At 66.1% G+C, this 44,573-nt stretch carries 36 protein-coding genes and 1 pseudogene; 16 read left to right on the top strand and 21 right to left on the bottom strand.

Going from position 1 to position 44,573, the window contains the following annotated elements; all coding sequences use genetic code 11:
- Positions 1-427: 427 nt before the first annotated feature.
- From ACIP21_RS24225 to ACIP21_RS24195, 7 genes are all read left to right on the top strand, one after another.
- Complete coding sequence (locus ACIP21_RS24225) at positions 428-1,591, top strand: efflux RND transporter periplasmic adaptor subunit (RefSeq protein WP_400693079.1); 1,164 nt, start codon at positions 428-430, stop codon at positions 1,589-1,591.
- Complete coding sequence (locus ACIP21_RS24220; RefSeq protein ID WP_400693078.1) at positions 1,588-4,680, top strand: multidrug efflux RND transporter permease subunit; 3,093 nt, start codon at positions 1,588-1,590, stop codon at positions 4,678-4,680. Before ACIP21_RS24225 ends, ACIP21_RS24220 begins: the two co-directional genes overlap by 4 nt.
- 9 nt (positions 4,681-4,689) lie before the next feature.
- A complete protein-coding gene (locus ACIP21_RS24215) occupies positions 4,690-5,364 on the top strand; it encodes a heavy metal response regulator transcription factor (RefSeq protein ID WP_400693075.1) in 675 nt (224 codons plus the stop codon).
- Positions 5,339-6,721, top strand: a complete 1,383-nt coding sequence (locus tag ACIP21_RS24210; protein WP_400693073.1) for a heavy metal sensor histidine kinase — start codon at positions 5,339-5,341, stop codon at positions 6,719-6,721. Before ACIP21_RS24215 ends, ACIP21_RS24210 begins: the two co-directional genes overlap by 26 nt.
- Positions 6,722-7,024: 303 nt before the next feature.
- Positions 7,025-7,246: a hypothetical protein gene (locus tag ACIP21_RS24205; RefSeq protein ID WP_400693070.1), complete on the top strand. Its 222-nt coding sequence runs from the start codon at positions 7,025-7,027 to the stop codon at positions 7,244-7,246.
- A gap of 204 nt (positions 7,247-7,450) precedes the next feature.
- On the top strand, positions 7,451-8,785 hold the full coding sequence (locus ACIP21_RS24200; protein WP_400693067.1) for an OprD family porin: 1,335 nt from the start codon (positions 7,451-7,453) through the stop codon (positions 8,783-8,785).
- A 236-nt stretch (positions 8,786-9,021) separates the two neighbouring features.
- Complete coding sequence (locus ACIP21_RS24195; RefSeq protein ID WP_400693065.1) at positions 9,022-10,518, top strand: diguanylate cyclase domain-containing protein; 1,497 nt, start codon at positions 9,022-9,024, stop codon at positions 10,516-10,518.
- Here the strand turns inward: ACIP21_RS24195 and ACIP21_RS24190 are convergent.
- Positions 10,515-10,991: a PA2169 family four-helix-bundle protein gene (locus ACIP21_RS24190; protein ID WP_400693063.1), complete on the bottom strand. Its 477-nt coding sequence runs from the start codon at positions 10,989-10,991 to the stop codon at positions 10,515-10,517. The two genes, ACIP21_RS24195 and ACIP21_RS24190, sit on opposite strands and share 4 nt — an antisense overlap.
- A gap of 202 nt (positions 10,992-11,193) precedes the next feature.
- On the opposite strand from ACIP21_RS24190, the gene ACIP21_RS24185 reads away from it, so the two are divergent.
- Positions 11,194-11,415, top strand: coding sequence for a DUF3820 family protein (locus tag ACIP21_RS24185; protein ID WP_060512540.1), 222 nt, complete (start codon positions 11,194-11,196; stop codon positions 11,413-11,415).
- Between the two features lie 111 nt (positions 11,416-11,526).
- Here the strand turns inward: ACIP21_RS24185 and ACIP21_RS24180 are convergent, their stop codons facing one another.
- Genes ACIP21_RS24180 through ptsP form a run of 3 tightly spaced genes read right to left on the bottom strand, consistent with a single transcriptional unit; the run spans position 11,527 to position 17,054 of the window.
- Complete coding sequence (locus tag ACIP21_RS24180; RefSeq protein ID WP_400693060.1) at positions 11,527-13,257, bottom strand: PTS fructose-like transporter subunit IIB; 1,731 nt, start codon at positions 13,255-13,257, stop codon at positions 11,527-11,529.
- A complete protein-coding gene (gene pfkB / locus ACIP21_RS24175; RefSeq protein WP_400693058.1) occupies positions 13,254-14,201 on the bottom strand; it encodes a 1-phosphofructokinase in 948 nt (315 codons plus the stop codon). Before pfkB ends, ACIP21_RS24180 begins: the two co-directional genes overlap by 4 nt.
- Positions 14,202-17,054 (bottom strand): phosphoenolpyruvate--protein phosphotransferase, encoded by a 2,853-nt coding sequence (gene ptsP / locus ACIP21_RS24170; RefSeq protein ID WP_400693056.1) that lies wholly within the window; start codon positions 17,052-17,054, stop codon positions 14,202-14,204.
- A gap of 299 nt (positions 17,055-17,353) precedes the next feature.
- On the opposite strand from ptsP, the gene cra reads away from it, so the two are divergent.
- Both cra and ACIP21_RS24160 read left to right on the top strand, forming a co-directional pair.
- A complete protein-coding gene (gene cra / locus ACIP21_RS24165) occupies positions 17,354-18,349 on the top strand; it encodes a catabolite repressor/activator (protein ID WP_400693053.1) in 996 nt (331 codons plus the stop codon).
- Positions 18,350-18,351: 2 nt separating this feature from the next.
- Positions 18,352-19,128, top strand: a complete 777-nt coding sequence (locus ACIP21_RS24160) for a TatD family hydrolase (RefSeq protein WP_400693051.1) — start codon at positions 18,352-18,354, stop codon at positions 19,126-19,128.
- A gap of 191 nt (positions 19,129-19,319) precedes the next feature.
- On the opposite strand, the gene ACIP21_RS24155 is transcribed toward ACIP21_RS24160, so the two are convergent.
- From ACIP21_RS24155 to ACIP21_RS24135, 5 genes and pseudogenes are all read right to left on the bottom strand, one after another.
- Entirely contained in the window at positions 19,320-20,024 is a 705-nt protein-coding gene (locus tag ACIP21_RS24155; RefSeq protein ID WP_400693087.1) for a methyl-accepting chemotaxis protein, read from the bottom strand.
- Between the two features lie 153 nt (positions 20,025-20,177).
- Positions 20,178-20,381 (bottom strand): annotated as a pseudogene (locus ACIP21_RS24150) (HAMP domain-containing protein); the annotation flags it as partial.
- 1,191 nt (positions 20,382-21,572) lie between these two features.
- Positions 21,573-22,403, bottom strand: coding sequence for a regulatory signaling modulator protein AmpE (gene ampE, locus ACIP21_RS24145; RefSeq protein ID WP_400693049.1), 831 nt, complete (start codon positions 22,401-22,403; stop codon positions 21,573-21,575).
- Entirely contained in the window at positions 22,400-22,972 is a 573-nt protein-coding gene (gene ampD / locus ACIP21_RS24140; protein ID WP_400693047.1) for a 1,6-anhydro-N-acetylmuramyl-L-alanine amidase AmpD, read from the bottom strand. Before ampD ends, ampE begins: the two co-directional genes overlap by 4 nt.
- A gap of 85 nt (positions 22,973-23,057) precedes the next feature.
- The gene (locus ACIP21_RS24135; RefSeq protein ID WP_400693045.1) at positions 23,058-25,193 is read right to left on the bottom strand and encodes a DUF1631 domain-containing protein; all 2,136 of its coding nucleotides are present in this window, start codon (positions 25,191-25,193) and stop codon (positions 23,058-23,060) included.
- A 242-nt stretch (positions 25,194-25,435) separates the two neighbouring features.
- Between ACIP21_RS24135 and nadC the strand changes: the two genes are divergently transcribed.
- Positions 25,436-26,284 (top strand): carboxylating nicotinate-nucleotide diphosphorylase, encoded by an 849-nt coding sequence (gene nadC, locus ACIP21_RS24130; RefSeq protein ID WP_400693042.1) that lies wholly within the window; start codon positions 25,436-25,438, stop codon positions 26,282-26,284.
- A 54-nt stretch (positions 26,285-26,338) separates the two neighbouring features.
- On the opposite strand, the gene trxB is transcribed toward nadC, so the two are convergent.
- Positions 26,339-27,301 (bottom strand): thioredoxin-disulfide reductase, encoded by a 963-nt coding sequence (gene trxB, locus ACIP21_RS24125; protein ID WP_400693039.1) that lies wholly within the window; start codon positions 27,299-27,301, stop codon positions 26,339-26,341.
- Between the two features lie 327 nt (positions 27,302-27,628).
- Between trxB and cysZ the strand changes: the two genes are divergently transcribed.
- Together cysZ and ACIP21_RS24115 are read left to right on the top strand one after the other, a co-directional pair.
- Positions 27,629-28,357 (top strand): sulfate transporter CysZ, encoded by a 729-nt coding sequence (gene cysZ / locus ACIP21_RS24120; RefSeq protein ID WP_400693037.1) that lies wholly within the window; start codon positions 27,629-27,631, stop codon positions 28,355-28,357.
- A gap of 89 nt (positions 28,358-28,446) precedes the next feature.
- On the top strand, positions 28,447-28,857 hold the full coding sequence (locus ACIP21_RS24115) for a hypothetical protein (protein WP_400693035.1): 411 nt from the start codon (positions 28,447-28,449) through the stop codon (positions 28,855-28,857).
- Positions 28,858-28,922: 65 nt separating this feature from the next.
- On the opposite strand, the gene ACIP21_RS24110 is transcribed toward ACIP21_RS24115, so the two are convergent.
- Complete coding sequence (locus ACIP21_RS24110; protein ID WP_400693032.1) at positions 28,923-30,239, bottom strand: methyl-accepting chemotaxis protein; 1,317 nt, start codon at positions 30,237-30,239, stop codon at positions 28,923-28,925.
- A 176-nt stretch (positions 30,240-30,415) separates the two neighbouring features.
- Between ACIP21_RS24110 and ACIP21_RS24105 the strand changes: the two genes are divergently transcribed.
- Positions 30,416-31,615 carry a glycosyltransferase family 4 protein gene (locus ACIP21_RS24105; RefSeq protein WP_400693029.1) on the top strand — a complete coding sequence of 400 codons (1,200 nt, stop codon included), beginning with the start codon at positions 30,416-30,418 and terminating at the stop codon, positions 31,613-31,615.
- Here the strand turns inward: ACIP21_RS24105 and ACIP21_RS24100 are convergent.
- The 3 genes from ACIP21_RS24100 to ACIP21_RS24090 form a co-directional block, all read right to left on the bottom strand.
- Positions 31,584-32,687 (bottom strand): NADH:flavin oxidoreductase, encoded by a 1,104-nt coding sequence (locus tag ACIP21_RS24100; protein WP_400693026.1) that lies wholly within the window; start codon positions 32,685-32,687, stop codon positions 31,584-31,586. The two genes, ACIP21_RS24105 and ACIP21_RS24100, sit on opposite strands and share 32 nt — an antisense overlap.
- A 190-nt stretch (positions 32,688-32,877) precedes the next feature.
- Positions 32,878-33,360 carry a glutathione peroxidase gene (locus ACIP21_RS24095; RefSeq protein WP_400693023.1) on the bottom strand — a complete coding sequence of 161 codons (483 nt, stop codon included), beginning with the start codon at positions 33,358-33,360 and terminating at the stop codon, positions 32,878-32,880.
- A gap of 148 nt (positions 33,361-33,508) precedes the next feature.
- Complete coding sequence (locus tag ACIP21_RS24090; RefSeq protein ID WP_027918346.1) at positions 33,509-33,994, bottom strand: peptidylprolyl isomerase; 486 nt, start codon at positions 33,992-33,994, stop codon at positions 33,509-33,511.
- Between ACIP21_RS24090 and ACIP21_RS24085 the strand changes: the two genes are divergently transcribed.
- Together ACIP21_RS24085 and pta are read left to right on the top strand one after the other, a co-directional pair.
- Positions 33,993-34,295 (top strand): DUF3565 domain-containing protein, encoded by a 303-nt coding sequence (locus ACIP21_RS24085; protein WP_400693020.1) that lies wholly within the window; start codon positions 33,993-33,995, stop codon positions 34,293-34,295. The genes ACIP21_RS24090 and ACIP21_RS24085 overlap by 2 nt on opposite strands.
- 33 nt (positions 34,296-34,328) lie before the next feature.
- Entirely contained in the window at positions 34,329-36,416 is a 2,088-nt protein-coding gene (pta, locus tag ACIP21_RS24080; protein ID WP_400693017.1) for a phosphate acetyltransferase, read from the top strand.
- Between the two features lie 54 nt (positions 36,417-36,470).
- Here the strand turns inward: pta and ACIP21_RS24075 are convergent, their stop codons facing one another.
- From ACIP21_RS24075 to ACIP21_RS24045, 7 genes are all read right to left on the bottom strand, one after another.
- On the bottom strand, positions 36,471-37,196 hold the full coding sequence (locus tag ACIP21_RS24075; RefSeq protein ID WP_400693015.1) for an OmpA family protein: 726 nt from the start codon (positions 37,194-37,196) through the stop codon (positions 36,471-36,473).
- A 109-nt stretch (positions 37,197-37,305) separates the two neighbouring features.
- Positions 37,306-37,950, bottom strand: a complete 645-nt coding sequence (locus tag ACIP21_RS24070; RefSeq protein WP_400693013.1) for an MBL fold metallo-hydrolase — start codon at positions 37,948-37,950, stop codon at positions 37,306-37,308.
- A 251-nt stretch (positions 37,951-38,201) separates the two neighbouring features.
- The gene (locus ACIP21_RS24065; protein WP_400693011.1) at positions 38,202-38,609 is read right to left on the bottom strand and encodes an N-acetyltransferase; all 408 of its coding nucleotides are present in this window, start codon (positions 38,607-38,609) and stop codon (positions 38,202-38,204) included.
- Between the two features lie 351 nt (positions 38,610-38,960).
- Positions 38,961-39,653 carry a sensor histidine kinase gene (locus ACIP21_RS24060; protein WP_400693008.1) on the bottom strand — a complete coding sequence of 231 codons (693 nt, stop codon included), beginning with the start codon at positions 39,651-39,653 and terminating at the stop codon, positions 38,961-38,963.
- Positions 39,650-41,257, bottom strand: coding sequence for a tetratricopeptide repeat protein (locus ACIP21_RS24055; RefSeq protein ID WP_400693005.1), 1,608 nt, complete (start codon positions 41,255-41,257; stop codon positions 39,650-39,652). Before ACIP21_RS24055 ends, ACIP21_RS24060 begins: the two co-directional genes overlap by 4 nt.
- 167 nt (positions 41,258-41,424) lie before the next feature.
- Positions 41,425-44,142, bottom strand: a complete 2,718-nt coding sequence (locus ACIP21_RS24050) for a LuxR C-terminal-related transcriptional regulator (RefSeq protein ID WP_400693002.1) — start codon at positions 44,140-44,142, stop codon at positions 41,425-41,427.
- Between the two features lie 206 nt (positions 44,143-44,348).
- Positions 44,349-44,573: hypothetical protein (locus tag ACIP21_RS24045; protein WP_400692999.1), on the bottom strand; the 225-nt coding region annotated here is incomplete at its 5' end.

Genomic DNA, 44,573 nt, shown 5'->3' with positions numbered 1-44,573 from the left:
TACGGAGATCGATTCATCAGGCCAACTTGGTGAAAATTAGGGCCTGCCTGACGGCAGGCCGTTACCGGCCCGCACACAAAAAATCTGACACTCCCAAAGGTGCATGCCTTGGGTTTTGCAGGGGTGCGCACATCGAGCGCCGCGCGGGCGGCGCTCGATCTCAAATCCAACAAAAATCTCCAGGCATGCACCCCGAATCCAACAAAAATCTCCAGGCATGCACCCCGAATCCAACAAAAATCTCCAGGCATGCACCGCGAACCCAACCACAATCCCCAGCCAGGCCCACCAAACCCAACAACAACCTCCCCCCAAACACCCCAACCTGTCACCGCTGTCAGCCAGCCGTCACGCTGCCGACCCGTTCAAAGCGCTATAAGCTAGCAATACCCACCTCCGTCCCCCTTTGGCCAAGGTCCCCGCCCCCATGCGACGCCCTTCCCGCTCCCTCCTCCTCGCCGGCCTCGCCCTGCTGCTCCTGGTCGCCCTCGGCACCTGGTACGGCAAGCGCCAGGAAGCCCCCGCCAGCCGCGCGCAAACCGCCATCCCGGTACGCGTGGTCAGCGTCGCCCAGCAGGACGTGCCGCGCTTCGCCAGCGCCATCGGCTCGGTGCTGTCGCTGCACAGCGTCGAAGTGCGCCCGCAGGTCGAAGGCGTGCTGACCCAGGTGCTGGTCAAGGAAGGCCAATGGGTCAAGCAAGGCGACCTGCTCGCCACCCTCGACGACCGCGCCATCCGCGCCCAGCTCGACCAGGCGCGCGCGCAGCTCGGCCAGAGCCAGGCGCAGATCCAGGTGGCCGGGGTCGACCTCAAGCGCTACCGCCTGCTCAGCAGCGACGACGGCGTGTCCAAGCAGACCCTCGACCAGCAGCAGGCGCTGGTCAACCAGCTGCAGGCCACGGTCAAGGGCAACCAGGCCGCCATCGCCAATGCCGAGGTGCAGCTGTCGTACACGCAGATCCGCTCGCCGGTGACCGGCCGCGTCGGCATCCGCAATGTCGACCCCGGCAACCTGGTGCGCAGCAGCGACACCCAGGGCCTGTTCAGCGTCACCCAGATCGACCCGATCGCCGTCGAGTTCGCCCTGCCGCAACAGATGCTGCCAACCCTGCAGACCCTGCTCAAGGCGCAGGCCCCGGCGCTGGTGCAGGCCTACATGGACGCCGACGGCGAGCGCAACCTGCTCGGCGAAGGCCACCTGGCGCTGATCGACAACCAGATCTCGGCCAACACCGGCACGGTGCGGGTCAAGGCCGAGTTCGACAACAAGGACGGCCGCCTGTGGCCCGGCCAGCTGGTGACCATCCGCCTGCGCACCGCCATCGAGGAAAACGCCCTGGTGGTGCCGCCGCCGGTGGTGCAGCGTGGCGTCGACGGGCACTTCGTGTACCGCGTGGACGGTGACAAGGCCACCAGCGTGCCAGTCAAGGTGCTGTACCAGGACAGCGCCCTGACCATCATCGCCGGGGTCAAGCCGGGTGAGCGCCTGGTGCTCGATGGCCAGTCGCGGCTCAAGCCGGGGGCGAAGGTCGAGGTCACTGCGGACGCACCGGCGCCCGCCGAAGTGGCCGAAGGTCGGAGCCAGCCATGAATACGCGCAACGGCGTGTCCGCCTGGTGCATCGACCACCCCATCGCCACCCTGCTGCTGACCTTCGCCCTGGTGCTGCTGGGGGCCATCGCCTTCCCGCGCCTGCCGGTGGCGCCGCTGCCGGAGGCCGACTTCCCGACCATCCAGGTCACCGCCGCGCTGCCCGGCGCCAGCCCGGAAACCATGGCCTCTTCGGTGGCCACGCCCCTGGAGGTGCAGTTCAGCGCCATCCCCGGCATGACCCAGATGACCAGCAGCAGCGCCCTGGGCTCGACCACGCTGATCCTGCAGTTCACCCTCGACAAGAACATCGACACCGCCGCCCAGGAAGTCCAGGCGGCGATCAACACCGCCACCGCGCGCCTGCCCCAGGACCTGCCCAACCCGCCGACCTGGCGCAAGGTCAACCCGGCCGACAGCCCGGTGCTGATCCTCACCGTCAGCTCCGCGCAGATGCCCGGCAACGACCTCAGCGACTACGCCGAAACCCTGCTGGCGCGCCAGCTCAGCCAGATCGACGGGGTCGGCCTGATCAACATCACCGGCCAGCTGCGCCCGGCCATCCGCGTGCAGGCCCAACCGGAAAAACTCGCCGCCATCGGCCTGACCCTGGCCGACGTGCGCCAGGCCATCCAGCAGACCAGCCTGAACCTGGCCAAGGGTGCGCTGTACGGCGAGCACAGCGTGTCGACCATTGCCGCCAACGACCAGCTGTTCCACCCCGAGGACTACGCCCAGCTGATCGTCTCGTACCGCAACGGCGCGCCGGTGCACCTCAAGGACGTGGCCAAGGTCATCAACGGCGCCGAGAACGCGTACGTCAAGGCCTGGTCCGGCGACCAGCCGGGGCTCAACCTGGTGGTGTTCCGCCAGCCCGGGGCCAATATCGTCGACACCGTCGACCGGGTGATGGACGCCCTGCCGCGCCTGCAGGAAATGCTCCCGGCCTCGGTCGAGGTGTCGGTGCTGCAGGACCGCACCCAGACCATTCGCGCCTCCCTGCACGAGGTGGAACTGACCCTGATGATCGCCGTGGCCCTGGTGATCGGGGTGATGGCGCTGTTCCTGCGCCAGTGGTCGGCGACGCTGGTGGTGTCCAGCGTGCTCGGCGTGTCGCTGATCGCCAGCTGCGCGCTGATGTACGTGCTCGGCTTCAGCCTCAACAACCTGACCCTGGTGGCCATCGTCATTTCCGTGGGCTTCGTGGTCGACGACGCCATCGTCGTGGTGGAGAACATCCACCGCCACCTGGAAGCCGGCGACGACAGCCGCACGGCAGCGCTCAAGGGCGCCGGCGAGATCGGCTTCACCGTGGTGTCGATCAGCTTCTCGCTGATCGCCGCGTTCATCCCGCTGCTGTTCATGGGCGGCGTGGTCGGCCGGCTGTTCAAGGAATTCGCCCTGACCGCCACCTCGACCATCCTGATTTCGGTGGTGGTATCGCTGACCCTGGCACCGACCCTCTGCGCGCTGTTCATGCGCAGGCCGGCGGGCGAGCAGCACGGCGGCTTCGGCGAGCGCCTGGTGCGCTGGTACGAGAAGGGCCTGGACCAGGCCCTCGCCCACCAGCGCCTGACCCTCGGCGTGTTCGGCCTGACCCTGGCCCTGGCGGTGGCCGGCTACGTCGGCATCCCCAAGGGCTTCTTCCCGTTGCAGGACACCGGCTTCATCCTCGGCACCACCGAGGCGGCGGCGGATGTGTCGTACCCGACCATGGTCGAGAAGCACCTGGCCCTGGCGAAGATCATCGGCGAAGACCCGGCCGTGCGCGCCTACTCCCATTCGGTGGGCGTCACCGGCAGCAACCAGACCATCGCCAACGGCCGTTTCTGGATTTCCCTCAAGCCACCGGGAGACCGCGATGTCAGCGCCAGCGAGCTGATCGACCGGCTGCGACCGAAACTGGCCCAGGTGCCGGGCATCGTCCTGTACATGCGCGCAGGGCAAGACATCAACCTGAGCTCCGGCCCGTCGCGCACCCAGTACCAGTACGTGCTCAAGAGCAACGACGGCGTGGCGCTGAACCTGTGGACCCAACGCTTGACCGAGCGCCTGAAGGAAAACCCGGCGTTCCGCGACCTGTCCAACGACCTGCAACTGGGCGCCAGCGTCACCCGCATCGACATCGACCGCCAGGCCGCGGCGCGCTTCGGCCTGACCACTACCGACGTCGACCAGGCGCTGTACGACGCCTTCGGCCAGCGGCAGATCAGCGAATTCCAGACCGAGACCAACCAGTACAAGGTCATCCTCGAACTGGACGCCCAGCAGCGCGGCAAGGCCGAGAGCCTGAACTTCTTCTACCTGCGCTCGCCGCTGAGCAACGAGATGGTGCCGCTGTCGGCCCTGGCCCATGTCGCGCCGCCGAGCACCGGGCCGCTGTCGATCAGCCACGACGGGCTGTTCCCGGCCGCCAACCTGTCGTTCAACCTGGCCCCCGGCGTGGCCCTGGGCGATGCGGTGCAGATCCTCGAACGCACGCAGCGTGAATTGGGCATGCCAGACTCGATCAGCGGCAACTTCCAGGGCGCGGCCCAGGCCTTCCAGAGTTCGCTGTCGAGCCAGCCGTGGCTGATCCTCGCCGCGCTGGTGGCGGTGTACATCATCCTCGGCGTGCTCTACGAGAGCTTCGTGCACCCGCTGACCATCATCTCCACCCTGCCAGCGGCCGGCCTGGGCGCGCTGATTCTGCTGTGGGGCATGGGCCAGGACTTCAGCATCATGGGCCTGATCGGCGTGGTGCTGCTGATCGGCATCGTCAAGAAGAACGGCATCCTGCTCATCGACTTTGCCCTCGAGGCCCAGCGCCACCAGGGCATGACGCCGGAGCAGGCAATCCACCAGGCGTGCCTGACGCGCTTCCGGCCGATCATCATGACCACCCTCGCCGCCCTGCTCGGCGCGGTGCCGCTGATGTTCGGCTTCGGCGCCGGCGCCGAACTGCGCCAGCCGCTGGGCATCGCGGTGGTCGGCGGGCTGCTGGTGAGCCAGGCACTGACGCTGTTCACCACCCCGGTCATATACTTGGCCCTGGAGCGCCTGTTCCACCGCCGCCAGGCTGCCCGTGCGGCGGCGCCCAGTGCCAGTTAGGACAAGACCATGCGTGTGCTGATCATCGAAGACGAAGAAAAAACCGCCGACTACCTGCACCGCGGCCTGACCGAGCAGGGCTTTACCGTGGACCTGGCGCGCGACGGCATCGACGGCCTGCACCTGGCGCTGGAGGGCGACTACGCGGTGATCGTGCTCGACGTCATGCTGCCGGGCCTGGACGGCTATGGTGTGCTGCGCGCGCTGCGGGCGCGCAAGCAGACCCCGGTGATCATGCTCACCGCCCGCGAGCGCGTCGAGGACCGCATCCATGGCCTGCGCGAAGGCGCCGACGACTACCTGGGCAAGCCGTTCTCGTTCCTCGAACTGGTCGCCCGCCTGCAGGCCCTGACCCGTCGCACCAGCAACCACGAGCCGCTGCAGGTGCAGGTCGGCGACCTGTGGATCGACCTGATGGCGCGCAAGGCCAGCCGCGCCGGGCAACGCCTGGACCTGACCGCCAAGGAGTTCTCGCTGCTCAGCGTGCTGGCCCGGCGCCAAGGGGAAATCCTCTCCAAGACCGCCATCGCCGAGCTGGTCTGGGACATCAACTTCGACAGCGACGCCAATGTCGTCGAGGTGGCCATCAAGCGCCTGCGGGCCAAGCTCGACGGGCCGTTCGACAACAAGTTGCTGCACACCATCCGAGGCATGGGCTATGTCCTGGAAAACCGTGCCGGTTAATTCCATCGCCCTGCGCCTGTCGGCGCTGTTCATCCTGGTGGCGCTGGGGGTGTTCGTGCTGATCGGCTCGGCGCTGTACCGCCAGGTCGACCGCAGCCTCGACCTGCTGCCCGAAGCCGAACTGGATGCACGCTACAGCGTGCTCGAATCCACCCTCAACCGCTTCGGCACACCCGAGCACTGGGCCAAGATCGTCAACAAGCTCAACCTGCTCGGCGAGGAAGACAAGCGCATCCGCTTCTGGGTGGTGGGCAGCGACCCGGCCTACGAATACGGCCACCCCAGCGAACTGATCCGCGCCTTCGGCGAGGGTCCGCCCGGCATGCGCGACCTGCGCCTGCCCGACCGGCCCTCGCCGTACAAGGTGCTGGTCAGCGAGCTGCCGGCGCTGGGCACGCGCCCGCCGCTGCGGTTTCTGATCGGCATCGACACCGAGACCTTCTGGCAGGCCCAGCACAGCCTGTTGACGGCCATCGTCGGCCTGGCCGTGCTCGGTGTGCTGCTGGCCTCGGTGCTCGGCTACTGGGTGGCGCGCATCGGCCTGCGCCCGTTGCTGGCACTCTCCAACGAGGCCCAGGCCCTGGCGCCGCCACGCCTTGACGGGCGTTTGCAGACGCAGAACCTGGCGCCGGAACTGGCGCAGTTCGCCGGCGCCTTCAACGCCGCGCTGGACCGGGTCAGCCAAGCCTATTCACGACTGGAAGCGTTCAACGCCGACGTCGCCCATGAACTGCGCTCGCCGCTGACCAACCTGATCGGCCAGACCCAGGTCGCCCTGACCCGCGGGCGCAGCGCCGAGCACTACTTCGAGGTGCTGCAATCGAACCTGGAAGAACTGGAGCGCCTGCGCAGCATCATCAACGACATGCTGTTCCTCGCCAGCGCCGACCAGGGCAGCAAGGCCACCGCACTGACCCAGGCCTCGCTGGCCGAAGAAGTGGCCACCACCCTCGACTACCTGGACTACATCCTCGAAGACGCCCAGGTCAGCGTCAGCGTCAGCGGCGATGCCCAGGCGCCAATCGAAAAGGCCCAGCTGCGCCGGGCGCTGATCAACCTGCTGAACAACGCCGTGCAGCACACCGCGCCGAACCAGGTGATCCACGTGCAGATCGAGGCCGGGGCGGAGCAGGTCAGCATCGCCGTGAGCAACCCCGGGCCGGCCATCGAGCAGGCGCACCTGCCGTTGCTGTTCGAGCGCTTCTACCGGGTGGATGCGGCGCGCAGCAACAGCGGCGGCGGCAACCATGGGTTGGGGTTGGCGATCGTCAAGGCGATTGCGCTGATGCACGGCGGCGACGTGTTCGTGCGCAGCGACACCGGCACAAACACCTTCGGCATCCGCTTGCCCACCTGAACCCCGCTGACGCGCCCCCTGTAGGAGCGGGTTCACCCGCGAACACCGGCGAAGCCGGTGCCAGGCACCGCGTTGTATTCTTCGCGGGTAAACCCGCTCCCACAGGGGATTGCGCATTCCCGCAGAATGGGTGAAAAAGCTCTAGCATGCGGCTTTCAGGCCAAAGTCCAATTGCTATTCCCGCGATCATTACCTTTAGCGCAACAGTGCTTATCGCCAAAGAGGCTGTTTCCGCGGCACTTGAAGGACTAACTTTAGCCCCGTCCTCATTCACACTTGCCCGCGCAAGAAGGTAGTTTCAACATGTCCAACAGTATGGGTATTGCCAGCGTTTTCGTTCTGTCGTCCCTGTTGTTGTCGCCCCTGGCCATGGCCGAAGAATCCTCGGCTTTCGTTGCCCGCAACGCAGAGTTTGCCGCTGTTCATCAAGAATCCCGCGAAGCCGTTGCACATCAGGCCGACGCTGGCAAAGACGCAGAACAGACTGCTTCGAAAGTTTCCAGCGACGCCAATGCCGATAGCTGATCGCGCGCCGCTACTGCTCCGTTTTTCCCTTGGCTACGCCATGGGCACCACCGGTGCCGATATGTTAGCCTTTTAAAGCCGCTGCCGATCAGCGGCTTTTTTTATGTGCTTTCAACTTTCAGCCCCGCTGTACGTTCACTTATAAAAAGACGCACATTCAAAAATAAAAACTGCCCCACCGTCAGACCAAAGGAGCTAGTACCGGTGCCTTCCGCGTTCCGTTTCACCCCGCTGTTCATTGCGTTGACTGCAACGATCCCGTTCGCCGCCCAGGCAGATGAAGACAAGGCTGATGGCTTCATCGAAGGTTCGTCCTTCAACCTGCATTTTCGTAACGCCTACTTCAACCGCGACAACCACAACGCTGGCGTGCGCGACACCCGCGAGTGGGGCCAGGGCGCGGTCGCGCGCTTCGAGTCGGGCTACACCCCAGGCACCGTCGGCTTCGGCCTCGACGCCCACGCCATGCTGGGCCTGAAGCTCGACGGCGGTGGCGGCCATGCCGGCACCAGCATCCTGCCGGAACATATCAAGGACAACGACGAGCTGGGGGCCGCGCCGCATTCGTTCTCCACCGCGGGCGCCGCAGTGAAGCTCAAGGCGTTCGACACCGAGCTGAAGGCCGGTGACCTGTTCCTCACCAACCCGGTGATCGCCGGCGGCGAGACCCGCATGCTGCCGCAGACCTTCCGCGGCGTGAGCCTGACCAACCACAGCATCGACGGCCTGCTGCTCGAAGGTGGCCAGGTCAGCTTCACCCACCCGTACAACCAGAGCGGCCACCGCCGCATCGACACCTACTACGGCAGCCTCGACGAGCACGACAAGAGCAAGCACCTGAACTGGGCCGGCGCGTCGTGGAGCGGCACCGAGAACGTCACCGCCAACCTGTATGCGGCCGAGCTCAAGGACATCTGGAACCAGTACTACGCCGACTTCGACTACACCTACGTGGTCAACGACCTGGTCAGCCTCAACCCGGGCCTGCACTTCTACCACACCCAGGACACCGGCCAGTCGCTGCTGGGCAAGATCGACAACAACACCTACAGCCTGCACTTCACCGTCAACGCCGGCTACCACAGCGTCACCGCCGCCTACCAGCGGGTCAACGGCAACACGCCGTTCGACTACATCAACCTGGGCGACAGCATCTACCTGGACAACTCGCGGATGTATTCGGACTTCAACGCCCCGAACGAGCGTTCGTGGAAGCTGCAGTACGGCTACGACTTCGCCGGCGTCGGCATCCCGGGCCTGAGCGGCACCCTGTCGTACTCGCGCGGCGAGGCGGACCTGACCAAGGCCACCCAGGACGTCAGCCACTACAACTACTACAACGCCGACGGCAAGAACGCCATGCACTGGGAGCGCGACCTGGACGTGAAGTACGTGTTCCAGCAAGGCGACCTCAAGGACCTGTCGGTGCTGGTACGCTACGCTACCCACCGCGGCAGCCAGGGCTATGCCGAGATCGACAGCAGCAGCGACAACGATGAACTGCGGGTGATCGTCGATTACCCACTGAACATCTTCTGATCCTGCCTCGAAAACGCTAGATCCAACCCTGTGGGAGCGGGTTCACCCGCGAACACCGGCAAAGCCGGTGCCAGGCACCGCGGAGGCTTCTTCGCGGGTAAACCCGCTCCCACAGTGCCCCAGGACAGATCTGAAATCGCAGCCCAGCACAATTCCGTCGGACAAATCTTGTCCGACAATCCGCGCTTCCCTAGAATATCGCCCGCCAAAATGGCCCTGCCTCAGCAGTAGCGCGCATGCCCACTCGATTTTCGCGTTTCGCACTTCTTCGGTCACATCCCGAGCTGGCCCTCAACCTGGGCAGTTGCCTCGCCGTGCTCGCCATCGTGGCCATCGTCAGCTACCTGCTGGGCCGCGAGCGCGACAATGTCGAGCTGTCGGCGGAACGTGCCTCGCACAACATCGTGCAACTGATCGAGAGCGACATCCTGCGCAACGTCGAACTCTACGACCAGTCGCTGCGCGGGCTGATCTGGGCGGTGAAGCACCCCGAGCTGCTGCAGGTCAGGCCGCGCCTGCGCCAGCAGATCCTGTTCAACCAGACCTTCGCCGCCCCGGTGCGCGGTGACATCCTCTGGCTCGATGCCAAGGGTGACGTGGTCGGCGACTCGATCAGCGTCAAACCCCGCCAGGCCAACTTCGCCGACACTCCGGCCTTCATCGCCCACCGCAGCAATGCCCAGCTGGGCCTGTTCATCAGCCCGCCGTTCAAGGCACGGCTGGGCGACCTGGACTGGTGCATCAGTTTCAGCCGGCGCATCTCCGGCGCCGACGGCAGCTTCGCCGGGCTGGCGGCCGGCGCCTTGCGGCTGTCCTACTTCAGCGAACTGTTCCAGCGCCTGGACATCGGCGAGGAAAGCAGCATCAACCTGCTCAATACCGACGGCCAGCTCCTGGCCCGGCAACCCACCCGCAGCCAGGACCCGTTGATCGGCACCCACTTCGGCGACCGGCCCAACTTCAAGCGCATCCTCGGCGAACACAGCGGCAGCTTCACCGCGCGCTCCAGCTTCTACGGCACCCAGCGCATGTACACATTCGCCAGGGTCGCCGACCTGCCGCTGATCGTGCTGGTGGTGCACTCGGCCGACGAGGTGTTCCAGTCGTGGCGGCGCACGGCGATCCTGGTCAGCGTCGCCACCGGCGTGCTGTGCATCGGCATCCTCTGGCTGACCCTGCTGCTGGGCCGTGAGCTGCGCCGCCGCCACGACGCCGAACAAGGCCTGGCGACCCTGGCCGCCACCGACAGCCTGACGGGCCTGGCCAATCGCCGCCGGCTCGACCAGGTGCTGCGTCAGGAATGGTCACGCGCCCAGCGCAACTGCAAGCCGCTGGCCGTGCTGATGGTGGATGTGGATCACTTCAAGGCGTTCAACCAGCGCCACGGGCATGCCGGTGGCGATCACGCCCTGCGCGAGGTGGCCAAGGCAGTCGAACAGAGCATTCGCCGGCCCGCCGACCTGGCGGCACGCTATGGCGGGGAGGAGTTCCAGGTGATCCTGCCGGAAACCGAGCAGGTCGGTGCGCAGCTGTTGGCCGAGCGCATACGCGCGCGCGTGGAGGGGTTGGCGCCGTTCGCCGAAGATGCCCACGCGGTGACCGTGAGCATCGGCATCGGCGTCTACATGCCCGGCACCCAGCACGATTTGACACGGGTCCTGGGCGCCGCGGATGAAGCGCTCTACCGGGCCAAGGCCAATGGCCGCAACCGGGTAGAGGGGCCGGTCGGTTAGGAACGGGCGCGGGCGGCGTTGCGCAGCGCCTTGACCTGGTCGTGGTTGCGCTGCACGCCTTGCAGCTGTTTTTCCACCAACGCATAGCTGGTGTCGCTGGCCATGCGGCCCAGCTTGACCAGTTTCTCGCGGGCTTCCTTGTAGGCTTTCAGCGCATGGTCCTCACCGCGCTCGACCTCGTTGAGCACCGCTTCCTCGTCCTTGCCGGTGACCATCGACTTGAGGTTGACCCAGCCACGGTGCAGGTCGCCACTGATACTGGTGGTGGTTTCCGGGTCGCCACCCAGGCGGCGCACTTCACTCTGCAGTTCGCCCGCCGCATTGGCGCATTCGCCGGCGCGCTGGACGAAGAATGCCTTGAGTTCAGGGTTCTTCACGTCATCGGCGGACGCCTTGAAACCCTTCTCGCCGTCCTTGCTGTACTCGATCAGGTCGTTGAGTACATCGATCACGTCTTTGTTGGGGTTGCTCATGGCTCAAACTCCTTGGCAGGTGGTAGTCACCTTTACCGGAGCAGGCTTCATGCCAGCCTTTGGATAAAAAATAAATCCTTATAAATCAAACACATAAAAACAAACCAGTCCGCGACGAAATCGGTGTTATGCATGATTGCCGCTTGGGTGCTCGTGCAGATTGCAGTATGGTCGGCGCACCTTCACTCACCAGGGCCGATCGATGAAACCGGAAATGCTGGAACTGCTGGTCACCCGTACCATGCCCTTTGGCAAGTACCAGGGACGGATCATCGCCGACCTGCCGGGGGATTATCTGGCCTGGTTTGCGCGCAAGGGCTTTCCGGCGGGGGAACTGGGCGGGTTGCTGGCGTTGATGCATGAGGTCGACCATAACGGGCTGGCCGATTTGCTGGTGCCGTTGCGGCAGAAGCATCGGCGCTAGCCTGTACCGGCCCCTTCGCGGGTAAACCCGCTCCCACAGGGATAGTGCATGCCCCAGTACCTGTGGGAGCGGGTTTACCCGCGAAAGGGCCAGAGGCGCAAACAGAAGGCTTCAGCCTTTTACGGGCGCCACCGCCAACTCCACCCGCTCGCTCTTCTTGATCACGGCATACACCACCGCCGTCACCAGGCTCCCCGCGACGATCGCCAGCAGGTACAACAGCGCGTGGTTGATCGCATTGGGGATCAGCAGTACGAACAGCCCGCCATGGGGCGCCATCAGCTTGCAGCCGAAGTACATCGACAACGCCCCGGTCAAGGCGCCGCCGGCAATGCTCGCCGGGATAACCCGCAGCGGGTCCTTGGCGGCAAACGGGATCGCCCCCTCGGAAATGAAGCACAGCCCCAGCGCCAGCGCCGCCTTGCCCGCCTCGCGCTCGCTCTGGGCGAACTTGCGCCGGGCGAGGAAGGTGGCGAGGCCCAGGCCGATCGGCGGCACCATGCCAGCCGCCATGGTCGCCGCCATCGGCGCATAGCTGGACGATGCCAGCAGCCCCACCGAGAAGGCATAGGCCGCCTTGTTGATCGGCCCGCCGAGGTCCACGCACATCATCCCGCCCAGCAGCAGCCCGAGCAGGATGGCGTTGGTGGTGCCCATGCTGTCGAGGAAATGCGTGAGGCCTTCGAGCATCGCCGCCACCGGCTGGCCGACCACGTAGATCATCACCAGGCCGGTGAACAGGCTGGCCAGCAGCGGGATGATCAGGATCGGCTTGAGCGCCTCCAGGCTGCTCGGCAGCTTCGCCCAGCGGGCGATGGCCTTGGCGCTGTAGCCGGCGAGAAAGCCCGCGACGATGCCGCCGATGAAACCGGCGCCGAGCGTGCTCGCCAGCAACCCGCCGATCATCCCCGGCGCCAGCCCTGGGCGGTCGGCGATGGACCAGGCGATGTAGCCGGCCAGCAGCGGCACCATCAGCTTGAACGCCGCCTCGCCACCGATCTGCATCAACGCTGCGGGCAAGGTGCCGGGCTCCTTGTAGGCCTCGATGCCGAAGACGAACGACAGGGCGATCAGCAAACCGCCGGCCACCACCATCGGCAGCATGAACGACACGCCAGTCAGCAGGTGCTTGTAGACACCGCTTTTCTCCGCCTTGGCCGTGGTGGCCGGCGCCGCATCAGCAGTACTTTCCAGCTTGGCCTCGGCCAGCGCCTTGTCCAGCGTTGCGCGGGCCTGCTTCAAGGCAATGCCGGTACCGCAGCGGTAGATACGCTTGCCGGCGAAACGTGCCGTGGGCACTTCGATGTCGGCGGCCAGCAGCACCACATCGGCCTCGGCGATGGCCTGGGCCGACAGCGGGTTGCGCGCGCCAACCGAACCCTGGGTCTCCACCGTGAGTGCGTAGCCCAACTGCTGCGCCGCCTGCTGCAAGGCTTCGGCGGCCATGAAGGTATGCGCGACGCCGGTCGGGCAGGCCGTGACCGCAACGATTCGAGCGGCGCTCACAGGCGCCACGGCAACCGGCTCGGCCGTTTGCGCCTGAGCCTTGGCAGCCGCTTCGTCGAGAAAACCTTCGCGGTCGGCCAGGGCCTGGGCCGGGGTGCTCTGATACAGGCGCTTGCCGGCGAAGCGGGCGAGGTCCACCGGGCCGGTGCTGACCACCAGCACCCAGTCGGCCTCGGCGATCTGCGCGGCGCTCAGTTGCCGCTCGGGGTGTTCGGCGTCCTGCACTTCGACGCAGGTCTTCCAGCCACGGCGCTGGGCCGCGGCCGACAGCAGGCGTGCGCTGAGCACGCTGGACACCTGGCCGTTGGGGCAGGCGGTGACAATGGCGATGTTCATCGGCAACCCTCTTGTCGTTCTGTCAGCTGCACGGCGGCTTCCAGCTGCGCCAGTTGCTCGCGGTCGTTGATGCCGAAGCCAACCTGGGTCACGGCCTGGGCGGCGATGGCAGTGGCGCGGCGCAGGGTCCGTGGCGGGTCTTGCTCGGTGAGCAGGCCGTGGACCATGCCGGCCACCAGCGAGTCGCCGGCACCCACGGTGCTGGCCACCCGCACCTGCGGCGGGCAGGCCTGCAACGCCCGGCCGGCGGCAAACCAGCAGACGCCCTGCTCGCCCGCCGACACCACCACATGCTCGACCCCATTGGCCAGCAGGCGTTCGGCGGCAGCCTGCTGCGCGGCAAGGTCATGCACCGGCAGGCCAAGCACCTCGCCCAGCTCTTCGGTATTCGGCTTGACCAGCCACGGTGCGCTTTGCAGCCCGGCACGCAGTGCCTCGCCGCTACTGTCGAGGGCGACCTTGAGGCCTTGTGCCTTCAGTTGCGCCAGCAGTTCGCGGAACCATTCGGCGCTGATGCCCCGTGGCAAACTGCCGGCCACCACCACCGCGTCATGCCCCGGTGCGATCTGCACCAGGCGGCGCAGCAGCTCGTCACGGGCCGGTGCCGCAACCTGCGGGCCCTGGCCGTTGATGTCGGTGACCCGGCCATCGGCTTCGACCACCTTGATATTGCTGCGGGTTTCCCCGGGCACGCGCACGAAGCAGTCGGCAAAGCCGCGCCGGGCGATCAGTGCTTCGAATGGCTGCAGGTTGTCCTGGCCGAGGAAGCCACCCACGGTCACGTGATGGCCAAGGTCGGCCAGCACCTGGGCCACGTTCAGGCCTTTGCCGGCCGCATGGCTTTGCTGGGCCTGGGCGCGGTTGACGTGCCCGGGGCGCAGCGCGTCGAGGCTGATGGTGACATCCAGCGCCGGGTTCAGGGTCAGGGTGAGGATCTTGGCCATTCAGTAACGCTCCACCAGCGCGCGTACCGCCGCGGCGCTGTCCTGTTGCAGGGCCTCGCGCGCCAGGGCGCGGGCGGTCTGGTGATCGGCCTGGCGGACCAGGGCTTTTACTTCGGCAATGCTGCGGGCGGCCACGCTCAGCTCGTCCACATCCAGGCCCAGCAGCACGGCCACCGCCTGCGGGTCGGCGGCCAGCTCGCCGCACACGCCCACCCACTTGCCGTGGGCATGGGCGGCGCGCACGGTCATGTCGACCAGGCTCAGCACCGCCGGGTGCAAACCATCGGCCTGGGCCGAGAGGCTCGGGTGGCCACGGTCGATGGCCAGGGTGTACTGGGTCAGGTCGTTGGTGCCGATGCTGAAGAAGTCCACTTCGCGGGCCAGTTGCGGCGCCAGCAAAGCCGCCGACGGCACCTCGACCATGATCCCGACCTGCAGGTCGGCGACCGGGATCTCCTCGCGCAGGCGCTCGACCATGGCCCGTGCTTCACGCCATTCGTGAACCTGCCCGACCATCGGGAACATGATGCGCAGCGGGCGTTGGTCGGCAGCGCGCAACAGGGCGCGCAGCTGGTCTTCCATGATCTGCGGGCGCTGCAGGGTCAGGCGCACTCCGCGCACGCCGAGGAAGGGGTTTTCCTCGGCGGCGATCGGCCAGTACGGCAGCGGCTTGTCGCCGCCGACGTCGAGGGTGCGCACCACCAGTGGTCGCCCGCCAAGGCCATCGAGCACGCGGCGGTACTCGGCTTCCTGGGTAGCCACGTCCGGGGCCTGCGGGTGGGCCATGAAAATCAGCTCGGTGCGCAGCAGGCCGACGCCCTCGGCGCCCTGCTCCACCACCCTGGCGATGCCGTTGCTGTCGCCGATGTTGGCGAACACTTCGATGGCGTGGCCGTCGCGGGTCACCGCCGGTTCGTGACGCTTGGCCCAGGCGGCTTGCAGGCGCTGCTCGCGAGCGTCGCGCTCGGCCAGGGCGCGTTGCAGCTCATCTGCCGGCGGCGCCACGCTGACCAGCCCGCGCTGGCCGTCGAGCAGCAACGGCGTGCCGGGTTCGAGCAGCAGCACGGCCGCGCCTGCGCCGACCACCGCCGGAATGCCCAGGGCACGGGCGACGATCGCGCTGTGCGCGGTGGCGCCGCCGTGGGCGGTGACGATACCGGCGACCCGCGCCGGGTCCAGACGGGCGACATCGGACGGACCGACCTCGCCCATCACCAATACATAGGGTTGTTCGGGCTCGACCACAGCCTGCACGCCACACAACTGCGCCAGCACCCGCCGGCCAATGTCGCGCAGGTCGGCGGCGCGCTCGGCGAGCAAGGCATCCTGCAGCGCTTCCTGCTGGCGCGCGGCAGCTTCGATCACCGCCATCCAGCCAGCGGCGGCGCTTTCGCCCTGGGCCAGGCGTACCTCTACATCGTCGCTCAAGGCCGGGTCGGCGAGCATTTCCTGGTGGGTGACGAAGATCTCGCCAATGGCCTTGTCGCTGCGCTGCACCAGCGCTTGCAGTTCGGCATGCACCGTTTCCAGCGCCCGGCGCAATTTCAGGCGCTCCGCCGCCGGCGACTCGCCGCGCAGCGGGTAATCGATATCGCGCTCGACGCAGACATGCGCCGGCCCACTGGCAATACCCGGGGATGCGCTCACCCCCTGGATATGGCTACCGGCAGCAGGCGCCTGCAAGACCTCGACCGCGGTCTCGGCCACCGCTGTGGAAGACGTCGGCAGTGGCTCGACCTCTTCACCCAGCCCCGCTTCGATTGCCGCCAGCAATACGGGCAGCGCATCGCCGGCAATGGACGGTTCGGCGATCAGTTCGAGCGCCTGGCCACGCCGTGCGCCGAGGCTGAGCAGCTTGCTCAGGCTCTTCACCGACACCGCTGGCTGCGCGCTGTCGAGCAGGCGAATGCGGATTTCACCGTCGAAGCCCTTGGCCAGCTGCGCCAGGATCTTCGCCGGGCGGGCATGCAGCCCATGGGGGTTGGCCAGCACGATGCGCGCGCTCGGCCAGTCGGCCGGCGCCTCGCCGCCGAGCACTTCGAGCACCGTGCGGCTGCTGGTGGCCTGGTACAGCGTCTGCCCGCGGCCTTCGATCAACACTTCGCACAAGCGTTCGAGCAAGGCCTGGTGCGCGGCACCGAGGCTGGCCAGGCAGAACAGGCCGTTGAGCGGCTGGTCGCGGTAGCGCAGCGGCTGCTGCGGGGTGATGAAGGCCAGGCCCGGCTGGCGCACCTGACGCTCGCTGTGCAGCCACCACAGGCCCTCGCCCAGGGGCAGCGGCTCGGCCTGCTGCAGCACGGCGGCGAAGGCGTTGTCGACGCAACCGGCGCGCTGCAACAGGCGCGCACCGCGCCAGGCCAGTTCGTCGAAATCTTCGGCCGGCAGGTTCAGGCCGACCAGTTGCGCGTCCAGCGCCAGTTCCTGAGGGGCGCCCTGCAACAGCTTGAGCAGCGCTTCGGCAGAGCTGGCCCGGCGCAACGCCTCGGCCAGGTCGGTCTCGCCCAGGGCACGGGTAAGCAATTGCAGCAAGCGCAGGTGTTCATCGGAACGCGCCGCGATGCCGATGGCCAGGTACACCGTCTGCCCGTCGCCCCAGTCCACTCCATCGGGGAACTGCAACAGGCGCACGCCGGTGGCGAACACCAGGTCGCGGGTCTGCGGGGTGCCGTGGGGGATGGCGATGCCCTGGCCGAGGAAGGTCGAGCCTTGTGCCTCGCGTGCCTGCAACCCTTGCAGGTAACCGTCGGCCACCAGGCCGTCGGCGACCAGCTGGTCCGCCAGCAGGCGCAGTGCCTCGGCCTTGTTGGCGGCCTTCTGGCCCATGGCTATCTGCTCATTGGCGAGCTCGAGCATGACCTTTCTCCTTTTGCAGCCCCAGGCTTGGTTTTGATGCCGGGTACTGAGGTATTGTTGTGATATTCACGCAATCAGCCAGTTCGACCGCCTTGCACGGGCGGCGGCCGAGGCAGAAAAATTAATAGCTGAAACGTTTAATCTGACCAAGCGGCCACGTTACTCGATAATCTTCCGGGGAAAAAGCCCCATCCTGTCGGACAATTGCGACAATGGTCGCCTGCGCGTGGCGGCCAACCCGGGTCAAACTACCCGGTCCTGGTCCCGTAGCCAGTCCCGGCAATAACAAGGAAAATTCGGTGAAACTCAGCGATATCGCCCGTCTGGCCGGTGTGTCCGTGACCACTGCCAGTTACGTCATCAATGGCAAGGCCGAGCAGCAACGCATCAGCAACAGCACTGTCGAGCGGGTGCGTGCGGTGGTCGAGGCCCACGGCTTCACCCCCAACCCACAGGCCGCCGGCCTGCGCAGCCGCCATACCCGTACCCTGGGCTTCATTCTCCCGGATCTGGAGAACCCCAGCTACGCCCGCATCGCCAAGCAGCTGGAACAAGGTGCCCGCGCCCGTGGCTACCAGCTGCTGATCGCCAGCAGCGACGACCGGCCCGACAGCGAGCGCCAGCTGCAGCAGCTGTTCCGCGCCCGCCGCTGCGATGCGCTGTTCGTCGCCAGCTGCCTGCCGCCCGAGGACGACAGTTACCGCGACCTGCAGGACAAAGGCCTGCCGGTGATCGCCATCGACCGGCGCCTGGACCCGGCGCACTTCTGCTCGGTGATCAGCGACGACCGTGATGCCAGCCGCCAGCTCGCCGACAGCCTGCTGGCCACCGCGCCGCGCAGCATCGCCTTGATCGGCGCACGCCCTGAGCTTTCCGTCAGCCAGGCCCGCGCCGGTGGTTTCGACGAGGCCATGCAGGGCTTCGAGGGCGTGGTCCGCCGTTACCAGGGCGAAGCGTTCAGCCGTGAATGCGGCCAGCGCCTGATGCAACAACTGATCGACGAACAGGGTGGCCTGCCGGATGCCCTGGTGACCACTTCATACGTGCTGCTGCAAGGGGTGTTCGACACCCTGCAGGCGCGACCCGCCGATTCGCGCCAGCTGCAACTGGGCACCTTCGGCGACAACCAGTTGCTCGACTTCCTGCCGCTGCCGGTCAACGCCATGGCCCAGCAGCACGGGCTGATCGCCGCCACCGCGCTGGATCTGGCCCTGGCCGCGATCGAAGAGAAGCGTTACGAACCTGGGGTGCACGCCGTCGGCCGGACCTTCAAGCAACGCATTGCGGCCGCCTGACCATGCGCCTGATCGACACCCACACCCACCTCGACTTCCCCGACTTCGACGCCGACCGCCCGCGCCTGCTGGCCAATGCGGCGGCACGCGGGGTGGAGCGGATGGTGGTGCTGGGGGTGTACCAGGCGAACTTCCAGCGAGTCTGGGACCTGGCCTGCGCCGAAGACAGCGTGCATGCGGCGCTGGGGCTGCACCCGGTCTACCTGGAGCAGCATCGTCCCGAGCACCTGGTGCAGTTGCGCGAATGGCTGGAGCGCCTGCGCGGAGACTCGCGGCTGTGCGCGGTCGGTGAATTCGGCCTGGACTTCTACCTGGAGGAACTGGACAAGGAACGCCAGCAGGCCCTGTTCGAGGCACAGTTGCAGATGGCCTGCGATTTCGCATTGCCCGCCCTCCTGCACGTGCGCCGCAGCCATGCCCAGGTGATTGCCACGCTCAAGCGCTACAAGCTGCCCAGGGGTGGGGTTATCCATGCCTTTGCCGGGAGCTATGAGGAGGCGCGCGAGTACATCAAGCTGGGCTTCAGGCTGGGCCTGGGTGGCGCGGCGACCTGGCCGCAGGCGTTGCGCTTGCGCAAGACCATTGCGCGCCTGCCGCTGGAGAGCATCGTGCTGGAGACCGACTCGCCGGACATGGCACCGGCGATGTTTGCCGGGCAGCGCAACAGCCCGGAGCACTTGCCGGAGATTGCGCAGGCGTTGGCTGAGCTGATCGGCATCGACGCTGATGAGCTGGCTGAAGCCAGCAGCCGCAATGCCTGCGAGCTTTTTGGCTGGTAGCGCCGGCCCTTTCGCGGGTGAACCCGCTCCCACAGGGGTTTCACAAGGTTTGCATCCCGTGCAATAACCTGTGGGAGCGGGCTTGCCCGCGAAAGGGCCGGCCCGCTCCCACAGTGATTTCACAAGATTTGCCTGCAGTGCATTACCTGTGGGAGCGGGTTTACCCGCGAAGAGGCCGGTACAGGTAGACCTCACACCCTGAACGCCCCGATCAACCGCTTCAATTCCACCACCTGCGCCGACAACGCCCGGCTGGCATCCTCGGTCTGGCACGCCCCCTGGGTAGTGTCCTGGGCCGCACGGTTGATCGCCACGATGTTGCGGTCGATGTCATGGGCCACCGCCGTCTGCTGCTCCACTGCCGCAGCGATCTGCTGGTTCTGCTCGACGATCCCGCCCACCGCACCGAGGATATTGCCCAGCGCCAACTGCACCTGACGCGCCTCGTCGACCGTGCCCGCGGCCATCTGGTGGCTGCTGCCCATCGCCCGTACCGCCGCCGCCACGCCCTCCTGAAGGCGCTGGATCATCTGCGCGATCTGCGCCGTGGAGTCCTGGGTGCGCCGGGCCAGGGTGCGTACCTCGTCGGCGACCACGGCAAAGCCGCGCCCCTGCTCCCCGGCCCGGGCCGCCTCGATGGCTGCGTTCAGCGCAAGCAGGTTGGTCTGCTCGGCAATGCTGCGGATCACCTCCAGCACCTGGCCGATGGCCTGGCTGTCGTCGGCCAGTTGGTTGATCGCCAGCACCGTCTGGTCGATCTCGGCCGCCAGCCGGCCAATGCTGCCCTGCTGGCTTTGCACCAGCGAGCGGCCACTGGCGCCTTCGCGGTTGACCTGCTGCGCGCCATCGGCGGCCAACGCCGCGCTGCGCGCCACTTCCTGGGCAGTGGCGCTCATCTGGTTCATCGCCGTGGCCACCTGCTCGATCTGCTCGCGCTGGCCGCTGACCGCCTGGTTGCTCCGCGCCGACACCGCCAGCACCTGCCCGGCCTGGGCCTCGACCGCCACCACGGTGTGCCCGACCTGCTCGATCAGGCCACGGATGCGCCGCACGGTTTCGCTGAAGCCCTGGCCCAGTTCGCCCAGTTCGTCACGGCTGTGGGCCTGGAAGCTGACCGTCATGTCGCCGCCGGCGACCTGGTGCATGGCACCGCCGAGCCGGCGCAGGGTCGCCCGGGTCGAGACGTAGAAACCGCCGTAGAGGTAGAGGATCAGCACGAATACACCCGCCAGCACCGCACCGAGGGCGATCATGCGCAGTCGTTGCTCGGCCAGCCGGGTTTCGAGCAGGCCCTGCAGGTGCCCAAGCACGGCATCGTTGAGCCGGTAGGTCTGCCCCATCAGATCGCTGACCTGTTGATAGAAGGCAGGCCACGGGGCATCGAGGGTTTCCGCTACCACCACCTGCTCCTCGAACAGGGTGGCCGCCTGTTTCACCGTCGCCCGGCTGGCGTCGGCCACAGCCGCCAAGCCAACCTTGGCGCCAGGGTCACTGGCCAGGGCATCGTCCAATCGCAGCGCGTAGTCCGCCGCCAGGCGCTCGAGGCGTTGCAGCAGGTCTTCGAAACGGGCGCTGCCGGTGGAGTCGATGAAACCACGGCCAAGCGCCACCGCGCCCATCGCTCGGCCCTCCCCCAGCGCCTGGGTGACTTGCGCCGTGCTGACACCCAGCAGCTCGCTCAACTGGCGCACCGAGGCCTGGCTGTCCTGGCTCAAGCCGGCCTGGCTCACCACCTGCTTGCCGAGCATCTGGGCCTGGGCCAGCAGCTTGTCGAACAGCGCGGCCTTGTTCTGCAACGACGACTCGGCGCGGGCGCTGGCAAAGGCGCTGGCCAGTTCGTCAAGCTTGGCCTGGGGTACCGACGCATGGCCGTTGAGTGACTGCAGTTGCGTCTGCGCCTTGTCCTGCAACGCGGCAATTCGCGACTCCAGGTCCCCGGCCTGGCCCGACTGGCCGAGCACGGCATTGATCTGCACCAGGTTGCCGAGGGCTTCGAGGTCGGCGCGCAGGGCCAGGCTGTCGGCCAGGGGTGCGATGCCCTGGAGCTCGGCGCGGGTGGCATGGAACTGCTGGTAGGCGTCGCGCACCAGGTAGAAGCTGGTGGCCAGCATGGGCAGGAAGAACAGGACACTGACAAGGCTGAACTTCTGACCGAAGCTCAGCCGGTTCATCAGTGCGATGGCCGGGTAGAGCAGACGCTTCACGGGCACCTCCATGGATTCTTGTTGTTCTGCGGGGTAGCACTAGGCCACCTGTATAGCGCAGATCGAATCGGAGGTTTGTAACTTAAGGTTAACCAGTAATGCTCGATGCACCTGCTGGTGGTGAACCCTGTGGGAGCGGGTTCACCCGCGAACACGGGCGAAGCCCGTGCCATCCACGGCGTTGTCTGCTTCGCGGGTAAACCCGCTCCTACAGGTATCGCGCCAGCTTTCGGGAATGTTTCAGACCAGCACCGTCCACAGGGCAAACCCGGCGTACCACAACACCGCGCAGCGCAGCAGCAGCTCCCACAGGCTGTCCAGCCGCCCCAGCCCGCGCTGGGCGTCTTCTTCCTCGGGGATGTCGTCGGCGATCCGGCCGACCCGCGCCACCAAATGGGCCGCGCTGATGTGCCAGTTGAGCAGCTCGTGCAGCATCACCCGGGTCACCGCCACGAAGTTGCCGACCAGCGCGAAACTCAGTGCCAGCACCCGCACCGGCAACCAGTCCATGATGTGCCGCAGCTGCTCGGCCCGCGCCTTGAGCGCGGGCTGCTTGCCATGCTCGGCGGTCAGCGCCAGCAGGCGGTAGGCCAGGGCTGCGCCGGGGCCGAGCACGAAGTACCAGAAGATCACTGCAAAGAAGCTCTGGTACACCTGCCAGAGCAGGTAGCCCTGCACCCTCACCAGCAGGCCATGGGGCTCTTCGGCCACCAGCCCCAGGTCGCGCTCGGCCACGTGCAGCGCAGCCTGGTCATCACCGCGCCGCCAGGCATCGCGGAACGGCCCGAGGGCGCCCTTGGCATCACCGCGGCCAAGGCTGTAGATCAACACCAGCAGGTGCACCGGCAGGGCCAGCAGGCCGTAGGCCACTGGCCCCAGCACATGCAACAGCAGCACCAGCAGCGCCACCGGCGCGAGAATCAGGATCGCCAGCGTCCACCACGGCTGGACCTTGCCACTGCGCTCCAGGCGCACCAGCTCACCGAGAAAGAAGCCATCGCGTTGCACTCGGTGGCGCAGGGCCGAGAACTTCTCGACCCACAGCGCCAAGATCAGCACCAGAAAACTCATGCCTTGCCCTCGTTGTCCTTCACGGCGTTGCGGTAACGCGGCCAGTCGAATGCCGGGCCGGGGTCGGTCTTGCGCACCGGCGCGATGTCGCTGTGGCCCTGGATGCGTGCCAGGTCGATGGCCGGCCAGGCGGCACGGATATGCCGGGTCAGGCACTCCAGCTGCTGATACTGGGCATCGGTGTAAGGCAGGTCGTCGGTGCCTTCCAGCTCGATGCCGATGGAAAAGTCGTTGCAGCCTTCACGCCCGTCGAAGCTCGACACACCGGCATGCCAGGCGCGGTCGAGCAAGGACACGAACTGGGTCACCGCGCCGTCGCGCTCGACGAACAGGTGCGCCGACACGGTCAGGTGGCTGATGCTCTGGAAATACGGGTGTTCGTCCGGGTCCAGGCGGTTCTGGAAGAACTGCTGGACCTTGCCGCTGCCGAAGCAGGCCGGCGGCAGGCTGATGTTGTGGATCACCAGCAGGGAGATCGCCTCGCCGTCGGGGCGGGCATTGAAGTTCGGCGAGGGGCAGTGGCTGATGCCGGTTCCGTGGAACCAGCCAGTGGCACGGTCCAATTGCATGGGGCAGATCCTGAAAAGCGCCGGTACAGGTCCGCAGTATGCCTTGCCGGCGCGGCCCTTTGCATGTGAATGATTGTAATGCTGCTCAGTGCACCCGTTGCAGGCGCAGGCCGTCGAGCACGCTCTGCAGGGCACGCTCGAACAGCAGGCCGTCATCGAGCAGCCGCACCTCGCCGCGGCCCAGGGCCTGGGCCAGGCTGGCCGAGTTCCATTCGCGCACCTTCATGCCGGTGCGGTTGGCAAAGACCAGGCGGTCGCTGCTGTCGATGCGCGCCACCAGCTTGCAGCGCAGCGGTTCGTCGTCATCGAGCACTTCGACCCAGGCGCCGATACGCAGGCACCGGACCAGCCGCCGCTCGGCCACCTGGCCATCGGCCTGGCGCAGTGGCGCACAGGCCGGCTCCTCGGCGATGGCCAGGACGATATCTTCGGCAACCAGCATCTCCTGCGACGCCGCTGCGGCCCCCCCGCAGGCACGCAGGTGCAGTTGCTCCAGTTGGGCAAAGAATTCGCGGGTCGCCTGGGAGTCCAGCGCCACGCTGGCCAGGCCATCGCGCAGGGCCTTGAGCAGGCCGGGCACCTGCTGCAGCAGGGCGTGTGGCTCAGCGGCGGGGGCGAGGCTGCCGAGCAGCGTGTCCATGGTCGCCACGGCTTGCCGCCACGCTGCGGACGCCTCGCCTTGCCTGAGCCAGGCCAGCAGCAGCACCTGGCTCCAGCCCTGCACCAGCATCTGCACCACCACCTGCGGCAGCACACGCCCGCGCAGGCGTTGATTGAGCACCTGCTGCACCTGTTGGCGGGCAAGCAAGGTACGTGCACGGCCCTCCTCGGCATCGCGGGTGCGTTGTTCGAGCAGTTCGTTGCGACGGCGCTCGTCCTGGCTGAACGCAACGAAGTCTTCCAACAGCTCGGCGAACAGCGCGGGGTCTTCGGTGAAATCGTTGAGCAGGCGCTGGACGATACGCTCAACCCGCACTTGCAGGCTGTCGCACGGGCTGTCAGTGCCGGCCTCCCAACCGATGGCCGCGGCGGCGATCTCGTTGAGCAGGCGCCGCGCCGGGTGGCTGGCCCTGCTGAACAGGCCCTTGTCCAGCAGGGCGACCTTGAGCATCGGAATGTGCAGGCGCGCGATGAGCGTGCGCAGGCTGCGTGGCAGGTTGTCGTCGCCCTCGATGTAGGCGAACAGCAGGCCGACCAGGTTGATCATGTCTTCGTCGGCATGGCCGATGCGCCGGCGCGTGCCGCTGCGCACGCTGACCCGCAGCAGCAATTGCTCCAGCTGCTGGCCCAGGTCGAAATCGTCTTCGTCGATGGCTGCAGGCACGTAGTTCTGCAGGTGCGACAGCAGGCGCAGGAGGTCGCCGGTGCTGATCGGCTGGGCCGTGGCGACTGACTGCAGGCGCGGCGCAACGCGCCCGCGCGCAGGTGCCAGCAGGCCCTGCAGCGAAGCGATGAAGGCCTGCCCGGCGCTGTCGGCAACACTGTCGTCATCAGGCCCGAGGCTGGCCGCCATCCGCCGTGAGCCCGGGCGTCGGTCTTCGGCCCGCCGCCGCGGCGCCGGCGGCAGCTGCGCCAGCACCCCGGCGGCGGCCAGCAACTGGTTGGCTTCAGCGTAGAGCACGTCGATGTCACGCAGCACATAGCGCTCGAACAGCTTCAGCAGCACCAGCTTGACCCGCAGGCCCACCCCCAGGTTGCGCCCGGCATCGAGGAAGTAACCGCACAGCGCGGCCGGCCCCAACGGATTGTGCTGCTCGGCCAGCGTGCATTCGAGCAGGCTCTGCAAGCGCAGCCCCAACTGCGCGAGGGCGACACCGTCGCGGGACAGCACCCGTGCAACCATGCCATCGACGGCCACCGTACGCTCGAGCTGGGCGTTGCTGCGCGACCCGCCCGATTGGCCGAGCGGGTCGCGCTGGCCGATGCGGGCGAAGGTGTCATGGAAGATGTCGAGGAAGCCGCGCTCGATGCTCTTGCGCTTGAGGCGCAGGTCGCGCATGGCTTCGAAATAGAGGTTCTGGTCGAAACGGTCGGGTGCCCGGTCGGCCATCTCGAACAGCGTGTCGTCGGCATTGTCGAACAGGTCCTGCAGGCCCTGACGCAACTGCAATGCGGCCTTGTCGCGCACCTGCAGGAGCAGCACCGGTAGGCAAGGCAAAGGCGTGCGCGCGCCTTGATCGATGGCGGCCGCCAAGGGCACCACCTTGCCTTCTTTATGCATCCCGGACTCCTTGCTGGGTGACTTGTTCGTTGGGGCGAAGAATCGTCAAAGCTATGACGCCAAATACTGGGCGCCATTATCGATAAAAATGCCGACAGCCGCCAGCCTCTATTCATCGGCCGGGTACTGACCCTGGTTTCACCTGATCGCTCCCGCGACCTGACCAAAGGTCGAGGCGCAAGCGGCTGTACAGCGAGGCCCCCTGCCCTATAATCGCCGGCATCTAGCTTGTGGAGCCGACCATGCCGAACCTACGCCTTGCCGACCTGACCGCCGAGATCGAAGCCAACGTGCGCCGCGCGCTGCTGGAGGATATCGGCAGCGGCGACATCACCGCACAGCTGATCCCGGCCGAGCGCCTGGCCAAGGCCACCATCATCACCCGCGAAGACTGCGTGATCGCCGGCACCGCCTGGGTCGACGCGGTGTTCCGCCAGCTCGACCCGCGGGTGGCGGTGCACTGGCAGGTCGCCGACGGTGAGCGCGCCACCGCCAACCAGCCGCTGTTCCACCTCGAAGGCCCGGCCCGCTCGTTGCTCAGCGGCGAGCGCAGCGCGCTGAACTTCCTGCAGATGCTGTCGGGCGTGGCCACCCGCGCACGCTTGCTCGCCGATCTGGTGGAAGGCACCTCGGTGCGCCTGCTCGACACCCGCAAGACCCTGCCAGGCCTGCGTCTGGCGCAGAAGTACGCGGTGACCTGCGGCGGTTGCCACAACCACCGCATCGGCCTGTACGACGCCTTCCTGATCAAGGAAAACCACATCGCCGCCAGCGGTGGCGTGCCCGAGGCCGTGGCAGCCGCGCACCGCATCGCCCCGGGCAAGCCGGTGGAGATCGAAGTGGAAAGCCTGGACGAACTGCGCGAAGCCCTGGCCGCCGGGGCGGACATCATCATGCTCGACGAGCTGACCCTGGACGAGATGCGCGAAGCCGTGCGCATCACCGCCGGCAAGGCCAAGCTGGAGGCCAGCGGCGGGGTCAGTGAAACCACCCTGCGGGTGATCGCCGAAACCGGCGTGGACTACATCTCGATCGGTGCGATGACCAAGGACGTGAAGGCGGTGGACCTGTCCATGCGCCTGAGCCTGTGAATAAACGGCAGGCATGAAAAAACCGGCCAGAAGGCCGGTTTTTCTTTACCCGAATCAGAACGAGGCGTTGGCCAGGCCGTCCAGGTAGCGCTCGACGTCCAGCGCGGCCATGCAGCCGGCACCGGCCGAGGTGATGGCCTGGCGGTAGACGTGGTCTGCCACGTCGCCCGCGGCGAACACGCCTTCTACGTTGGTGGCGGTGGCGTTGCCTTCACGGCCGCCGTTGACCACCAGGTAGCCGTCCTTGAGGGTCAGCTGGCCTTCGAACAGCGAGGTGTTCGGGGTGTGGCCGATGGCGATGAACACGCCGTCGACCTTGATTTCGTCGAAGCTGCCGTCGTTGTTCTTCAGGCGCGCACCGGTGACGCCCATGTTGTCACCCAGCACTTCGTCCAGGGTGGCGTTGAGCTTGAGCTCGATCTTGCCTTCGGCGACACGGGCGTTGAGCTTGTCGATCAGGATCTTCTCGGCGCGGAAGGTTTCACGGCGGTGGACCAGGGTCACCTTGCTGGCGATGTTGGCCAGGTACAGCGCCTCTTCCACGGCGGTGTTGCCGCCACCGACCACGGCGACCGGCTTGTTGCGGTAGAAGAAGCCATCGCAGGTGGCGCAGGCCGACACGCCCTTGCCCATGAACGCTTCTTCGGACGGCAGGCCCAGGTAACGGGCGCTGGCACCGGTGGCGATGATCAGCGCGTCGCAGGTGTAGGTACCGCTGTCACCTTGCAGGGTGTACGGCTTGTTGGCCAGGTCGACGGCGTTGATGTGGTCGAAGACGATCTCGGTCTCGAAACGCTCGGCGTGTTCCTGCATGCGCTGCATCAGTGCCGGGCCGGTCAGGCCATGGGGGTCGCCCGGCCAGTTGTCGACTTCGGTGGTGGTGGTCAGCTGGCCGCCGGCCTGCATGCCGGTGATCAGCAGCGGCTTGAGGTTGGCGCGGGCGGCATACACCGCGGCGCTGTAACCGGCAGGGCCGGAACCGAGGATGATGACGCGCGAATGACGTACTTCAGACATGTCGAACTCCTGTCGAGCGGGCCGCAGGGGCCGGCACGGTGTACCGGCTGCGCCAGCCGAGTATTGAAAAGGACCCACGCAGCACTTGGGGAAGGCTACAACGCGCAGGTCCATAAAGCGAAAGTGAGCGCACTGTAGCGAGGTGGCAGAGATTAAGGAAATATCCTTCGACAATCCACCTCATAGGCATCTTCTATCTGCGAATTTCACCGTGGCAAATCGCCCCGGCGCTTTTGTTACAGGCGGTTTCTTCATGCCCGCCTGCCTTTCGTCGGCGCGGCAAACTCGGTAAGGTCAGCGGGTTTTCCTTCTCTGCGGAGTTTTCCGATGCAAGCCCCTGTCCTCTCCGGCCCCCAGTACCTGCGCGAAGGCCTGAAACTGGTGCTGAGCCCCAACCTGCGGATGTTCGTGCTGCTGCCGCTGGCGGTCAACCTGCTGCTGTTCGGCGGCCTGATCTACTTCGCCGGCCACGAATTCGGCCTGTGGCTCGATGCCTTGATGCCGACCCTGCCGAGCTGGCTGAGTTTTCTTTCCTACATCCTCTGGCCGCTGTTCGTCGCCTTGCTGGTGCTGATGGTGTTCTTCACCTTCACCCTGGTGGCCAACGTCATCGCCGCGCCGTTCAATGGCTTCCTGGCGGAAAAGGTCGAGGTGGTGGTGCGCGGTGAAGACCCCTTCCCGGCGTTCAGCTGGGGCGAGCTGGTGGCCATGGTGCCGCGCACGTTCAGCCGCGAAATGCGCAAGCTCGGCTACTTCCTGCCACGGGCCATCGGGCTGTTCATCCTGTCGCTGATCCCGGTGGTCAATGTGGTCGCCGCGCCGCTGTGGCTGATGTTCGGCGTGTGGATGATGGCCATCCAGTACATCGACTACCCGGCGGACAACAACAAGATGAGCTGGCAGGACATGCTGGCCTGGCTGCGCAGCAAGCGCTGGCAGTCGCTGGGCTTTGGCGGCATCACCTACCTGGCGCTGCTGGTGCCGCTGGTGAACGTGCTGATGATGCCGGCGGCGGTGGCCGGGGCGACGCTGTTCTACGTGAGGGAGCGCGCGTAATAACTATGTAGCGCATGGCCCACGCCTGCTTGATTTCCAATACGCCCAAGGCCGCACTCAGGCGGCCTTGAGCAATCTGGAGATTGAAAATGGCAGCATTCAGAACAATAGAATTCCCAGACGTAAAATCGAACGACTTCATCGAACTGGCGGGCGTCGAGCCACACCGGCAAGGTTTCGTGGTCGCCGAGCACCGCGCGAAGTGGCGCCTGAGCCAGCTGCTGGAGGCCAACAACATCTGGCACCCTTACGATCAGATCCACTTCACGGCCCACCCGGTGGACGGCGTCATCATCTACAGCAAATCGCTGGTGGAGATCATGACCTATGCCGTTATCGAAAGCTCGCGCGAGTCAACCCAGTTCGGCACGAATGGCGCCTTCTACTCGCTGCCGCATAACACCAGCATCGAGGCAAACCTGAACCTTGAAGCAGACCTGGTCAGTGCAGTGATGGGGTTCGTCTACGACCACATCAAGGAAACCGAAGCCAAGGGTTGAGGCACGCCCTGCCCAGACCAGAAGCTTGAGATCGGGGCCGCCGGCGGCCCCTTTCGCTGCGCGGGTCAGTGGCTCAGCTGACTGGAAAACTGCCCCACCGCATCCACCACCTTCTTCGCCCCTTCCTGGATCTCGACGATCACGCCCCCGGTATCGGCGGCCAACGCCAAGCCCTGCTCGGCCTGGCGCTTGCTGGTGTCGATGATGTCCACCGCTGCCTGGGCCAGTTGCTCGTTCTGCTGCACCACCTTGGCGATTTCCTCGGTGGCGCTGCTGGTACGCGAGGCCAGCTGGCGCACTTCGTCGGCGACCACGGCAAAGCCACGGCCCTGCTCACCGGCGCGGGCGGCCTCGATGGCGGCGTTGAGCGCCAGCAGGTTGGTCTGCCCGGCGATGTCGCTGATGGTCTTGATGATCGCGCCGATCACCTTGGACTGCTTGTCCAGCGCCTGGATGCCATCGGCGGCATCCTGCATCGAACCTTCCAGGCCGCGCATCACCTCGACGGTCTGGGTCACCACGTCGGTGGCCTTGCGCGCGCTGTCGTCGGTGGCCAGCGAGGTGGAATAGGCGATGTCCGCGGCCTGGGCCACGGCCTGTTCCTGGTTGACCTGATCGGTGATCACGGTGGCGAACTTGACTACCTTGTAGAGCACGTCGTGGGCATCGAAGATCGGGTTGTAGGAGGCCTCCAGCCAGATCGTGCGCCCGTGGGCATCGACCCGCTTGAAGCGGTCGGCCACGTACTCGCCACGCCGCAGCTTGTCCCAGAACGCCTGGTAGCCGGCCGAGTTGGCTTCTTCCGGTTCGCAGAACAGGCGGTGATGTTTGCCGCGCACCTGTTCCAGGTTGTAACCGACTGCATTCAGGAAGCGATCGTTGGCGGTCAGCACCTCGCCCTGGAGGTTGAACTCGATAACGGCGGTGGAACGCATCAGCGCCTTGATCAGGCTCTCATGCTCGCGCGAGGCCTCGATGGTGCGGGTCAGGTCGCTGGAGTGCATCGAGAAGTGCTTGATGCGCCCGTCGGCCCCCTTCACCGGCTGCAGGATCGAACGCAGCCAGGCCTCCTGGCCGTTGCCACGGAGCAGGCGGAAGGCCCCATTGAGGTGTTCGCCGCGGGTGATGGCGCTTTTCATGCGCTGGTAGAAATCGAGCTTTTTCACGTGCACCGGCACGATGTCTTCGATGTTGCGGCCGATCAGTTGTTCGGCGCGATACTGCATCTCGCTTTCGAAGTTGGCATTGACCTGCTCGATGCGCCCCTGGGGGTCGAGCTGCAACACCAGCATCTCGCTGTCGAGGCTGCTCTTGACCTGCTCGCTGGCCGCCAGTTGTTCACGCAGTTGCTGGATTTCTTGCTTGAGCTTGCTGTTGAACATCACCGCTCCCGGAGCGCATCGACCGACTTGGATGCATCTTCATCGGCTGCCGTGATGGCCACTTGAGCTCAGTGCAAACAAAAAGTCATACCGTCGAAACTGCCGGAAATCAGGCGTCATCTGTCCGTCACAACACCGTCACATCAGCGCAACGGAGCGAGCGGAAACTTTTTGACATGAATACACCCGCACTGCGCATCACCCTCGTCAGCGAAACCTTCCCACCCGAAATCAACGGCGTGGCCAATACCCTTGGCCGCCTCAGCGAAGGCTTGCGACAGCGCGGGCACCAGGTGGAAATCGTCAGGCCGCGCCAGGCCGATGAAGCGCCTGTGGCAGATGACCAGGACGTGCTGCTCTGCCGTGGCTGGGCCCTGCCCGGCTACCCCGGCCTGCAGTGGGGCGAGGTGTCGATGCACAAGCTGCTGCGCCGCTGGCGACGGCAGCGCCCGGATGTGCTGTACATCGCCACCGAGGGCCCGCTGGGGCTCAGTGCCCTGCGCGCGGCGCGGCGCCTGGGGGTGGCGGTGGTCAGCGGCTTCCATACCAACTTCCCGCAATACTCCGGCCAGTACGGCCTGGGCCTGCTGGCGCGGCTGCTCACCCATTACCTGCGCTGGTTCCACCGGCGCACGGCCGCCACCCTGGTTCCCAGCGTCAGCCAGCGCCTGGAACTGCAGCGCCGTGGTTTCGAGCGCCTGGCCTTGATGGCCCGGGGCGTCGATGCCTGCCTGTTCAACCCGGCCCGGCGCAGCCAGGCGCTGCGCGAAAGCTGGGGGCTGGGGCCGGATGACATCGCCGTGCTGCACGTCGGGCGCCTGGCCGCGGAAAAGAACCTGACCCTGCTGGAGCCTTGCTTTCAGGCACTGCAGAAGGCTTATCCACAGTTGCGCCTGCGCCTGGTGGTGGTGGGCGACGGTCCGCAGCGCGCAGCCCTCCAGCAACAGTCGCCGGATGCCGTATTCTGCGGCGCCCAACGTGGCGAGGCCCTGGCCGAGCATTATGCCAGCGGCGATTTGTTCCTGTTCCCGAGCCTGACCGAAACCTTCGGCAACGTGGTGCTCGAAGCCCTGGCTTCCGGGCTGGCGGTGGTCGCTTACGACGAGGCCGCCGCCGCCCAGCACATCCGCCATGGCTACAGCGGCGCCCTGGCCATGCCCGGCGACCAGGCCGCCTTCATGGCGGCAGCCTGCTGGCTGCTGGAGGAACCCGAAACCCTGCGCCGGGTGCGCCTCAATGCCCGCCAGCACGCCAGCCGCCAGGGTTGGCCGGCGATCGTCGAACAGTTCGAATCGCACCTGTTCAACGCCTGCCAGGCGACGCCTGCCGGCCTGCCGCTGACGATCAAGCCAGGGTCGTCAACGCCTCACGGCTGAACGGCAGCACATCGGCCTCGCGCCCTTCTCGCACCTTTTGCGCCCACTCGGCATCCACCAGCAACGCCCGGCCGACTGCCACCAGGTCGAATTCCTCGTCGCCCAGGCGGCGCAGCAGGCCTTCCAGGCTGGCCGGCTTGGCCACCTTGTCGGTGTCAACCATGAACTGCAGGAACTCGCCATCCAGGCCGACGCTGCCGACGGTGATGGTCGGTTTGCCGGTCAGGGTGCGGGTCCAGCCGGCCAGGTTCAGCTCGGAGCCTTCGAACTCCGCTTCCCAGAAGCGTCGGGTCGAGCAGTGGAAGATATCCACACCCGCATCGGCCAGCGGCGCGAGGAAGGCCGCCAGGGCTTCCGGCGATTCCACCAGGCGGGCGCTGTAGTCCTGCTGCTTCCATTGGGAGAAGCGGAAGATGATCGGGAAGTCCGGCCCTACCGCGGCGCGCACGGCCTCGACCAGCTCGATGGCGAAGCGCGAGCGGCCGGCCAGGTCGCCGCCGTATTCGTCGTCACGGCGGTTGCTGGCTTCCCAGAAGAACTGGTCGATCAAGTAACCGTGGGCGCCGTGGATTTCCACGCCGTCCATGCCGATGGCCTGGGCGTCGCGTGCGGCCTGGGCGAAGGCCGCGATCACGTCACGGATGTCGTCGTGGCTCATGCCGTGCACCAGCACCTGGCCGTCCTTGACCTTCTCGCTCGGGCCGTAGCCCGGCACACTGGCGTCCGGCTCGGTACCCAGGCGGCGCACCGCGCCCACGTGCCACAGCTGCGGGACGATGCGCCCGCCTTCGGCGTGCACCGCATCGACCACCTGCTTCCACCCCGCCAGGGCCGCTTCGCCGTGGAACTGCGGCACATTGGGGTAGCCATTGGCTGCCTTGTGCGCAACCGTGGTGCCCTCGGTGATGATCAGGCCCACGCCAGCCGCGGCGCGCCGACGGTAATACTCGACCACGCCCGCGTGGGGCACGCCGCCGGGGCAGAAGGTGCGGGTCATCGGCGCCATGACGACGCGGGTCGGCAGCTCGAGCGCGCCGAGGGTGAAGGGCTGGAACAAGGGGTTGCTGGACATGGGGGCGCTTCCGTCTGGGGGAGGAAATGCGCCTGAGGTTAGGGGCTGCGGGGGGCGTGGCCCAGCATTATTGATCTGGGTGATTCGCAGATATTGTGATGTGAAGGATGTGGGAGCGGGTTTACCCGCGAATGCGTCGGTTCGGCCACTGCAGCATTCGCGGGTAAACCCGCTCCCACAGAGTACGCCATCAGATCAGGGCTTTTTCGATGGCCTGTACGACCGACGGATCATCCGGCGCGGTGCGCGGGGCGAAGCGCGCCAGCACGCGGCCGTCCTTGCCTACCAGGAACTTCTCGAAGTTCCAGGTGATGTCGCCCGGAAACTCCGCCCCCTCGCCCGCCAACAGACGGTACAGCTGGTGACGCTCGTGGCCATTGACCTCCAGCTTGGCACCCAGCGGGAAGCTCACGCCATAGTTGAGGCGGCAGAACTCCTGGATTTCTTTCTCGCTGCCCGGCTCCTGCCCGGCGAACTGGTTGCAGGGCACGCCCAGTACGTGGAAACCCTTGCCCTTGAATTGCTGATGGAGCTTTTCCAGCGAAGCGTATTGCGGCGTCAGGCCACACTTGGAGGCGACATTGACCACCAGCACCACCTGGCCCTTGAACGGCGCCAGGGGCAGGTCCCCGCCGTTCAACGCCTTCAACGTCAGGTCGTGAAATGCACTCATGTTGAATCCCCTCTCAGGTTCCCGATTACCGCCAGGGGCAAATCGCGCCCACTAAAAAGGCGCTCCTCCGAGCCCTGCAGTGCCCCCGCTGAAGAGGCATGCCGGCTTGTCCGAGCGCCTGGCGACTTTCTGAGCTTAGCGCAGAAAATCAGTGGTGGTGGCCACCTTCACCGTGGATGTGACGGTGAGCGATTTCTTCTTCGCTGGCGTCACGCACGTCGACGACCTTGACCTTGAAGTTCAGGCGCTGGCCAGCCAGCGGGTGGTTGCCGTCGACGGTGATGTCGTCGCCGTCGATGTCACGGATGGTGACGATCTGCATCTGGCCATCCGGCGCCGAAGCGTGGAACTGCATGCCCACTTCCAGCTGGTCGACGCCTTCGAACAGGCTGCGGTTCAGGGTGCTGACCAGTTCGGCCAGGTATTCGCCGTAGGCGTCTTCCGGCTCGATGGCAACTTCCAGCTCGTCGCCGGCCTGCTTGCCTTCCAGGGCTTTTTCCAGGCCCGGAATGATGTTGGCGGCACCGTGCAGGTAAACCAACGGCGCACCGCCGGCGGAGCTGTCGATGGTCTCCCCGGCGTCGTTGGTCAGGGTATAGTCGATGGACACAGCCTTGTTGGCGGCGATCAGCATGGGGCAAGACCTTTTGCAAAAGAATGTAGAGCGCACAAGTGTAACCAACGCACCGCCCGATTGCGAACGCGGCGCGGACGAGGGGCGGCCCATCAGTCGGATCCTCGGCTTTCACCAGGACGAGGACGGCCACTGGGTGGTCGAGCTGTCCTGCGGCCATACCCAGCACCTGCGCCACCAGCCGCCCTGGCAGGCACGGCCGTGGGTACTGGACGCCGAGCAGCGCGCACGGCGCATCGGCAAGGCGTTCGCCTGCGGCTGGTGCGCGAAAGGGGCCGATAGCGCTACCCTTGGCCGTTGATTTTTCTTGCACCGCTTATTTCGAGAAGCACGCATGCAGACATTTTTCATTGCGCCGACCGACTTCGGCGTCGGCCTGACCTCCATCAGCCTGGGCCTGATCCGCACCCTGGAGCGCGCCGGGCTCAAGGTCGGCTTCTTCAAGCCGATCGCCCAGCCCCACCCCGGCGACACCGGCCCGGAGCGCTCCAGCGAACTGGTCGCGCGCACCCATGGCATCAAGCCGCCGCTGCCCCTGAACCTGGCCCAGGTCGAGCGCATGCTCGGCGACGGCCAGTTGGACGAGCTGCTCGAGGAGATCATCCGCCTGTACCAGCAGGCCTGCGTCGGCAATGACGTGGTGGTGGTCGAAGGCATGGTGCCGACCCGCCACGCCAGCTACGCGGCGCGGGTCAACCTGCACCTGGCCAAGAGCCTGGACGCGGAAGTGATCCTGGTCTCGGCGGCGGAAAACGAAGTGCTCAGCGAGCTGTCCGGGCGGGTCGAACTGCAGGCCCAGCTGTTCGGCGGCCCACGTGACCCGAAAGTGCTCGGTGTGATCCTCAACAAGGTGCGCACCGACGAGAGCATGGCCGACTTCGCCACCCGCCTGCGCGAGCACTCGCCGCTGCTGCGTGGCAACGACTTCCGCCTGCTGGGCTGCATCCCATTCCAGAGCGAACTGAACGCCCCACGCACCCGTGACGTCGCCGAACTGCTCGGTGCCCAGGTGCTCAATGCCGGTGACTACGAGCAGCGGCGCATGAACAAGATCATCATCTGCGCGCGCACCGTGGCCAATACCGTGCCGCTGCTGACCCCGGGCACCCTGGTGGTGACCCCCGGCGACCGCGACGACATCATCCTTGCCGTGAGCCTGGCGGCGCTCAACGGCGTGCCCCTGGCCGGCCTGCTGCTGACCAGCGACAGCAAGCCCGATGCACGCATCCTCGGCCTGTGCCGCGGGGCCCTGCAGGCCGGCTTGCCGATCCTTTCGGTGAGCACCGGTTCGTATGACACGGCCAACCTGCTCAACTCGCTGAACCGCGAGATCCCGGTGGACGACCGCGACCGCGCCGAATTCATCACCGATTTCGTCGCCAGCCACCTCGACGCCGCCTGGCTGCACCAGCGCTGCGGTACGCCACGCGAGCTGCGCCTGTCGCCGGCGGTGTTCCGCTACCAACTGATCCAGCGGGCGCAGCAGGCCAACAAGCGCATCGTCCTGCCCGAGGGCGCCGAGCCGCTGCTGGTGCAGGCCGCGGCCATCTGCCAGGCGCGCGGCATTGCCCGTTGCGTGCTGCTGGCCAAGCCCGAGGAGGTCGAGGCCGTGGCCCGCGCCCAGGGCATCAGCTTGCCTCCGGACCTGGAAGTGCTCGATCCCGAGCTGATTCGCGGGCGTTATGTGGAGCCGATGGTCGAACTGCGCAAGAGCAAGAACCTCAACGCGCCCATGGCCGAACAGCAGCTGGAAGACCCGGTGGTGATCGGCACCATGATGCTGGCCCTGGACGAGGTCGACGGCCTGGTCTCGGGCCTGGTGCACTCCACCGCCAACACCATCCGCCCGGCCCTGCAACTGATCAAGACCGCACCGGGTGCGAGCCTGGTGTCGTCGGTGTTCTTCATGCTGTTCCCCGAGCAGGTGCTGGTCTACGGCGACTGCGTGATGAACCCTCACCCCAATGCCAGCGAGCTGGCCGAGATCGCCCGGCAGAGCGCCGAATCGGCGCAGGCCTTCGGCATTGCGCCGCGGGTGGCGATGATCAGTTATTCCAGCGATTCGGCCAGCGACGAGGAAGTGGGCAAGGTGCGCGAGGCCACGCGCCTGGCGCAAGGCGCGGAGCAAGGGCTGCTGATCGATGGGCCCTTGCAGTACGACGCGGCCGCCAACCCGGAGATCGCCCGCCAGCTGGCGCCGGACAGCGCGGTGGCCGGGCGTGCGACAGTCTTCGTGTTCCCCGACCTGAACACCGGCAACACTACCCACAAGGCGGTGCAGCGCAGCACCGACGGGGTCAGCCTGGGGCCCATGCTGCAAGGATTGCGCAAACCGGTGAACGACCTGCCGCGCGGCGCGCAGGTGGACGATATCGTCCACACCATCGCCCTCACCGCGATACAGGCCAGCGTCAGCCGCTGAAACGAAAAAAGGGCAGGTCGATAACGACCTGCCCTTTTTGCTTGCAGCCAGCGCTTAGGGGTACTGCTGAACCTGGCCTTGCTGCTGGTCGTACTGCTGGCCCGGAATCGGCTTCAGGTTGACCTCCACGCGGCGGTTCTGTGCCCGGCCATTGGCGTCGGCGTTGCTCGCCACCGGCTGATCCGGGCCCATGCCACGCACTGTCACGCGCGAAGCGTCCACGCCCTGGGACGTCAGGTAGGTGCTGACGGCCTGGGCACGGCGCTGGGACAGGTCCATGTTGTGCTGGCGGCTGCCGGTGCTGTCGGTGAAACCGACCACTTCGATGGTGTTCTGGTTGAACGACTTGAACGAGTTGGCCAGGTTGTTCAGCGGGTTGTAGAAGCTCGGCGAGATGTTGGCCGAGTCGGTGGCGAAGGTGATGTTGCCCGGCATGATCAGCTTGATCTGATCGCCCTGACGCTGCACTTCGACGCCGGTGTTGGCCATCTTGGCGCGCAGCTCGGCTTCCTGCTTGTCGGCGTAGTAACCATAACCGGCGGCGGCTGCACCGACGGCGGCGGCACCGATCAGCGCACCTTTGCCGCGGTTGTTGTGGTCGATGGCGGCACCGGCGATGGCACCGGCCAGGGCGCCCAGGCCACCGTACTTGGCGGTCTTGCTCATGCCCGAGGACTCGCCCTGAGCCTGGCCCTGGCTGTCATAGGGATTCTGCCCGGCGCAGCCGGTCATCAGGGCTGCAACGGTTGCGACGATAATCAGACGACGCATGGTGAACATGGACGAGCTCCTACAAATATTCGTGTGTACGGCAGATCGCGACGGGATCTATGCCAGCCTTGGAACGCGCCGGCAGGGAAAAATTCCATGAAGGCTTTTTCACGCCGGTTCAGCCCCGCACGAATGGGTTCTCGCGCATCTCGTCGCCCAGGCGTGTGTCGGGCCCGTGGCCGGTGACGACGGTGGCGTCTTCATCCAGGCAATACAGCCGCTCCTTGATCGAACGAACGATAGCACGCTGGTCACCACCCCACAGGTCGGTGCGGCCGATACCACGGCGGAACAGGGTATCGCCGGCCACCAGCAGCTTGGCTTCGGCGAACCAGAAGCTCATCGAGCCCGGCGTGTGCCCCGGCGTGTGCAACGCCACGCCACAGCCGCAGGCCAGTTCCTCGTCGTCGCCCAGCCAATGGTCCGGTGGCGGCACCGGAGTGTAGGGCACGCCGAACATCTGGCACTGCATCTCCAGGTTGTCCCACAGCGGCTGGTCGTGCTTGTGCAGGTGCAGGGTGGCGCCGGTCAGCTCCTTGAGCTTGCCCGAGGCGAGGAAATGGTCGAAGTGCGCGTGGGTGTGGATGATGCTCACCAGGGTCAGGCCATGGGCCTGCAGGCGGGCGAGGATCTTCTCCGGGTCACCGCCCGGGTCGACGACGATGGCCTTCTTGCTGAGCGGGTCGCCGATCAGGGTGCAGTTGCACTGCAGGGGACCGACGGGGAAGGTTTCGCGGATGAGGGTGGTGGGGGCGGTGTTCATGGGCTTCTCGATCAAATGAATACGTCGCCGCAACCGAAATCATTTCAGGTTCGCGAGCCGGCCAACGGACCTGCCGGCTCCAGCGCCTCACCCCTGGTTTTGGCGACGTGAAGAAAACGCAGCTGGTTTGCGGAGATCGGCCCGGCCAGTCGCCGTGCCTCAGCCTCGAATTTGGCTACGGATGATGGTTTTTCACGACTTTTTTCAGATCGCATGCTCTTCACCTAGCTTCGCCAAGTACAGGTTGGATGTTATTCAGGATCAACGCTAATCACAAGCCGACCATCGGCCATGCTGGTAAAGCCCAACGCTTCATACAGTGGCCTGACTGCATGGACAGGGTCCTGTATCTCGATCTCGCGACATCCCAGCATCCGGGCGTAAAGGTCTATGGCCGTGAGCGCCAACGAGGCAATTTCGCCCTTGAGCGGGTGAGCCTTGTCAGGCTTGCTCTCCAGCAAGATGACCTTGATTCGCAAGCGGCTCTTCCGTGGGCTTGCGTAGCAGAGGCCGCAGAGCTCAGGCCCATACCAGATCGAGAGATCGAAACCTTTGGGATCGTGCACTTTCCATGAACTGACTTCGTCCCAAGGGAACAGCGGGGCGCCCTCCCCCCACGCCAGGCACGTGGCAATCACTTCATGGGTAATGGGTTCCATGCGCACACGATCAGCCTCAAGCCCTTCTCTGAGCAAGCCTTGCCCCCGGGAAATCAGCGTGCAGGAAAGTTTCCTGGCCTGTGAGCGAAACACCTGGTAACGAAGGTCGTTATTGCGCCTTCTCATACCTGCAAAACAGTTGGCAGTGGGATGTAAATGCTCAGGGATTTCTTGTTCACGGATGCTCGCAAAGTCAGTAATTAAAAAGCGATTACTACCAGTGAGAACACCAAGAAAAAAGGGCCGAATGGCCCTGTTCCCGTGCTTCAGACTTGTCCCACACAACTCAGGGAATGCTCCCCCGCACATCTTCTTTGGGTGTTCGAAATCATGACAAATACACCGAGCTGATCAAGGCAAGAACAACCTGAACAACCCGCCCCCCAACGCCCCACCGTTGGTAATCTCGATCCGCCCACGCACGCCGTCACGCTCATGCAGCGCTGCGATCCGCGCCGCGAAGTACAACCCCAACCCGGTGCTGCCGCTGTGCGGCTCGATGCCTTGCACGTAATCGTGCTGGCGCTCGAGCATGCGCGCCGGGTAACCGGGGCCGTCGTCGTTGACGCTGATCACCAGCTGGTCGTGCTCTTCGCCGATGGTGATCAGCAGCGTATGCCCGGCATAGCGGGTGGCGTTGGTGACCACGTTGGAAATCACCGAAGCGACCAGTTCGCGGTCGAAGAAGCCCAGCGGGTTATCGGTCTCGACACGCCAGGTGGCAAGGATATCGTTGTGCTGCAGCACCTGCTGGTGAGCGGCCAGCTGGGCTTCGATGAAGTCCTCCAGCTCGTGGTAGTCCGGGCACACCGGCAACTGGTTGACCCCGAGCTTGTACAGGCCGAGCATCTGCACCAGCATGCCGTTGAGGTGACGGAACTCATGCTCGATCACGCCTTGCTCGCTGCCGCCGCGCAGTTCTTCGGGCAGGCGCGCCAGCCACTGGTCATGGGACTGGATCAGCGCCGACAGCGAGTTCTTCAGGTCGTGCACGGTGGAGGCGATCACCGTGGAAAAATCCAGCCCCTGGTTATCCTGGCTCATGCCCCGAAGACCTTGATGTGCAGTTTGCGGTAGCGGTCGAAACGGCTGTCGCTGGCGGGGATCCCGGCCACGCGGGTCAGGCAGTCGCGGCATTCCTGGAGGATTTCCGGCGGCGCCGTGTCACCGCCGATGCGCAGCAGTGCCTGGGCGGTATTGAGCGCGATACTGATGTTCTTCGGCTGCAGCGACAGGGCCTTGCGGAACATCTGCAGCGCTTCGTTGAGCTGCCCGAGCTGATAACTGCGCACGCCCTGGCGGTTGAGGTCGACGGCCTCGGTGACCGCGCCAAGCACGGCCGGGTCGTCGGTCAGCTTGGCCACGCTCTGCATGACCTTGGGGTCGTCGCCGTAGGTTTCCACGCAGCCCTTGAGGATGCTGCTGCCGGCCGCGTCCTGGCCGAGCGCCTGCAACTGTTTGGCCACCGTCAAGGCGGCCTCGACCGAGAAGAACTGGTCCATCTTCTCCAGGCGCTGCATGGCCTGTTCGGTGAGCTTGGCGGCAGTCTCCGGGTCGCCGGCCTGCTGCAGACTGGCTGCCTTCATCAGCCGCGCGCGCACTTGCAGGCCCTGGTCCTCGACGTTGTCCTTGGCCACTTCGCTGAGCACGGTGTTGATTTCGACCCGGGCCCGGGCATCCAGGCCGAAGCCTGCGTTCTTGCTCATCAGCGCCTGGACCAGCCCGAGGTTGCTTTCGGCATCCTTGTAGCGCGAGCTCTGGCCCTGGTTGACGGCGTGGCGGAAGGCCTTGGAGGCACTCTCGAAGTCTTCGTTGTCCAGCGCCAGCTTGCCCAGCGCGGCCTGCCGGCGCACCGCCAGGGGCGACAGGCGCACGGCCTCTTCAAGCAGCGTCTGGGCGCGCTTGGTCTCGCCCTGGGCCACCAGCACCTCGGCCATGCCGTCGTACAGGCCCGGCATGATCGGGAAGGCCTTGAGCGCCTGCTCGTAAACGCCCTGGGCCTGGGCGTTCTGGCCACGCTTGTGCATCAGGTTGCCCAGGGCCGAATACACCCAGGGCTGCGGACGGCTGGCAAGGATGCCCTTGAGAAACTTTTCCAGCTCATCGAAACGGTTGAGGTCGCGCAGGGCATCGGCGCGGTAGCGCAGGCACAGCGGCGCGAAACGCGGGTCTTTCTTGCACAGTTCGGCGCAGGCGGCCAGCACCTCGGCCGGGCGGCCGCGGTCCAGCGCCTGGAGAATGGGCTTGAGCAGGGTCTTGCGCTGGGTCAGCTTGTCCAGGCGCTGGGCCAGGCCCACCCGGTTGAACGGTTTGGTCAGGTAGGCATCGGGCTCGTGCTCCAGGGCGCTGAGGACGATGGCCTGGCTGCTCTCGGCGGTGACCATGATGAACACGCACTCATGGCTGATCAGCTTGTCGAGGATCAGGTCCTCGAGCACCTGCTGGCCGTTCTTCTTGCCATCGCCGAGGTGGAAGTCCTGGAGGATGAAGTCATAGCGCTTCTGCCCGCACATGCGCAGGGCCTGTTCGCCGCTGTCGGCCGTGTCCACGTCGCGCACGCCCAGTTCGCGCAGCATCGACCGGGTCGATGTGCGGAAGTCGGTGAAGTCGTCGACGATCAGAAAGCTCTTTTGCCCGTACTGCAGCATCAACTCGACCTGTATTGGAATGATTGGAGAATGGCGCGAAGCGAAGCGATGCATACCGCCGAAACCTGTATCGACCAAGGATCGGGAAAGATGAGGGCGGTAGATGCCAGGCGTGAATGGTGGCGCCAAGCCATCATGTTATCGGTTGAGTGCAAGACCGACCAGTGTCAGGCCAACAGGCCCAGAGACTTGGCCCGGGCCACGGCCTGGGTACGCCGCTCCACCCCAAGCTTGCTGTTGATGTGGCTGGCGTGGGTCTTGACGGTGTGCAGGGAGATGAACAGGCGTTCGCTGATCTGCTGGTTGGAACAGCCCAGGGCGATCAACTCGAGCACGGCCAGCTCCCGCCCGCTCAGCGCCTCGCCCGTGCCACTGCTGGGCGCGACCGGCTCAGGCAGCCGTGCCAGCAGGTCGACCTGTACCGGGCAGGCCGGTTGCGCCAGCAGTTGCTCCCGCAGCCACAGCGGATGCAGGTCGAGCAGCTGCTGGAAGGGCTGCAACACCCCGCCACGTGCTGCCTCCAGGGCCTTGGGCAACAGCTCGGCGGCCTGCGCCTCGCCACCTTCGGCCAGCGCCAGGGCGATCCACTGGCACAGCGCATGCACGCTCAGCATCAGCCCACCACTGGCCTGGCCACGCTCGGCCAGATGGCGCAAGCGCGCGACCGCCGCCTCGCGGCGCCCTTGAACACGTTCGAGCAAGGCCTGCTGCAAGGCGATGTGCAGCGGCAGCAGGGGGTGGAACTCGGGCGCTGCGGCAGGCTGCTCGCCCGCGTAGGTCTGCCCCAGGCGCAGCAGCCAGGACTCGGCCAGGTCGGTGCGCCCCTGGGCCAGCCACAGCTCGCACTTCACCAGGGTGATCATGGCCAGGTAGAAGATCGGCGGTACATCCCAGATGTGCATCAAGCGCTCGGCTTCGGCCAGCTCGGCAAAGGCTTCGGCGTACTGGCCCTCGCGGCCATCGAGCGAGGCGATCACGCAGTGGCCGATCAGCACGCTGATGTCGCGGCAGGCACGTGCCTCACCCAGCCCTGCGCGCAAACGCGCTCGCCCCTGCGCAGGCTGCAGGCGTGCCACCAACAGGTAACCTTCGTACAGGGTCAGGCGCGCGCGCACGGCGTACAGCCGCTGCGCCGAAAGGCCCTGCAGGCGTTGCAGCCCCTGGCGCACTTCGTCCAGGGCACGCAGCACCTCGCCACGGGCGTGCAGCACGCGGGCCCGGTCGTAATGCGCCAGGGCTTCGAACAATGGATTGCCGACCCGCTGCGCCAGCTCCAGCGCTTCGCGATTCCAGCCGCGGGCGCGCCAGAAGTCGGCATCGGCGATGGCCAGGTTGGACAGGGTCGACAGGCACACCAGGCGCTGGCCATAACGCTTGCTCGGCAGGCTTTGCAAGGCTTCGCCGCAGTAGGCCAAGGTGCGCTCGCGGTCGCCACGGCCGCGGGCGATCACCCCGCTCAGGGCCAGCCACTGGGCGAGCATGGACTTCTGCGCGGTGGCCGACGGTGCTGGCAGGAATCGACTGAGGTAGCTGGCCAGCTCTTCTGCCGCATCGAGCTGGCAGGCCAGGCCCAGCGCCCAGCTGTACAGCACGATCAGGCGCGGCGTGCTGATCAGCAGGCTATCGGGCAGGTCCATCTTCCAGCGCAGCAGCATGCCGACATTCTGCTCGGCCAGCAGTTGCTCCTCGGAAAGGCTCTGTACCAGGTCAGCGGCGACGTCCAGATGGCCGGCGCGCAAGGCCTGTTCCACGGCTTCGTCGAGCAGGCCCTGGGCCTGGAACCAGCGGCAGGCACGCAAGTGCAGGCGCGCCGGTGGCTCGCTGGCCTGGCGGCTGCGCAACAGGTCGGAGAACAGGTGGTGATAACGATACCAGTGGCCATGTTCGTCCAGCGGCACCAGAAACACCTGATGCGCCTGCAGGTAGCGCAGGATCGCGGCGCTGTCCTGGCGCTCGCGCAGGGCATCGCACAGCTCGGCGCAGAAGCGCTCCTGGCAGGCGGTGTCGTAGAGAAAGGCCTGCACGTCCCGGGGCAGGATGTCGAAGACTTCTTCCAGCAGGTAGTCACGGATCAGCCCCTCCCCGCCGTGCAGGGCCTGGGGCAAGGCATGTTGGTCCCCGCACTCGCTGGCCGCCAGTTGCCAGAAACGCAACCCGGCCACCCAGCCATCGCTGCGCTGGATCAGGTTGTCGAGCGCCTGGCCCCGCAGCCCGGTGGGCTGGCGGCCGATCACCGCCAGGGATTCGTCTGCGGTCAGGCGCAGTTCCTGTTCGTTGAGTTCGACCAGTTGCCGCTGCAGGCGCAGCCGGGCCAGGTGCCAGTCCGGGCGCTGGCGGCTGGTGACCAGCAGCACCAGCCCGGCAGGCAGGTGATTGAGGAAGAACTGCAGGCAACGGTCGAGCACCGCGCCCTGGGCCAGGTGATAGTCGTCCAGCACCAGCAGCAAGGGCGTATCGGCGTGCAGGTACAGCGCAAGCTCGTCGAGCAGCCCGTCGATCCATTCTTCGTAGGCGAACGGCTGGTGGCGCTGGCGCATCTTCAGCAGGCCCATGGCCTGGCCACCCAGCGCCGGGCAGTATTGCTGCAGGCCTTCGAGCAGGCGCTCGAGGAAGCGACCGGGGTCGGCATCGCGTCGGCTCAGGCCCAGCCACAGACTGCGCCAGTGGCCCGGCAGCGCCTCGCAAAACTCCATGGCCAGCGAGCTCTTGCCGAAGCCTGCGGGAGCGTTGACCAGCAGCAGGCGCCCGTCCAGGCCGGCCTGCAGGCGCTGGCACAGGCGGGCGCGCGGCACGTGGCCGTGCGGCAGCGGCGGACGGAAGAAGCGCCCGTCCAGCAGGCCCAGGGCCTGGCTGGCGAATCCATGCGTACGGGACAAGTCTGTCATGGCCGGCTCGTTCTGGTGGAAAGACAACGGCGGTACGGATGCTTGCGAGACTAGCGGGTAATGCAACGCATTTGAAGATGATGGGCGCCATTGCCGTGGAAAAGACTGCGACAAAACGCAACATGGCGCATGGACAGTGGCCTGCAGCGAGGGTTTGGCGGGATATTCACCGGCTTTATCGCCCGGCAAGCTGTGTGGGAGCGGGTTCACCCGCGAACACCGGCGAAGCCGGTGCCATGCACCGCAGTGGGTTCTTCGCGGTAAACCCGCTCCCACAGGGATTGCGCCAGCCTTCGGCCTGTTGTGATGGGCGCCATTGCCGTGGAAAAGACTACGACAAAACGCAACATGGCTGACGGACAGAGGCCTGCGGCAAGCTGTGTGGGAGCGGGTTCACCCGCGAACACCGGCGAAGCCGGTGCCATGCACAC

The organism is Pseudomonas sp. NPDC089401, from assembly GCF_044749485.1.
Taxonomy (GTDB): domain Bacteria; phylum Pseudomonadota; class Gammaproteobacteria; order Pseudomonadales; family Pseudomonadaceae; genus Aquipseudomonas.
This window is presented reverse-complemented; position numbering and strand designations above follow the sequence as displayed.

Excerpts from the sequence above, each read along its gene's own strand:
- ACIP21_RS24215 (WP_400693075.1), top strand. The coding sequence starts at position 4,690 with ATGCGTGTGCTGATCATCGAAGACGAAGAAAAAACCGCCGACTACCTG.
- pfkB (WP_400693058.1), bottom strand. The coding sequence starts at position 14,201 with ATGGCCAAGATCCTCACCCTGACCCTGAACCCGGCGCTGGATGTCACC.
- ACIP21_RS24110 (WP_400693032.1), bottom strand. The coding sequence starts at position 30,239 with ATGTTCAACAGCAAGCTCAAGCAAGAAATCCAGCAACTGCGTGAACAA.
- ACIP21_RS24180 (WP_400693060.1), bottom strand. The coding sequence starts at position 13,257 with ATGAACATCGCCATTGTCACCGCCTGCCCCAACGGCCAGGTGTCCAGC.
- ACIP21_RS24100 (WP_400693026.1), bottom strand. The coding sequence starts at position 32,687 with ATGTCCAGCAACCCCTTGTTCCAGCCCTTCACCCTCGGCGCGCTCGAG.
- ACIP21_RS24060 (WP_400693008.1), bottom strand. The coding sequence starts at position 39,653 with ATGAGCCAGGATAACCAGGGGCTGGATTTTTCCACGGTGATCGCCTCC.
- ACIP21_RS24105 (WP_400693029.1), top strand. The coding sequence starts at position 30,416 with ATGAATACACCCGCACTGCGCATCACCCTCGTCAGCGAAACCTTCCCA.
- ACIP21_RS24095 (WP_400693023.1), bottom strand. The coding sequence starts at position 33,360 with ATGAGTGCATTTCACGACCTGACGTTGAAGGCGTTGAACGGCGGGGAC.
- ACIP21_RS24065 (WP_400693011.1), bottom strand. The coding sequence starts at position 38,609 with ATGGAACCCATTACCCATGAAGTGATTGCCACGTGCCTGGCGTGGGGG.
- ACIP21_RS24155 (WP_400693087.1), bottom strand. The coding sequence starts at position 20,024 with ATGAGCGCCACTGCCCAGGAAGTGGCGCGCAGCGCGGCGTTGGCCGCC.
- ampD (WP_400693047.1), bottom strand. The coding sequence starts at position 22,972 with ATGCAATTGGACCGTGCCACTGGCTGGTTCCACGGAACCGGCATCAGC.
- ACIP21_RS24225 (WP_400693079.1), top strand. The coding sequence starts at position 428 with ATGCGACGCCCTTCCCGCTCCCTCCTCCTCGCCGGCCTCGCCCTGCTG.
- ACIP21_RS24070 (WP_400693013.1), bottom strand. The coding sequence starts at position 37,950 with ATGAACACCGCCCCCACCACCCTCATCCGCGAAACCTTCCCCGTCGGT.
- ACIP21_RS24055 (WP_400693005.1), bottom strand. The coding sequence starts at position 41,257 with ATGCTGCAGTACGGGCAAAAGAGCTTTCTGATCGTCGACGACTTCACC.
- ACIP21_RS24090 (WP_027918346.1), bottom strand. The coding sequence starts at position 33,994 with ATGCTGATCGCCGCCAACAAGGCTGTGTCCATCGACTATACCCTGACC.
- pta (WP_400693017.1), top strand. The coding sequence starts at position 34,329 with ATGCAGACATTTTTCATTGCGCCGACCGACTTCGGCGTCGGCCTGACC.
- ACIP21_RS24115 (WP_400693035.1), top strand. The coding sequence starts at position 28,447 with ATGGCAGCATTCAGAACAATAGAATTCCCAGACGTAAAATCGAACGAC.
- ACIP21_RS24195 (WP_400693065.1), top strand. The coding sequence starts at position 9,022 with ATGCCCACTCGATTTTCGCGTTTCGCACTTCTTCGGTCACATCCCGAG.
- ACIP21_RS24050 (WP_400693002.1), bottom strand. The coding sequence starts at position 44,142 with ATGACAGACTTGTCCCGTACGCATGGATTCGCCAGCCAGGCCCTGGGC.
- ACIP21_RS24220 (WP_400693078.1), top strand. The coding sequence starts at position 1,588 with ATGAATACGCGCAACGGCGTGTCCGCCTGGTGCATCGACCACCCCATC.
- ACIP21_RS24190 (WP_400693063.1), bottom strand. The coding sequence starts at position 10,991 with ATGAGCAACCCCAACAAAGACGTGATCGATGTACTCAACGACCTGATC.
- ptsP (WP_400693056.1), bottom strand. The coding sequence starts at position 17,054 with ATGCTCGAGCTCGCCAATGAGCAGATAGCCATGGGCCAGAAGGCCGCC.
- ACIP21_RS24185 (WP_060512540.1), top strand. The coding sequence starts at position 11,194 with ATGAAACCGGAAATGCTGGAACTGCTGGTCACCCGTACCATGCCCTTT.
- ACIP21_RS24210 (WP_400693073.1), top strand. The coding sequence starts at position 5,339 with ATGTCCTGGAAAACCGTGCCGGTTAATTCCATCGCCCTGCGCCTGTCG.
- ampE (WP_400693049.1), bottom strand. The coding sequence starts at position 22,403 with ATGAGTTTTCTGGTGCTGATCTTGGCGCTGTGGGTCGAGAAGTTCTCG.
- cysZ (WP_400693037.1), top strand. The coding sequence starts at position 27,629 with ATGCAAGCCCCTGTCCTCTCCGGCCCCCAGTACCTGCGCGAAGGCCTG.
- ACIP21_RS24075 (WP_400693015.1), bottom strand. The coding sequence starts at position 37,196 with ATGTTCACCATGCGTCGTCTGATTATCGTCGCAACCGTTGCAGCCCTG.
- trxB (WP_400693039.1), bottom strand. The coding sequence starts at position 27,301 with ATGTCTGAAGTACGTCATTCGCGCGTCATCATCCTCGGTTCCGGCCCT.
- ACIP21_RS24085 (WP_400693020.1), top strand. The coding sequence starts at position 33,993 with ATGGGGCAAGACCTTTTGCAAAAGAATGTAGAGCGCACAAGTGTAACC.
- ACIP21_RS24160 (WP_400693051.1), top strand. The coding sequence starts at position 18,352 with ATGCGCCTGATCGACACCCACACCCACCTCGACTTCCCCGACTTCGAC.
- ACIP21_RS24205 (WP_400693070.1), top strand. The coding sequence starts at position 7,025 with ATGTCCAACAGTATGGGTATTGCCAGCGTTTTCGTTCTGTCGTCCCTG.
- ACIP21_RS24135 (WP_400693045.1), bottom strand. The coding sequence starts at position 25,193 with ATGCATAAAGAAGGCAAGGTGGTGCCCTTGGCGGCCGCCATCGATCAA.
- nadC (WP_400693042.1), top strand. The coding sequence starts at position 25,436 with ATGCCGAACCTACGCCTTGCCGACCTGACCGCCGAGATCGAAGCCAAC.